Consider the following 56,853-nt stretch of genomic DNA (forward strand, 5'->3'; position numbering starts at 1 on the left):
CAAGAACCAGCTGGCAGGTCTTGCCGCCGAACGTGCCAAGGGGCTGTCGGGCACGGCGGAAGGTGCGGATACGCTGGCCCGCCTTTACGGAGGTCTTGCCGAGGTTCCGACGTCCGACATTCTCTCGGCCGTCGATGCCCTGGCCAGCATACCCGAGAAGGAGCTTTCGCCGGCAGATCGTGCGCTGCGCGCTGCCGCTGAGGCGGTTGCGCGGGAAATTCTGTCCGAGCCGGCCCACCAGGGTCCATCCCCGCTGCCGCCCTCCGATACTCCGGCAGCGACCGCCGAGGCGGCGGTGGCGCAGGAACAGGGAGAGCCACTGCAGTTTCCGGGCGAGGCACCTCCAACCGAAGTGGTCACCAGGGATGTCGCACCCTCCGGCACGAAGCCGGACGAGGTCGCGATGGACCCCCCGTTGCAGGACTTCGTTTCGTCCGGGCGTTCCAAACTTCGCGAAATTGACAGCCTGTTACAAGAAGAGGCGCAGTGAAATGATCGATATCGGTATCACAGGAACGCTTCCCTCGACCGATGCCACGGGCAGGGCAGGAAGTGCGGCTACGTCCGCTCGATCGACTGACGGCGGTTTCTCGGAGGCGCTGGAGGGTGCCGAGCGTCGCGGTGACAAGGCGCCGGTCGATGACGAGCGTCCGCGACCGCGGGTCGAGATTTCGCGAAGGAGCTTACGCGAACGTCCCGTTGTAGGCGCACCTGCGACCAAGGAGGAAATCCCCGAAGAGACAGACACACGAATGCCGGCAAAGGCTCCGGACCGTGACGGCAAGGAGGCGACCGCGGCCTTCCTGTCGCGAACGCCGGGGCTGGCGAAGAGCTTGCACGAGACGTCTTCGGTGCGTGGAGAGGTGACGGGGCGCCGCGTCGCCGAACCCGACAAGGCGGTGGCACGCGGACCTCGGTCCGCGACCGGGCGGGAGGTTGCCGACGTCGAGACCGATCAAGCAGTCGAGGATCCCGGCGAAGTCCCGGCCACGGATGCCGGCGAGGTGCTATCCCTGCTCAGCGGTACGGCAGAGACCGTTCCCGCCGATGCCGAGCCTGCAGGCGCGAAGAGAGGCCGGACCGATCGGTCCACCGAAGGCAAGGATATTGCGAACACCACCTTCGATACGAGAGTGGCGTCGGCGGGTCAGGTAGTCGGCGACACATCCCTCGACACACAACCGGCAGAAGCTGCCTCCGCACCCGAAACCGACGCAGAGCGCACATTTCGCTTCGCGCGTCTCGACGGAAAGGGGCAGTCGCTGACGATGCGGGTGAGCGAGTCCGGTGAGGCGGCGGCCGCCTTCGAACCCGGGGCGGCGCCGGCCGACGGCGCGCAGACGGTCGCAGTACTAGACGCCCGACGCTATCTCGCCCCCGTCTCGACTACGAACACCACCAGCATTGCGGCGGCGCTTGCGGGCGACGGAGAATGGGTGCAGGCGATGCAGCCCGCAGCAGAGCTTGCGAACGCCGCCGCAGCGGCGGGTGGCGGGAAGGTCGTCCACACGCTGAAAATCCAGATGACGCCCGTCGAGCTCGGAAGCGTGACCGCAAACCTGCGTCTCAGGGGGGATGAGCTGACGGTCCATCTCACCGTGGAGAACCACGCCGCCCTCAGGCAGCTCAACGACGACCAGAGCGATATCCTGAAGGCGCTGAGGGCGCAGGGTCTAACGGTCGATCATGTTCATGTGAGCATGGCGCCCTCGGTCGAGCGGGCAGGCGGCGATGGCAGCCAGGGGACCGGCCAGTCGCCGCAGGGAGGCCAGCAGGCGCAGCAGGGCGGTGGTCAGGGTGCCGGTGGAGGTCCGCGACAGGATGCGTTCAGCAGCTCGCGCGGTGAAGACGACGGCAGCGGAAGGATCGGCGATGAAGCAGGCTTGGCTGAAGCGGCTGGCAACGGCGGCGGTGCCGTCCCTGGCGGCGCTCGTCCTGACCACGTTTACCTCTGAGAGCCGCGCCTCATCTGGCGCCTGCGAACGCGAGATCCAGCAGGCTGCCGCCCGGTACACCATCCCTGAGGGTATCCTGTACTCCGTGGGTCTGACGGAGACGGGCCGTCGCGGTTCGTTGCAGCCCTACGCGCTGAACGTGGAGGGTAAGGCCTTGTTCTTCGACAGCCGCAACGACGCCATCGACGCCTTCATGCAGGCCCGCCGGCAAGGAGCCAAGCTCATCGATGTGGGCTGCATGCAGATCAACCAGCACTTCCATCTGGAGAACTTTCCCTCGATCGAGGCGATGTTCGATCCAGGGCAGAACGTCGACTATGCGGCACGGTTTCTGTTGCGTTTGCATGGACGTCACGATACGTGGACCATGGCGGTTGCACGCTATCACGCCGGTCCCGACAACGACCCCGCACAGAAGCGTTACGTCTGTCGCGTCATCGCCAATCTGGTCGCGACCGGCTACGGAAAATGGACTCCGAACGCGCGGAATTTCTGCGGCGCACATCAATTGTAAGTTGTAGTTTTGTTTCGGTTGTCGGTTTTGTCCGCAATGTGGCCGGATTTTGACGAATTATGGCCGGCAAGAGCCTTATTAACTATCGTCGAAATTATCCACCACAGATTAGTGCCTCTACGTGCGGGTACCTACTAGATGTAGATCAAATCAGCACCCAATCCTTAATCAACTATTAATATCTATCGTTAACATTAAGCAGTTGTCCCTGATTCCTCCGATTCGTACCCATAGTCCATCGAAGTATCCACACTGATTCGGAGGCGGACGAATGATCGTCGTGGTTGATGAGCGTGAGCTCGTGAAGGAGGGATACACCTCCCTTTTCGGGCGTGAAGGAATTCCATCGACCGGGTTTGATCCGGCGGAATTCGGTGAATGGGTAAATACGGCAGCGGACGGGGACATCGCGGCCGTGGAAGCCTTCCTTCTGGGGCAGGGGGATCACACCATGGAACTGCCGCGAGCGATCCGTGATCGCACGCAGGCTCCGGTCATCGCGGTGAGTGACCAGCCGTCGCTTGAAGCGACCCTTGCGCTCTTTGATTGCGGCGTGGATGATGTCGTGCGCAAGCCCGTGCACCCGAGGGAGATCCTTGCGCGTGCGGCGGCCATCCGCCGCCGGCTGCGCGCGATCAGCAATTACACTGAGATCGGCCCGATCCGTGTCTTCAACGATGGCCGCGATCCGGAGATCGACGGGACAGTCTTCCCGTTGCCGCGGCGCGAGCGGCGCATTCTCGAATACCTGGTGCTCAATCGCGGCCGCCGCGTATCCAAGTCGCAGATATTCAATGCGATTTACGGCATTTTCGACGAAGAAGTCGAAGAGAACGTCGTTGAAAGCCACATCAGCAAGTTGCGCAAGAAACTGCGCAAGAAGCTGGGCTTCGATCCAGTCGATTCGAAGCGTTTCCTCGGCTACTGCATCGATTGGAACTGACTGGAGGATCGGGGCCTCGATGACCCCGGTTGCCGTCCTCGACAGCGGGTCATCGGCTTCGGCGCACCAGACAGCTTCACGCAAGGCCCGTCTCCTACTCTCCCAAAGACGATAGAAACGAGGAAGTTTCATGAGCCTTTACGGTACCATGCGAACCGGCGTGTCCGGAATGAATGCCCAGGCGAACCGTCTCGGAACGGTCGCTGAAAACATCGCGAACTCGAGTACCGTGGGCTACAAGAAGGCCTCGGTCCAATTCTCCTCCATGATCCTGCCGGCGACCGGCGGAGCCTACAACTCGGGTGGCGTCGAAACCGATATCCGCTACTCGATCTCGGATCAGGGCACATTCAGCTACACGACCTCGGCGACCGATCTCGCGATCAACGGCAACGGCTTCTTCATCGTGAGTGGCGGCGACGGCGTCGAATATCTGACCCGCGCCGGCTCCTTCGAGATGATGGACGACGGCACGCTGCGCAATGCGGCTGGCTATACCCTGATGGGCTACGAGTATTCCTCGGCTTCGGATCCGACGATCGTCGTGAACGGCTTTGAAGGCCTGACGTCGGTCAATCTCTCCTCGGCATCGATTTCCGCGACGGCCTCCACGGCGGGCCAGCTGAACGTCAACCTGCCGTCCGGCGAAGCCGCCGGCTACAGCAAGTCCACCTCGCTGGTGGCTTACGACAGTCAGGGCAATAGCCGCCTGCTCGAATTCACCTACACCAAGACCGCGGCAAACACCTGGACGGTCGAGGCGAGCTATGCGGGTCCGCCGGTAACCACCGTCGTTCCGACGACGACGCTCAATTTCGACGCCGACGGGAAGCTCACCTCTCCGACCTCACTGACCACCACGGCATTTGCCGTCGATGGCGCCAACATGGGTGCGATCGCGATCGACATCTCCGGTTCCACGCAGCTCGCTGCGGCCTTCTCGGTCGAAACCGGTGCCAAGATCAACGGCAATGCGGCGAGCGAAGTGGTCGGCTACGAGATCGACGAAAAGGGCGTCGTCTCGGTGGTCTACGACAACGGCGACCTGACGCCTCGTTACCGCGTCGCGCTCGCGACCGTGCAGAGTCCGGACAATCTGACGCCTGTCGCCGGCAATCTCTACTCGCAGAGCAACGACTCGGGCGTGATCGTCATGGGTTACGCGGGCTCCGCCGGCTTCGGCACGATCCTGTCGGGTGCGCTCGAGGACTCGAACGTCGATGTCGCCGAAGAGCTCACTGCGATGATCGAATCGCAGCGCAATTATACGGCCAACTCCAAGGTGTTCCAAACCGGCTCCGAGTTGATGGACGTTCTCGTCAACCTGAAGAGATAATGTAAGGTTCGGCTAGCCAATGTCGCTCACGTCTGCAATCAACACGACTAAGGCAGCGTTCCGGAATATGGGGGACCAGTCCTCCGTAATTTCGACGAACGTTGCCAATGACGGCAACGAAAACTATGTGCGTCGTTCGGCGGTCGTAACCAATACCATCTTCGGCGCCTCCACCGTCGTTACGCAGCGAAATCAGGAGCTGGCCCTGCTCCTTCAGACGGTCAGCGCCAACTCTCAGTCGAAGGCGCAAAGCACGCTTCTCGACGGCTTGGAAACGCTGAAGTCGAGCCTCGGAGGCAATGAATACGAGCTGGCTCCGTCGACCTACATGTCGACGCTGCAGAGCAGCCTCCAGGCCTTCGCGGCCTCACCGGGGCAACTCGCCCTCGCGCAGACTGTCGTTACGGACGCTCTCGACGTTGCGAACTCGCTCAACCGCGTGTCGACAACCGTCCAGAACCTGCGGGCCGATGCCGATGCGGAGATCGAGTCGCAGGTCGCCGAGCTCAACCGGCTGCTCGCCGACTTCAAGACTGCCAACGACACGGTCGTCCAGGCGACCGCGACCGGCAACGATCCGAGCAACGCGCTCGATACGCGCGAGACGCTTCTGAAGGAAATATCCGGCATCGTCGGTGTTTCCGTTGTCGTGAGGGAGAACAACGACGTCGCCCTTTATACGGCGGACGGCACGACCCTCTTCGAGACGATTCCGCGTTCGGTTTCCTTCAGCCGCACCTATACCTATTCGGCTACGGTCACCGGCAACGCCGTTTACATCGACGGTGTGGCGGTCGAGGCCGGTGTCGGCGGCAATACCAGCGGGGAAGGTTCGCTCGCCGCGCTTCTGCAATTGCGCGACGACATCGCGCCGACCTTCCAGAATCAGCTCGACGAGGTCGCGCGAGGTCTGATCGAAGCGTTCCAGGAAACCGATGGCGGTGGCGCCAATCCGTTGCCTGGGCTTTTCACCTGGTCGGCCGGAACCGTGCCGGCATCCGGTACGCTGGAACCCGGGCTTGCCGCGTCCATCACCATCAACAGCGCGCTCGTGACCTCGTCGGGTGGCGATCCCACCCTGCTGCGCGATGGCGGCATCAACGGTGCCGCCTACGTCAAGAACCCGACCGGCGGAAGCGGCTACTCCGACCTGCTGCTCACCTATGTGGAAAATCTCAGCACGTCGCGACCGTTCGATCCGGCCGCTGGACTCGACACCTCGTCCGGGCTTCTGACCTTTTCCACGAACTCTCTCGGCTGGCTCGAGGAGCTTCGGGCAAACGCCACGACGGCCGCCGATAACAAGGACGCACTCTACGAAAGAGCGTTCCAGGTGTATTCCTCCAAGACCGGCGTCAGCCTCGACGAGGAACTGTCACTGCTGCTGGATGTCGAGCAATCCTACAAGGCCTCCGCCAAACTGGTGTCGACCATCGACTCTATGATGCAGGCGGTCCTGGACATGGCGGGGTAATCTTATGTCGACGAGCAACGTTTCGAACCTCTCCATTCAGACCTCGATGCGCCTGACGATCCGCCAGGCGCAGGCCGAACTCATCAAGGCGCAGCAAGAGGTTACGACGGGCATGTATGCCGACGTCGGGGCATCGATCGGCAGCGAGACGTCCAGGGTCCTCGACCTGACCCGCGACAGCATGCGTCTGCAGTCGATGATCGACACCAATGCGATCGTCACTCAGCGTCTGGATGCCTCGCAGGAGGCGCTCAACCAGATGGCCGCTTCCGCGCAGGAAATGCAGGATGCCCTGATCGCGCTCGGCCAGTCCGGCACGACGACGACGATCACCGTGGCTGTGAACACAGTTTCAAACGTGTTGTCGAACTTCACCAACCTGGCGAACACCTCATTCAGTGGCGAGTATCTGTTCTCGGGCGTCAACACTGACGTACAGCCGCTCACCGACTACGATGCCAGCTCGGCGGCGAAAGCCTCCTTTGATGCGGCCTATGCCGCTTATCCATGGTCGACGCCGAAGACGGCCTCCGAAATGGATGATTTCATAACCAACGTCGTCGAGCCGATGTATACCGGAGCGGGGTGGACGACGGACTGGTCGAACGCCGCCGACGGCGTGATGACGAGCCGCATCAGCCAGAGCGAGGTCGTGGAGACGTCGACCAGCGCCAATGAGGACGGGATGCGCTACTTTGCGCTCGCCGCTGTGGTCGCCAAGGAATTGCTCGGTCAGGATCTGGATGAAAGCGTGCGCTCGGTCGTCACCGACAAGGCGATCGCCTACATCAGTAAGGCGACTGCCGGGCTGAACGAGCAGCGCACCCAGCTCGGCCTTTCCCAGAGCCGGGTGAAGAAGGCCAATACATCGCTGCAGATTCAGATCAATATTCTCGACACAACGAAAGCCGACCGCGTTGAGGTTGATGCGTATGAAGCCTCGACGAGGGTCAACAATCTCCTGTCGCTAGCCGAAGCATCCTACACCCTGACGGCCAAGATCCAGCAGTTGAGTCTCGTGAACTACCTTTGATGATCAAAGGGACGCCATGACTATGAAGGACAGTTGAATGTATCAGTTCACATATGCCGAGATCATGGAAGATGACGTCGCGAACGCCAAGGACCGTGAACGGCAGGCGCTGTCGCGATCGATCGAGCTGCTCGAGAAGGCACGCGACGACGGGGAGTACTCCCGCAATGCTATTGAGGCGCTCTTCTATACTCGTCGGGTCTGGATCCGCCTCATCGAGGATCTGAAGCAGCCCGAGAACGAGCTCGGGGCAGAGCTGCGCGCGAATCTGATTTCCATCGCCATCTGGATCTTGAAGGAGTGCGATCGGATCAGGAAGCGCGAGTCCAGCAACTTCCAGAGCATAATAGACGTGACAACCATCATCAGGGATGGACTGAAATGAAAAGTACACTGCGCATCTCTCTCAAGTCCGGGGAACGTATCTTCATCAACGGCGCAGTGCTGCGTGTCGACCGCAAGGTCGCGCTGGAGTTCCTCAACGACGTCACCTTCCTGCTCGAAAACCACGTTCTGCAGCCGGAAGACGCGACGACCCCGTTGCGGCAGCTCTATTTCATCGCGCAGATGATGCTGATCAATCCGGACGGACGCGAACAGTCGATGACCATGTTCCGCAAGTCGATCACCATGCTGCTCGCCTGTTTCCAGAACGAGGAGGTTCTGGCGGAACTGAAGCGCATCGACGGCATGGTCGCCTCCGGCCGCGCCTTTGACGCCCTGAAGGCGATCCGCGGCCTCTATCCGATCGAGGATCGCATTCTCAACAACCAGGAGATCACGCCGGCGACGGTGGAGCAGATTCGCAAGGAGATCGCACCATGGCGGTAAACGCGGTAAGCGCTGCGACCGGTACGAACAATACCGCGTCGACCACCAAGACGGCGGCGACCGACGACAAGTCGGCATCGAGTGCCGCGGCCTCGGCCTCTCTCGACTACAACTCGTTCCTGAAGCTGCTGATCGCGCAGATGCAGAACCAGGATCCGACCGATCCGATGGACGCCACGGAACAGATCGCGCAGCTTGCGACGTTCTCTCAGGTCGAGCAGACGATCCAGACCAATGCGAAGCTCGAAACGCTGATTACCGGCGATGCGCTGAGCGCCGCGTCGAACTACATCGGCCAGACGATCACCAGTGCCGACGGCAGGACCACGGGCATCATCGAATCGGTACGCGTCTATGCCGATACGATGGTTGCCACCACGACCGACGGGAAGGAAGTCCCGATCACGGTCGGCGTGACGGTCGGCAAGCCCTCGACGTCGGGTGACAGTGCTGATACCCCTGCCTGAGGATATGCGGGAAGTGATTCCCGTGTCGAAAAGAGGGATTTTCGCTCGATGAACGAGGCCGACGCCCTGGACATCATGCAGGCCGCGGTGTGGACGGTGCTTGTGGCATCCGGTCCGGCAGTACTCGCGGCCATGGTCGTCGGCGTGGTGATAGCCCTGATCCAGGCGCTCACCCAGGTTCAGGAAATGACGCTCACCTTCGTCCCGAAGATCGTCACGATCCTCATCGTGATCGGCATCAGCGCGCCCTTCGTCGGCGGGCAGATCGCCCTCTTTTCCAACCTCGTCTTCTCGCGCGTGCAATCGGGTTTCTAGGCCGGCTCTTCGTCCCGTCTGTCACCCTCGCGCAAGCTTCGTCTCCTAAGCCTTCTGGTGAATACGGCCGACTGCGTCCAGCCTTCGGCCGCCTTCTCATGAAGAGACGGAACGAGTTATGGCGCAACCTACCGCAGTCCCCCTTCCGAAGGTCAGTCCGAACGGCCGTGACGTCGGCTTCGCCCTCGGCATCGTGGTCATCCTCTGCATCCTGTTCCTGCCGATTCCGCCGTTCCTGATCGATATGGGACTGGCCTTCTCGATCGCCTTCTCCGTTCTCATCCTGATGGTCTCGTTGTGGATACAGCGGCCGCTCGATTTCTCGTCCTTCCCGACGATTCTGCTCATTTCGACGATGATCCGGCTGTCGCTCAACATCGCGACGACCCGCGTTATCCTTTCCCACGGTAATGAAGGACACACGGCCGCCGGCGGGGTCATCGCCGGCTTTTCGAGCCTGGTGATGTCCGGCGACTTCGTCATCGGTCTGATCGTGTTCATGATCCTGGTGACGGTCAACTTCATCGTCATCACCAAGGGTGCCACGCGTATCGCGGAAGTCGGCGCCCGCTTCACCCTGGATGCCATTCCCGGCAAGCAGATGTCGATCGATGCCGACCTGTCGGCTGGCATCATTGACGAGAAGGAGGCCCAGCGTCGCCGCCACGAACTCGAGCAGGAAAGCTCGTTCTTCGGCGCCATGGACGGTGCATCCAAGTTCGTCCGCGGTGATGCCATCGCCGGCCTCATCATCACCGCCATCAACATTTTCGGCGGCATCATCATCGGCTATTTCCGCCACGGCATGGAAATCGGCGAGGCGGCGGACGTCTTCGTGAAGCTCTCGGTCGGCGACGGTATCGTGTCGCAGGTGCCGGCGCTCATCGTCTCGCTTGCCGCGGGCCTTCTGGTCTCGCGCGGCGGCACGCCCGGCTCGACCGACCAGGCCGTCGTCAACCAGCTCAGCGGCTACCCTCGGGCGCTCTCCGTCGCTGCGGCGCTGATGGTGCTGTTGTCCGTCATTCCCGGTCTGCCGATGATACCCTTCCTCGCCCTCGGCGGCATCATGGCCTTCGGCAGCTGGTTCATTCCGCGCCAGATCGAGGCGGAGAACAAGCTGAAGCGCGAGCAGGAGGAGAAGAAGGTCATCCAGACCAAGGAGGCGGAGAAGGACTCGGTCAAGTCGGTGCTGAAGACCGCCGAGATCGAGCTGGCGCTCGGCAAGCTCGTCTCGACCCGGCTGCTCGGCGCTCACCAGGAACTCGCATTCCGCGTCGGCAAGATGCGCCGGAAATTCGCGAGCCAGTATGGTTTCGTCGTTCCCGAGATCAAGGTCACCGACGATATCGCGATCCCCGAAAAGGCCTATCAGATCCGCATCCACGGCACGACGGTCGCCTCCAACCAGCTTCGGGTGGGCGAGGTGCTCGTCATCACCGGTTCCGGCCGCAAGCCGAAGGTCCCCGGCGACGAAATCCGGGAGCCGGCGTTCGGAATGCCGGCCGTCTCCGTCCTCGAAGCGTTCACCGAGGATCTCAAGCGCGAAGGCTTCCACCCGATCGACAACGTCTCCGTGGTGCTGACGCATCTGAGCGAAGTCATTCGCAACAACCTGCCGCAGCTTCTCTCCTACAAGGACGTCAAGATCCTGATCGACCGGCTCGATCCGGAGTACAAGAAGCTCGCAGACGAAATCTGTTCCTCGCACATGTCCTATTCGGGACTGCAGGCGGTGCTGAAGCTTCTGCTGGCCGAACGGGTATCGATCCGGAACCTGCACCTCATTCTCGAAGCGGTGGCGGAACTTGCGCCCCACGTCCGCAAGACCGAACAGATCGTCGAACACGTCCGGGTACGCATGGCGCAGCAGCTCTGCGGCGATCTCGCCGACAACGGCGTGCTGCGTGTGCTGCGCCTCGGCAGCAAATGGGACCTGATTTTCCACCAGGCGCTGAAGCGCGACGCCAAGGGCGAAATCGTCGAGTTCGACATCGATCCGCGCAGCCTCGAGGAATTCAGCGAGCAGGCGAGCAAAGTAATCCGTGAATTCATGGACCGCGGCATGCCCTTCGTGCTTGTCACGTCTCCGGAAACACGCTCCTATGTCCGTATGATCATCGAACGCCTCTTCGCGACCTTGCCGGTCCTGTCGCATGTCGAACTGGCCAAGGGCATCGAAATCAAGATCCTGGGCTCCATTTCATGATAACCGACCCCGAGGGGACCGTGCTCGCCCTGTTTGCGGCCTTCTGCCGGATCGGGACGTGTCTGATGGTTCTCCCCGGCTTTTCGTCGGCGCGGGTCGCTCCCCAGATCCGGCTCTTCATCGCCTTCGCAGTCTCGCTCGCCGTGCTCCCGGTTCTCTGGGATGTCATTTATCCGAAGGTGCAGTCCGCCGGCTACGGCTACATCGGCATCGTCGCGGGAGAGGCGCTGGTCGGAGCGATGTATGGAATGATTCCGCGTCTCTTCGTTCTCGGGCTGCAATTTGCCGGGTCGGCAATCTCGATGTCGATCGGCTTCAACGCACCGGGTGGCGCGGATATTCTCGAGGACACGAGCGAAAACCAGCTCACCAACATGATCAGCTTCGCGGGCCTCATGCTGCTCTTCGTGATGGACTTCCATCACACCGTGCTGCGGGCGCTCGTCGATTCCTACGGGCTGATGCCGCTCGGCGTCTTCCCGGATGCCCAAAAGATGCTGATCTCGCTGACGGATACTCTCGGAGCGACGTTCTACCTGATGCTGCGGCTCGCGAGCCCCTTCATCATCTTCGGGCTGATGTTCAACTTCTCCGTCGGTCTGATCAACAAGCTCGCCCCGCAGATTCCCATCTACTTCATCTCGTTGCCGTATCTCATCATCGGTGGACTCTTCCTTCTCTATTTCGGGATCGCCGCGCTGGTCAGCCAGTTCGCATCCCAGTTCGCAGTCATATTCCTGGACTAGGGGCGAGGCATGGGACCGAAAAAGAAATCGGAAAAGCTTGCCCGTCTCGTCTCCGTCCAGCGGCACATGGAACGCATGGCCGAGAGCGACCTTTCGAATACGGCGAGGCAGCGGGATGAAGTTTCGGCCTCGATGCACATGGTAATGGATGCCATCGGGTCGCTCGACCCGGTCCATCGTCTCTTCGCCCAGAACTATGCCGAGCGTTTCGACCGTCTGGCGAACATGGAAAAGCAGCTTGCCGGCATCCAGCAGGCGCAGGAGGCGAAGGTCGTCAGGGAACGCGTGAAGGGAGACCGCCTGGAGGAGAACAGGCGGGATGCCCGGCTGGACGAGGACCGGGAGGCCGAAGACAACGCCATCTACGACCTCGTCGACATGCGTTACGCAACGCCAGCCTCCAGCAAGCTTCAGGAGTGATAGTCCCCGCGAACAAGCAATGAGGACGATCACGTGGCAATCTCACCTCCGAGCGATCTCGTCCTGGACGTGGTCCAGGCGGCCGACCCGTTGGAAGTTCAGGCGGCACAGGCTCGCCTGAAGGCGAACCGGGCGGCCTTCGCCGCGACCAGCCTTGCGGAAAAGGGGGCGGGTTTCGGGGCGGCTGTCGATATTCTGGACGGCGCCGCATCGAAGGCCGGTCTCGGCAACGTCCAGAAGACCGCACACGACGAAACGCCGAAGGTTTACCGCGACTTCGAATCGGTGGTGCTGCAGAACTTCGTGAAGTCCATGCTGCCGACGGATGCGGAAGCCGTCTACGGCAAGGGCAATGCTGGTGAAATGTGGAAGAGCATGATGGCCGAGCAGATCGGTGGTGTGCTGTCGGAAAACGGCGGCATCGGCATCGCCGACCAGATGTATTCGCAGGAACTCGCGCGCCACCGTTCGAAGGGCGTCGTCAACGCCGCCGTCGACGAGAAGGACCGCAGTGTCGCCCTCAGCATGGTGACCGATCTCGAGCGACGCACGCTCGGCGTCTCGGAAACCGAAAAGCACAGCGCATAACAACCAAGATCTGGGGCTGCAAATGGAAGTCACCTCTAGCGACTACCGCATCAAGACGGTTCTCGGCCGCCTTGAAATGATTATCGACAACGAGAACCAGCGTATCGGCAAGGACCCCGAGTTCGACCTCAAGGTCTCCAACGCGCACAAGAGCCGTTGCCTCTACGAACTCACCATGCTCTGCCGCGATTCCGATCCCCGAGACCTGGCCGCCGGCTATATCGAGCAGATGCACAGCCTGAAGAAGAAGCTCGCGCTGAATGCGCAGCGCGTCGAGGCGCATCTTCACGCCGTCCGCGCCGTGGCTGATCTTCTCAAGGGAGCCGTCAGGGACGCCGACGCCGACGGCACCTATTCTCAGGAACAGTTCCGGTACAACGAAAACTGATGGTCAAGCTGCTCGTCGCCGGTTTGTGGGTCTGCATCGTGACGCTCGGGGCGGTGTTCTTCTCCGTCCGCCTGGCGACGGCGCCTGTTGCCGCTCCCGAGGCCGACGCCAAGGCGCCGACGGAGCTTGTCCGCGGAGAGTCGATCACCGTTCCGATGATTTCCGAGGGGGGCATCAAAGGCTACTTCCTCGGACGCATTTCGTTCATGGTCAACAAGGAGAAGCTCAAGGGCATCAAATTGCCGATGTCGGAGCTGATGACCGACGAGTTGTTCACGCTGCTCGTCGGCAACAAGATGGTCGATATCGCCGACATGCAGGCCTTCGACCTCGTGGCGTTCCGTGAGACGATCAAGGGCGACATCAACAAGCGGCTTGGCGACGATCTCATCGAGGAAGTGCTGGTCGAACAGCTCGACTACCTTTCGAAGGAAGACGTCCGGGCCACGGCCGAGGCACCGAAGAGTCCCGCTTCCCCGCCCGTCAAGATCGTCGAGGGTGTCAAGGTCGAAGACCCTGCTTCCCACTGATGGTGAGGACCGGCTTCGATCCGGAAGCCTACCCCGTCTGGAGCAGCGGACCTTCAACGGAAGAGTTGCCCTCCATATATATCAAATGAGCGGTTAATGAGCCGCGGCGCATTCGAGCAATGCCCTTAAGCGCCAGGTGATGTCCTCATGTTAAGGGAATGCCGAGTGTTATCCCGGAGCGTGAATCCTATGCCGTCGCCTGATGCGGTTCCTTCCCGAATTTTCGAACGGCGCTCCCGCGGTCGACCGGAGCGGACCTGAGATGACCGCTGCTGCAAGCGAGACAGCCCGCCCGCCTCATCGGCCCGTCTTCGGATTCCCGGTCAGCAACTTGAGCTGGCAGGAAGCGCTTGCGCATGTGAGCGATCTGGCCGCCTCGTCGTCCGGGCAAACCCAGATCTTCTTCCTCAACGCCAACAACGCCAACATCACCTTCGTCGACCCGGAATACCGCCGGGTGCTCGAGGGGCGTCTCATCCTGCCGGACGGGATCGGGATGGATATCGCTTCGAAGTCCTTCAACGGGGTGCCGTTCGCGGCAAACCTCAACGGAACCGACTTCGTCCCCGCATTGCTCACCTACATGGCGACGAAACGGCGAATCGGCCTCATCGGTGGCCACCCGGAAGTCCTGTCGAAGGCTGCGGCGCGGCTGCGCGAACACAGCCCCTGGCATGAGATCATCGAGATCGCCGACGGCTTCTTCGACAAGGACGACAGCGGCGCAGTGCTGGAGAAGCTCGCTGCGACAAAGATCGACGTCCTGCTCGTCGCCATGGGGACGCCGCTGCAGGAAAAATGGATCGGCCGTCATATCACCGAGGAACATGCCCGCGTGGTGATCGGTGTCGGTGCGCTCTTTGACTTCCTCGCCGGTCGGGTGCCGCGTGCACCGGAATGGGTGCGGCGGTTGCGGTGCGAATGGGCCTACCGGCTCTGGATCGAGCCGACGCGCCTCTGGTACCGCTATGTTGTCGGCATACCGGTCTTCCTCTTCAGGGTCGCGTGGCACAGGATCGCCAACCGAAGTCCGCAAGAGCCCGGCTCCGCCGCCCGCTGATGCGCGGACTTGCGGCCATGTGACACCCCGGTTTCCGCTTGCAATTGCCGTTTTTTGACACCATAGGGCGGACACAGGCAAACAGCGCTACTTCCCGGACGCTAGCTTTGCCGGCAGCGAACCAACGTGAAGGGGATCAGCGTGACGACGGTTATTGACGGCAAGAAGGCGGCAGCTTCGGTCATCGAGGCTGTGACGAAGGCGGCGACGGATCTGGAAAAAGATACCGGCAGGCGGCCAGGACTGGCCGTCGTCCTGGTCGGCACCGATCCCGCAAGCCAGACCTATGTCGCTTCCAAGAGCCGGATGGCGAAGGAGTGCGGCTTCACCTCGGTCCAGCACACACTTCCCGAGGAAACGACCCAGGAAGCGCTTTTGGCGCTGGTGGCGGAGCTCAATGCCGATCCGTCGGTGCATGGTGTGCTTGTCCAGTTGCCGCTGCCGAAGCATCTCGATTCGGAAAAGGTCATCCAGTCGATCCTGCCAGAGAAGGATGTTGACGGTCTGCATGTCGTCAACGCCGGCAAGCTCGCGACCGGAGACAGCGATACCGGGCTCGTTTCCTGCACGCCGGCGGGTGCCATGATCCTCGTCCGCTCGATCCATGGCCGCGATCTTTCCGGCCTCAACGCGCTTGTCATCGGCCGGTCGAACCTCTTCGGCAAGCCGATGGCCCAGCTCCTGCTTGCCGCCAACGCGACCGTCACCATTGCCCATTCGCGCAGCCGCGATCTCCCGGCCCTTGCCCGCAACGCGGATATCCTGGTGGCCGCCGTCGGCCGACCCGAGATGGTCAAGGCGGACTGGGTGAAGCCCGGCGCGACGGTGATTGACGTTGGCATCAACCGCATTGCCGCACCGGAGCGGGGCGAGGGCAGGACACGCCTCGTTGGCGACGTCGCCTTCCCGGAATGCGCGGCGGTCGCCGGTGCGATCTCGCCGGTTCCCGGCGGCGTCGGGCCGATGACGATCGCCATGCTGATGGCCAACACGGTGATCGCCGCCTACCGGGCGGAAGGCAAGCCGGCGCCGAAATTCTGACACCATAGTCCCGGTCTTACCGGCGCTCAGCGCGGCGCCGGTCCGGTCGAGGCGCGGATGACGAGGTCCGCCTTCCAGAGTTCCTGCTCCGCGGGCTGCGGTTCCGTCCGCTTGATCTGCGCGATCAGCCGCTCGGCGATGCGGATGCCGGCGGCCCGCAGTGACGAACGGGTGGTCGTCAGCGGCACCGTGAAATTCTCCGGCTTGAGAAGCGGCAGGACGTCGTCATGGGCGACAAGCGAGATGTCGTGCCCGAGCCGGAGGCCGGCGAGATTGATTGCCCGGACCGCACCGAGCGCCAGCACGGTGCTGGCGCACAGCACCGCCGTCGGCGGATCCTGTTCCTGCAGCAGCGCTGACATCTGCCGGAAGCCCTGTTCGTCAGTCATCGCCGTGTGACGTGTGAGGGCAGGGTCGAGCGAGAGACCACGCGCCTTGAGCGCCGCCTTGGTGCCCAGTTTGCGGCGAATGGCGAAATCCAGATCCCGCGGCCCGTTGAGAAGTGCGATCCGCCGGTGGCCGAGATCGAGCAGGAGGTCGGTCGCGTCCCGGAAGGCGCCCTCGTTGTCGACGTCGAGATAGGGATAATCCTCCTCGATGCCGTGCGAACGGCCGTGGATGAGGAACGGCACGCGCAGCGATTTCGCCATGGCTATGCGCGGATCTTTCTCGCGCATGTAGGCGAGGTAGTACCCGTCGACGCTGCCGCTCGCCACCAGCCAGCGGATGGCCTGTTCTTCTTCCCGCGGATGGGCGGGCATAATGACGAAATGGAAGTCGTGCTTCAGCGCTTCCTCGCCGATGCCGGACAAGAATTCGCCGAAATGCACGTCGGAGGCATGCCCGGGAGCAGCCGGCATCACGAGGCCGATCGACCCCGCTCGCCCGGTCGCAAGCCGCTGGGCGGCACGGTTCGGGCGATAGCCGGTCTCTTCGGCCGCCTTGAGTACGCGCTTTCGCGTCTCCTCGTTGACCTCGGGATAGCCGTTGATCGCCCGGCTGATCGTTGTCTGCGACAAGCCGAGAAGTTCCGACAGTTGCTTGAGGTTCACCGTCCGCCACTCCTCCCAGGCGCTGTCCGCGTCGGCCGGACAAGGGGTCGGCCCGCCGCAGCGCTCGGCCTATTTAGCAGCAGGTCGGGGGCTGACAACAAGAAAATAAAAGGGCAATCTCGGGTTGTTTGAGGGGTCGTGAAATCACGTGCAGTCAGGAGCCGGCGTGGTGAAAAGCGCTTGACTCTTTTTCCAGCAAAGTGACATGAGGAGAAGCCAAAGCGCTTTGAATGACCCGCTTATTGATAATTTGGCCCGTCGGTCCGACCGGCGGAATGTGTGATGGGAGGTAAAATCACATGAAAAAGGCCTTTATGCTGGGCGTCGCTGCACTCGCCCTCACTGCCGCGTCTGCGCTCGCCGCGGACCTGAAATTCAAGCCCGGCGAAGACAGCAAATTCAACTGGGCGAGCTTCGAGGAGTTCAAGAAGGGCCACGACCTGAAGGGGGAGACGCTCACCATCTTCGGACCCTGGCGTGGTGAGGACCAGACGCTCTTCGAAAGCATTCTCGCCTATTTCGAGGACGCCACCGGCATCGACGTGAAATATTCCTCCTCGGAGAACTACGAGCAGCAGATCGTCATCGACACCCAAGCCGGCAGCCCGCCGAACATCGCCATCCTGCCGCAGCCGGGCCTGATCGCCGACCTTTCCTCCAAGGGCTACCTTGTGCCGCTCGGCGAAGAGAACAAGCAGTGGCTTCTCGACAACTACGCCGCCGGCCAGTCCTGGGTCGATCTTTCGACGTACAAGGGAAAGGACGGCAAGGCTGCCATCTATGCCTTTCCCTATAAAATCGACGTGAAGTCGCTGGTCTGGTACGTCCCAGAGAACTTCGAGGATGCCGGCTACGAAGTGCCGAAGACCATGGAAGAGCTGAAGGCGCTGACCGAGAAGATCGTCGCCGACGGCGGCACACCGTGGTGCATCGGGCTCGGTTCCGGCGGCGCGACCGGCTGGCCGGCGACGGACTGGGTCGAGGACCTGATGCTGCGCACCCAGCCTGCCGACGTCTACGACAAGTGGGTGTCCAATGAGATCAAGTTCACCGATCCGGCCGTCATCGGCGCGATCGAGGAGTTCGGCTGGTTCGCGAGGAACGACAAGTTCGTCGACGGCGGTGCTGCCGCAGTCGCCTCGACCGACTTCCGCGACAGCCCGAAGGGCCTCTTCACCTCGCCGCCGAAGTGCTACCTGCACCACCAGGCTTCGTTCATTCCGTCGTTCTTCCCGGAAGGCACTGTGGTCGGTGAGGACGCGGACTTCTTCTATATGCCGCCCTACGAGTCCAAGAAGGATCTCGGCAATCCGGTGCTCGGTGCCGGCACGCTGGCTATCCTCACCAAGGACAGCCCGGCAGCACGCGTCTTCTTCGACTTCCTGAAGACCCCAATCGCCCATGAACTGTGGATGGCGCAGTCGAGCTTCCTCACGCCGTTCAAGGGCGCCAACAAGGCTGCCTATGCGAATGCGCCGATGAGCAAGCAGGGGGACATCCTCCTCAGCGCCACGACCTTCCGCTTCGACGGCTCCGACCTGATGCCCGGCAAGATCGGCGCGGGCGCCTTCTGGACCGGCATGGTCGACTACACCGGCGGCAAGTCCGCGCAGGATGTCGCCGAAGGCATCCAGAAGGCCTGGGACGGCCTGAAATAAGGTTTGTCGAACCGATCGCGACGCCGGCCGCCAGCGCACGGCGTCGCGTAAACAGTCGACGTCTCGCCGGGAGGGGACTTCTTGGAACAGCTGCTCTATGCCTCTGTGACGATCGCCATCGGGGTGGCGGCCGCATTGGGCTATTTCTACGGGTCGAACCTGTTGCTCGACCTCATCTTCCCCGCGAATATCCCCGATACGGTGCGCGCTTCGCGCAACCTGCGCCGCGCCGGCATGGTGCGCCCCTGGCTCTTCCTCGGGCCGGCACTTGTCTCGCTGACCGTCTACCTCATCTATCCGGTGTTTTCGTCGGTCGTGTATTCTCTTCACGACCGTGCCGGCGAGAACTTCGTCGGGCTCGCCAACTATCGCTGGATGTTGAACGACGCCGAGTTCCGCCAGTCGATCTTCAACAACATCCTGTGGCTGCTCGTGGTGCCCGCGGCGTCGACGCTGTTCGGCCTGATCATCGCGGCGCTGACCGACCGCATCTGGTGGGGCAACATCGCCAAGTCGCTGATCTTCATGCCGATGGCGATCTCCTTCGTCGGTGCCTCGGTCATCTGGAAGTTCGTGTACGACTACCGTGACGTTGGAGCAGAGCAGATCGGCATCCTGAACGCCATCGTCGTGGCACTGGGCGGCGACCCGCAGATATGGATCACGCTGCCCTTCTGGAACAATTTCTTTCTGATGGTCATTCTCGTCTGGATCCAGACGGGCTTCGCCATGGTGCTGCTCTCCGCCGCACTGCGCGGCATTCCCGAGGAGACAATCGAGGCCGCCGTCATCGATGGTGCCAATCCGTGGCAGATCTTCATCCGGATCAAGGTGCCGCAGATCTGGGGCACGATCGCCGTCGTCTGGACGACCATCACGATCCTCGTCCTCAAGGTTTTCGATATCGTGCTGGCGATGACCAACGGCCAGTGGCAGACGCAGGTGCTTGCGAACCTGATGTTCGACTGGATGTTCCGAGGTGGCGGCGACTTCGGCCGCGGCGCCTCGATTGCCGTCGTCATCATGGTCATGGTCGTGCCGATCATGATCTGGAACATCCGCAATGCCCGGCGTGAGATGGAGGGTCGTTGACATGCATGCAGGCAGCATCCGATCCCCGCTCACCTGGTTCGTCCACCTGTCGGTCGTCTTCCTCGTCGTGCTCTGGACCTTGCCGACGGCAGGTCTCTTCATCTCCGCCATCCGTGACAAGGACCAGATCGTCGCGTCCGGCTGGTGGACAGCGCTTTCCACGTCGAGCCAGAACGCCATCTACCGCGCGCCGCCGCCCAGCGCGCAGGTGCAGGAGAACGGCGTCTACGTGATTTCTGGCAACGTTTTCGAAGGCAATGCCGGCATGGTGTCGGCTTTCGGCACCAACATCAACAGGCCGGCCGAATTTGAGCCGGGCCAGGCCGCCGAACGCAACGACGGTAGCAAGCTCACGGTGCAGGAGAATGGTGACTTCCGCATCGAATCCGCGACCGCCTTCGAGGGGTCGCGCGGCGACCGCATCTTCTTCAAGGCCGCGGTGCCGCCGCGCTTCACGCTCGACAATTACCGGACGGTTCTCTCTGCGGAAGGCATCGGCGCCTCCTTCCTCAACTCGCTGACGGTCGCCATCCCCTCGACCATCATTCCGATCCTGGTCGCCGCCTTCGCCGCCTACGCGCTCGCTTGGATGCAGTTTCCCGGGAGATCGCTGATCCTCGCCGTGATCGTCGGCCTTCTCGTCGTACCGCTGCAGATGTCGCTCATTCCTCTCCTCAAAATGTACAACGAGGTGGGGGCCTTCTTCGGGATATCGTCCAAGGGTTACTTCGGCATCTGGCTCGCCCATATGGGCTTCGGTCTTCCGCTCGCGATCTATTTGCTTCGCAACTACATCGCCGGTCTGCCGCGCGAGATCATGGAGTCGGCCCGCGTCGACGGCGCATCCGATTTCACGATCTTCACGAAGATCGTCCTGCCGCTCTCCTATCCGGCGCTCGCCTCCTTCGCGATCTTCCAGTTCCTCTGGACCTGGAACGACCTTCTCGTGGCGATGGTCTTTCTCGGCACCGGCAATGACGAACTGGTGCTGACGGGGCGCCTGGTGAACCTGCTCGGTTCGCGCGGCGGCAAGTGGGAGATCCTCACGGCCTCCGCCTTCATCACGATCATCGTGCCGCTTCTCGTCTTCTTCAGCCTGCAGCGCTACCTCGTCCGCGGCCTGCTCGCGGGCTCGGTCAAGGGCGGCTGAGGAGCGGCGGCCGATTTGTACAATCCAGAAGGAACAGACATGACAGCAATGACTGAGGCGACGCTTTCGCCCGACAAGGACTGGTGGCGTGGCGCGGTGATCTACCAGATCTATCCGCGTTCCTACCAGGACTCCAACGGCGACGGGATCGGCGATCTCAAGGGGATCACCGCGCGTCTGCCGCATATCGCAGCGCTCGGCGCCGACGCCATCTGGATTTCGCCCTTCTTCACCTCGCCTATGAAGGATTTCGGCTACGACGTCTCGAACTACACCGACGTCGATCCGATGTTCGGATCGCTGGCCGATTTCGACGCGATGATCGCCGAGGCCCATCGCCTCGGGATCAGGGTGATGATCGACCTCGTCATCTCGCACACGTCCGACCAGCATCCCTGGTTCGTCGAAAGCCGTTCGAGCCGCATCAATGCGAAATCCGACTGGTATGTCTGGTCGGATCCGAAGCCGGACGGCACGCCGCCGAACAACTGGCTGTCGATCTTCGGCGGGTCCGCGTGGCAGTGGGACCCGACCCGCATGCAGTATTACATGCACAACTTCCTGACCTCGCAGCCGGACCTCAACATGCACAACCCGCAGGTCCAGGACGCGGTGCTCGACGCCACCCGCTTCTGGCTGCAGCGGGGCGTGGACGGCTTCCGCCTCGACACCATCAACTTCTATTTCCACGACAAGCTGCTGCGCGATAACCCGCCGCTTGCGCCGGAGCGGCGCAACGCCTCGACCGCGCCGGCGGTCAATCCTTACAATTTCCAGGACCATATCCACGACAAGAACCAGCCCGAGAACCTCGAATTCCTGAAGCGTTTCCGTGCGCTGCTCGAGGAGTATCCGGCGATCGCGGCCGTCGGCGAAGTGGGCGACAGCCAGTACGGCCTGGAGATCGTCGGGCAATACACTTCCGGCAACGACAAGATGCAGATGTGCTATGCCTTCGAGTTCCTGGCTCCCGAGCCGCTGACGCCCAAGGTGATCGCCGAGACCCAGAAGGCATTCGCGCTCGCCGCGCCGGAGGGGTGGGCTTGCTGGGCGTTCTCCAATCACGATGTGGTGCGTCACGTTAGCCGCTGGGGTGCCGACGTCGCCGACCGTACCGCGTTCGCCAAGCTGATGGCGGCGATCCTGATGACCCAGCGCGGCTCGGTCTGCATCTACCAGGGCGAGGAACTGGGTCTCACCGAAGCCGACATCGCCTTCGAGGACCTGCAGGACCCTTACGGCATCGAGTTCTGGCCAGAGTTCAAGGGCCGCGACGGCTGCCGCACGCCGATGGTCTGGGACAATCTCGCAGCTCAGGCAGGTTTTTCGACCGCTTCCAAGACCTGGCTGCCGATCCCGCTCGAGCACGTTCTGAACGCCGTGAGCATACAGGAGGGCAGGGAGGATTCGGTGCTCGAGCAGTATCGCCGCTTCCTCGCCTTCCGGCGTAGCCATCCGGCGCTCGCCAAGGGCGCGATCGAGTTCCACAGCGTTGGCGAGACGGCGCTCGTCTACAGCCGCATTCTCGGCGACGAAACCGTCCTCTGCGCGTTCAACATGAGCTCGGAACCGGCAATGCTGGCCACGCCGGCCGGCCGCTGGACGGCGCTCGAAGGGCACGGCTTCGCAGCCGAAGTCATCGATGGCAATATCAGGCTTCCGGCCTGGGGCGCGTTCTTCGCGCGTCGTGGTTGACAGAGAGAGGGGAGAACATGGCAGGTCTCGTTCTGAAGGATATCCGCAAGAATTACGGGCAGGTCAAAGTCCTGCACGGCATCGACCTGGAGATCGAACAGGGCGAATTCATCGTCTTTGTCGGGCCGTCGGGTTGCGGCAAGTCGACCCTCTTGCGCATGATCGCCGGGCTGGAGGATGTGACCTCCGGCGAACTCATGATCGACGATCAGATCGTCAACGACGTCCCGCCATCGAAGCGCGGCATCGCCATGGTCTTCCAGTCCTATGCGCTCTATCCCCACATGACGGTCTACGAGAACATGGCCTTCGGCATGCGGATCGCCGGCCTCCCTCGCGACGAGATTGACCGCCGGGTGCGTGCGGCCGCCGATATCCTGCAGCTCGGCCCCTATCTCGACCGGCTGCCGAAGGCACTCTCCGGCGGCCAGCGCCAGCGTGTCGCGATCGGCCGGGCGATCTGCCGCGACCCCAAGGTCTTCCTCTTCGACGAGCCGCTGTCGAACCTCGATGCGGCATTGCGCGTGGCAACCCGCATCGAGATCGCCAAGCTCAACGAGAGCATGCCGGATACCACGATGATCTACGTCACCCACGACCAGGTCGAGGCCATGACGCTTGCCGACCGCATCGTCGTGCTGTCGGCCGGCCGTATCGAGCAGGTCGGCGCCCCGCTCGAACTTTACGAGCGTCCGGCCAACCTTTTCGTCGCGCGGTTCATCGGCTCGCCGGCCATGAACATCATGCCGGCGACGATCCTGGAAACCGGCAAGACGACGACGATCACGCTCAAGGACGGCAGCACGGTTTCGGTCGATATCGAGACGCCGGCCTCCGACAAGGGAAAGCAGGCGAGCTTCGGCGTGCGGCCGGAGGACCTCAGCATCGCCAATGGCGGCAACCAGCTTTTCGAGGGGACCGTCAGTCTCGTCGAAGCGCTCGGCGAGGTGACACTGCTCTACGTCGACGGTCCTGTCGAAGCTGAACCGATCACGGTCAAGCTGCCGGGCGTGGCTGACGTCAAGAAGGGCGAGACCCTACGCTTTGCCGCAGACCGGGCGAAACTGCATCTCTTCGACGAGAGCGGGCACAGCTATTACAAGGGTTGACCATCGGCCGTTAACCTCTCGTTTGCCATGATGCAGAACCCGGGCGGAATGCAGGTTTGAGCCTCTGTTATGTCACGTTCTGTTAAATCCCGAAGGGCTACTTTTCCATCAGACGACGTGGAAGGGGAACCGAGATGGGAAGCTTTTCGGGTAGCACGAACTACCTGCAACGGGAAGAATCCTTCATGTACGACCGCGAAGGGCGGTTCCGCATGGAAGACACCCGCAATGCGGCGCGCATCGAGTATACCGAGAAGGGCGTCATGCACATGGCGTCGCGCCGCTGTGACGTCATCAGGATTTCCCGCAGCAGCGCCATCCTCGGCCTGCTTACGCAGTACACCCTGCCGCAGCAGTTTTACCTCGATATCCCGGATGCACGGATCTCGAAGATCGGCTGTGTCCTCATGAAGGTCTTCGTCAACAACACGATCGAAGTGCGTTTCCTTCGCCTGCTGTCGGAGAAGGAACTCGATCGCATCTTCGTCTTCTCGACCCATCCGGCCCATCGCGACAAGGTGCTCGACATACGCTCGTGGTGAGTGCCTGTCCGTTTCGACGGAAGAAGACCATGAACGTGTAGGAGGCCGTGCCGGTGCACGGCCTTTCTGTTTTTCCGGGCCTATCTGCGCCTGTGTCGCCTTTTTCAGCCGCGGCACAGTTCTTCGCAGGGCGTAAACCTCTTGGTTACCAACTTTCTTCATAGTTTAGCTTGTTCGAAAGACGCCGCCCCCCTTTGGCCACAACCGGATCATCAATTCGGCAAAGTTGCTGGGCAGGAGCGGCGGATGAGTTTTGTGTCCGGTAGCGAGTAAGAGTATGTCGTCGTCGCGTGAGTTGCCTCGCCATCAAAACAGTGCCCCTCGAAGCCGCGGTCTGTCGCGCAAGTCTCTCGTCGTCGCCGGATTGCTGAGCGCCGGCACGGTGACGGCGCTCTGGACCACCGCTGTCATCGCGACGGTCCACACGATGGGCGGTTCCGACGATGTCGCATACCGGCACGGCACGAGAGCGGGTCTAGCGCTCATGCTCCACGATCCCGCGCTTGCCGCCGCCGCACCTTCCAAGACCTCCCGGCCGGCAGCGCCGGCCGTCATCGAAGCGGCAAAGATGCGGATCGCCGCGGCCGTCGCCCGCACTGACGATGCCGAATTCGCCGTTCTTCCGGACGCGATGAGCCTCGCCTCTGTCGACAAGTCGGACCGTCTGGACTGGTCGCGGGCCCGCGTGTCCCCTGATGAGCAGGCGCTGGCTGTCCTGAAGAAGGCTCTGGCGCGCGCCGAGGGCGAACGCGTGGCGAAACTCGCGCTTGCTGCCGAGCTTGAGAAGGAGCAGGCGGTACTCGCCAAGGCACAGATGACGGCTTCCGCGGCCGCGACCAATGACGAACTCACCACCGGCTCGGTGCCTGCCGCTGCGGGTGCGCTGACGGCGCTCGCCTATGCCGCACCCACCTCGGCGCGCGAAACGGTCGACAGCGCGCTCGTCGAGGACGCCTTCGGCGAAGTGCTCGCCGGCGGTGCGGAGATGGACGAAGGGCTGCCAGAAGACGGACCTCTTCCTGTGACGCGCCCGCGGGTCGCCGCGCCGGCCGCGAAGGCCGATGTTGAGCAAGACTCCAGGCCGGCAGACAAGCCGGCCAAGTCGCCGCTCCTCACCTACGCCAAACCCTCGAAGTCGATCATCGAGGAGGACGAGGACCGCCCGTCGATCTTCGGCCGCAAGGCGCAACTTCCTGGCCGCGGCAGCCGCATCGCCGTCTATGACATTTCCGCCGGTGTCGTTCACATGCCGAACGGAGAGAGGCTCGAGGCCCATTCCGGCCGCGGTTCCTACCGCGACAATCCGAAATACGTGCACGTGAAGAACCGCGGCTCCACGCCGCCGAATGTTTACAGCCTGCGCATGCGCGAGTCACGTTTCCACGGCATCGAGGCGATCCGCATGACGCCAGTCGGCGACGCCAAGATGTACGGTCGCGACGGCTTTCTCACCCACACCTATCTCCTGAGGGTACGGGGCGATTCCTCCGGCTGCGTCGTGTTCGACGACTACAACCGCTTCCTGAAGGCCTTCAAGCGCGGCGAGGTCAAGACCCTCATCGTCGTGCCGCGGATGGCCGATCTCAACCGCTACATGGCGATGCTCTGAGGCATTACACCGCGACGCGGGGCCGCTCCTGTCGCGCCTCGCCGGCAAGCGCACCGGGCGAACGCCCGGTCACCCGTTTGAAGGCCCGTGAGAAGGCCGCCTGCGAACCGTAGCCCAGCCGATGGGCGGCAGTCTCGATCGGCATGCGGTCGCGGCTGATCCACTGTGCGGCAAGCCGCATGCGTAGCTCGGTCAGATAGCGCACCGGCGTCACGCCTGTGACCGAAAGGAAACGTTCGGCGAAGACGGAGCGTGATGCGCCCATGAGCTTTGCCAGTTCCGCAAGCGTCCAGTCGCGACCGGGCTCGCGATGGAGCGCGACCAGTACGCGTCCGAGACGCGGATCGCGTAGCGCGGCAATCCATCCGCTGGCGTCGCCGCAGCCGCATTCCACCCATGCCCGGACGATGGAGGCTGCGACCACATCCGCGAGGCGGGCGAGGATGCCCGCATAGCCGGCGCGGCCCTGGCTGACCTCCCGGGCCATCGCCTCCAGCATTGGCAGGATTTCCGGATAGCGCACCATGATCGTGCCCACCCTCATGACCTCGGGCATCAGCGCCACGAGCGGATGCATGCTGCCGAGATCGAAATCCATGCAGGCGGAGAAGATCAGGACGCGCTCTTTCTCGCTGCAGGCGCTCTCGTCGCAGGCCCTGATGTCGCTCACCATCGAGCAGAGAGGCTCCCGCCGCAACGAGGCGAGCTCGGTGCAGGGCTGGGAGACGTCGGGTGACGAACCGATCAGGTGAAGGCCACCGCGCGGCAGAAGCGCCGCATCACCCGCCTTCATCTCGTGCAGCACGCCGCTCGGCGCCCGCAGCGCAATCGACCCACGTGCGACGAACATGAATTTTGCCCGGCTGTCTCCCTCGCCGAAGGCATAGGCGAAAGGTGGCGAGAGTTCCATGCGGCGGTAGTCGACGCCCACGAGCCGCATGCCGAGCAGCAACTCGCTGACCAGGTCCGTATCGAGCAAGCCGGACGGATTTGGATTGTCGGACTTTCGATCAAGCATAACGGACTATGTGGCATAGAAAGTCCGGAAAGTCCAGCCTAGCTTTTTGCCGTGTAACTCCTCCCATCGCGAAAGGACAAACTGATGACTTCCACGACCAACCGCGACCGGGGCGCCGGCGGACCGCAAGTGCCGGCCTGGTCCGCGGTCGCCTCCATGACGATCGGTGTTTTCAGTCTGGTGACCGCAGAGTTCCTGCCGGCGAGCCTCCTGACTCCCATCGCCGCCGAACTGTCGATCAGCGAAGGCTCGGCGGGGCAGGCGGTGACGACCACCGCGCTCTTCGGGTTCATCTCGAGTCTGCTGATTACCGCCGCAGCGCGCGGGACAGACCGTCGCAAACTGCTGATGTTCTTTTCCGCGCTGCTGGTCGCCTCCAACCTGTTCGTCGCCTTCGCACCAGGCTTGCCGTTGCTGCTCTTCGGCCGCGTGCTCCTCGGCGTGGCGCTCGGCGGATTCTGGGCCATGTCGACCGCCGTCACCATGCGGCTGGTTCCGCCGGTACTCGTGCCGAAGGCGCTCGCCATCCTCGTGAGCGGTGTATCGATCGCAACCGTGCTCGCGGCACCGGTGGGAAGCTATCTCGGCGACCTCATCGGCTGGCGCGACGTCTTTCTGCTCGCCGCCGCGCTGGGGCTCGTCGCCCTGCTGGCGCAATGGTCGAGCCTGCCGAGTCTGCGCCCGACCGGCACTGCAAAACTCGGCACACTGGTCGAGGTGCTCCGTCGACCGGGCATCGGCCTCGGCATGCTGGCCGTGCTCCTCGTCTTCGGCGGCCACTTCGTCTTCTTCACCTATCTTCGTGCCTATCTCGAGAGCGGCAGCGGATTTTCGATCGCCTCTATCTCGACGATTTTGCTCGGCTTCGGCGTCGCCAATTTCCTCGGCACGCTTCTGGCCGGAAAGCTCGTGCAGAAGAGCCTGCGCCTGACGCTGGTGATGGCGCCGCTTCTCATGGGCACGCTGGCGCTGGCGATCGTCGCGATCGGCGCGAATCCCGTCTTCGACGTCCTTGTGGTGGTCCTCTGGGGCCTGTTCTTCGGCGGTGTGCCGGTGGCCTGGTCGAGCTGGATTGCGCTCACCGTGCCCGACGAGACCGAAAGCGCGGGCGGCCTGTTTGTCGCCTCGATCAACTTCGCGATCGGCCTCGGCGCCGGATTGGGCGGCGTGATCTTCGACTTCGGCGGTGGCATGGCCACGAACGCCATGAGCGGGATCGTGCTGATCCTCGCCGCCTTCAGCATCGTGGTGGGGGTACGTTCGCGGACGCCGGTCGCTGTCGCTGCCTGACGATCAGTTTATGGACGAGGCGAAGGGCGGGTCCGGGTGGCCCGCCCTTCCTCATGCGTACAGCGCGTCGCGTCTACGCTCAGTAGAGGACGCTCGCGCCCTGGTCGGCGGGGCCGGCGGTGCGGCGGAAGGTGGCGAAAAGCTCGCGCCCGAGGCCGAATTCATTGTCGGAGAGATCGATGGTGACCGGAGGGCGCGCGTCGAACTCGGCCGCGTCGACCATCACTTCCAGCGTTCCGGCGACGGCGTCCAGACGGATCATGTCGCCGTTGCGGATCCTGGCGATCGGCCCGCCGTTGCTCGCCTCCGGCGTCACATGGATCGCCGCCGGCACCTTGCCCGAAGCACCGGACATACGCCCGTCGGTGACGAGCGCCACCTTGTGGCCGCGGTCCTGCAGCACACCGAGCGGAGGGGTGAGGCGATGCAGTTCCGGCATGCCGTTCGCGCGCGGGCCCTGGAAGCGGACGACGGCGACGAAGTCCCGGTCGAGCTTGCCAGCCTTGAAGGCGTCCTGCAGCTCCTGCTGGTCGTGGAAGACGATCGCCGGTGCCACGATCACGTGCCGCTCGGGCTTGACCGCGGAGATCTTGATCACCGACTTGCCGAGATTGCCGGTGAGCATCTTGAGCCCGCCGGTCGGCTGGAACGGTGTCTCGATCGCGGCGAGCACCTTCGGATCGGCGCTCTTTTCGGGTGTCGCCTCGCGTTGAACGGTTCCGTCTTCCGCCAGCCTCGGCTCGACGGTGTAGGCGGCAAGCCCGTGGCCGTAGACAGTGCGGACATCCTCATGCAGGAGACCGCCCTTCAGGAGCTCCTTGATGAGGAAGCCCATGCCGCCGGCGGCATGGAAATGGTTCACGTCGGCGAGGCCGTTCGGGTAGACCCGGGCGAGAAGCGGCACGATGTCGGAAAGATCGGAGATGTCCTGCCAGGTCAGCTCGATGCCGGCGGCGCGCGCCATCGCGACGAGGTGCATGGTGTGGTTGGTGGAACCGCCGGTCGCATGCAGCCCGACGACGCCGTTGACGATCGACCGTTCGTCGATCATCTCGCCGACCGGGGTGAACTCGTTGCCGAGAGCGGTGATGGCGAGCGCCCGCTTGGCGGCTTCACGCGTCAGCGCGTCGCGCAGCGGCGTGTTCGGATTGACGAAGGATGCACCCGGCATGTGCAGGCCCATGATTTCCATCAGCATCTGGTTGGAGTTGGCCGTGCCGTAGAAGGTGCACGTGCCGGGACCGTGATAGGATTTCGATTCCGCTTCCAGAAGTTCGGCGCGGCCGACCTTGCCTTCGGCATAGAGCTGTCGGATGCGCGACTTCTCGTCGTTCGGCAGGCCGCTGGTCATCGGTCCGGCCGGAATGAAGACCGCCGGCAGGTGGCCGAAGGTCAGCGCTGCGATCGCCAGGCCCGGGACGATCTTGTCGCAAATGCCGAGATAGACGGCCGCATCGAACATGTTGTGCGAGAGACCGACGGCTGCGGCCATGGCGATCAGGTCGCGGGAAAAGAGCGAGAGCTCCATGCCGGGCTGACCCTGGGTCACGCCGTCACACATGGCCGGAACGCCGCCGGCCACCTGCGCCACGCCGCCGGCCTCGCGCGCCGCCTCGCGGATGATCGGGGGGAAGGTCTCGAACGGCTGATGCGCCGAGAGCATGTCGTTGTACGAGGTGATGATCCCGAGATTGGGCACGGTGTCGCCGGCGAGATCCGCCTTCTCCGACGGCGCGCAGGCGGCGAAGCCGTGGGCGAGGTTGCCGCAGGAGAGCACCGAGCGATGCACGCCCTTGGCGATCTGGCTGCGGACGCGGTCGAGATAGCGCTCGCGACTCGGCTTCGAGCGTTCGACGATGCGCTTGGTGATGGCTTCGATGCGTTTGTCGGCGGTCATGGATATCATCCTGTCTGTTCGGGTGAACGGACCGCGAAGGGAGGATCGCACGCCCGTTCGGGCTCATCTCGGCGCCGGCCCTGCCGGCAGTCGGGCTGCCGGCAGTGCGGACACGACAAGAAGGGCGTCAGGGCGCCCAGTATATCTCGACGGGCGAGGCGGAGCGATTGAGAACCGCGCGGACCGGCATTTCGGCCTCGTCCTTGCCGGCGAGCGCCTTGTCGAGCACGGCCTTCTTCTCCGCGCCTTCGATATGAAGCACCAGAAGCCGGGCATCCTGAAGGCTGGAGAAGGAGAAGGTGAGGCGGGTTTCGCCGGCCCCTTCGGCCTCCATCGTCATCACCCGCCTGGGCAGAGAGAGGTCGAGCGCCTCCGCCAGATGGTTGCCGCCGGGGAAGAAGGAGGCGGTGTGGCCGTCATTGCCCATGCCGAGCACGACGACGTCGAAGGGTTGCGCAAGTGCCGCCGCCGCTTTCGTCGCACGTTCCGCGGCTTCTTCAGCCGAGGCCGCCGCGCTGAAAAGCGGCAGGAAGCGGGCCCTTGCCGCGGCGTTCTTCAAAAGATGGGTTGCGACCAGAAGATGATTGGAGCGCGGATTGTCGGCCGGCACGAAGCGCTCGTCGACGAGCGTGACCGTGACCTTCTCCCAATCGAGAGCCTCGCGCGAGAGAGCATCGAAGAAGGCCTTCGGCGTCGATCCGCCGGAGACGGCGATCGAGGCCTTGCCGCGCGTGGCGACCGCTGCCGAAAGGGCGGCGGCGACCGTGGTGGCAAGTGTTATTGCGAGTGCTGCACCGTTTTCGAATGTGTTTTCCTTGCTCGTCATGGCGCTTACTCGATCTCGTGCCAGGTGCGGCCGTCACGCTCGATGAGTGCGATTGCCTGACTCGGCCCCCAGGTGCCGGCCGTATAGCCCTGCGTCCTCTGCCCGGTATCTTCCCAGGCGGTCAGGATCGGATCGACCCACCGCCAGGCGGCCTCGACCTCGTCGCGGCGCATGAACAGCGTCTGGTTGGAGCGGATGACGTCCATCAGCAGGCGCTCATAGGCGTCCGGATTGCGCACGTCGAAGGCCTGCGCGAAGCTCATGTCGAGCGAGACGTGGCGAAGCCGCATGCCGCCCGGACCCGGATCCTTGATCATCAGCCACTGCTTGACGCCCTCGTCCGGCTGCAGGCGGATGACGAGTTTGTTCGCCTCGATGCGGCCGGCGGCATCGCCGAAGATCGAATGCGGGATCGGCTTGAAGGTGATGACGATTTCCGACATGCGGGTTGCGAGCCGCTTGCCGGTGCGCAGGTAGAAGGGCACGCCGGCCCAGCGCCAGTTGCCGATCTCGGCCTTGATGGCCACGAAGGTTTCCGTGTCGGAGGGGCCTTCTAGTTCCTCGGTATAGCCCTTGACCGGGCCACCGGCGGAGGCGCCGGCCCTGTACTGGCCACGCACCGTCAGCCGCTCGACGTTCGAGGGGTCGATCGGCTTCAGCGAGCGCAGCACCTTGAGCTTCTCGTCGCGGACGGCTTCCGCATCCATCGAGTTCGGCGCTTCCATGGCGACGAGGCAGAGAAGCTGCAGGATGTGGTTCTGCACCATATCACGCAACGCGCCGGCCTTGTCGTAGTAGCTGACGCGGCCTTCGAGGCCGACCGATTCGGCGACCGTGATCTGCACGTGGTCGATATGGGCCGAGTTCCACAGCGGCTCATAAAGCGCGTTGGCAAACCTGAGCGCCATCAGGTTCTGCACCGTCTCCTTGCCGAGATAGTGGTCGATGCGGAAGATCTGTTCTTCCTTGAAGACCTTGCCGATCGTGTCGTTCAGCGCCTGCGCGGAGGCGAGGTCGCGACCGATCGGCTTTTCGACGACGATGCGCGTGGATTTGGTGATGAGGTCGAAATCGCGGATCTTGTCGGCGATGTCGCCGAAGATCGAAGGCGAGACGGCCAGATAGAAGGCACGCACGATATCCTTGCCGTCGTCGAGCAGCGTCTTCAGCCGGTCCCACCCCTCCGGCGACTTCGCATCGACCGGAACGTAGAAAATGCGAGCACAGAACTTCGCGACCTCGGCGTCGTCGTATTCGCCCTGCCGCAGATGCTCCTTCAGCGCGTTCTCGGCGAACTTGCGGTAGTCGTCGTCGGAAAGCGGCGTGCGCGACGCACCGATGATGCGGGTCGGCTCGGTCAGCTGGCCGGCGAGCTGCCGGTGATAGAGCGCTGGCAAGAGCTTGCGTTCTGCAAGATCGCCGGTGCCGCCGAAGACGACGTAGTCAAAGGGCTCAACGGGGATAATCTGGCTGCTCATGCGAGGCATCTCTCAGTCGGAAACGTTGGTGCGTTTCTAATCTAATCGATTTAAAAAAGCCAGTAGGGCGAGGCCGATTTCGCGCGTGATCGCGAAAAGTTCAGAACCGGTCCCTCAACGCATACCACGTCAACGCGAGGAAGAGGAGCGGGCTGCGGAGCCGCGGACCGCCGGGGAAGGGCCGGATTTTCAGGTCCCTCAGGTATTCGAGCTCCGACGAACGCCCGAGCACCATCTCGCCATAGAGCTTGCCGCAGTAGTTCGACAGCATGACGCCGTGGCCGGAATAGCCGCCGATCGAGGTGACGCCCGGCATCACCTCGCGAACGAAAGGCTTGCGCGGCATCGTGATGCCGACCGAGCCGCCCCAGCCATGGGTGATCTCGATCGTGCTGAGCTCCGGATAGATCTCGGCGATCTGCCGGCGGATGTGGGCCGAGATGTCCCGCGGTGCATCGGCCGTATAGGCCTCGCGGCCGCCGAAGAGCAGCCGGCCGTCGCGGGATTTGCGGAAATAGCGGACGACGAAACGGGAATCGGCGACGGCCTCGCCGCCGGGGATGACGCCCGGGAATTTGTCGAGCGGCACGGTCGCCCCGATGAAGGAGCGGATCGGCATCACGTGAGCGGCGGTGACCGGTTCGAGATTGCCGATATAGGCATTGGTGGCGATCAGCACGCGGTTCGCGGTGATCGTCCCCTTCGGCGTGTCGATCAGCGTCTTGCCGCCGGCCTGCCGGATGGCGGCGGCCGGCGTCATCTCGTGGATTGCGGCGCCTGCAGCGCTTGCCGCACGCGCCAGCCCGACCACCAGCTTCAGCGGGTGGATGTGACCGGTTCCGCTGTCATGGACGCCGTAATGGTAATGGCTGGAGCCGAGGCGTTCGGCAGTCTCTTTCGCATCCATGAACCGCAGATGCGGATAGCTGTAGCGGGTCGCGGCGATCTCGGCTGTGTGCCGGTACTCCTTCTCATGCCCCGGCTTGTGGGCGACGTTCATCTGCCCCGGCATGAACTCCATGTCGATGCCGTGTTCGGCGGCGAAGTCGAGGAGGTATTTCTTCGCGTGTTCGGCAAGGTCGAACAGTGCCTTCGACCGTTCGTAGCCGAGTTCGGCTTCGAGCTCATCCGGGTAGGCGCGCTGGCCGGTGCCCAACTGCCCGCCGTTGCGACCGGAAGCGCCGTCGCCGATCCGGCAGGCCTCGATCAGGACGACCGAAACACCGCCCCTGGCGAGGGTGTAAGCGGCCTGCAAGCCGGTATAGCCACCGCCGACGATGGCGACATCGGCCGTGGTCGAGCCGTCGAGCGCCGGATATTCGGGACGCTCGCCGACGGTTGCCTGGTACCAGGAGATCCCTGGCGCGATCGGGCTTTGCCAGGTCATGGAAGCCCCTTAAACGTTCAGCAACAGGAACTCGCGTTCCCACGGGCTGATCACCTGCATGAAGGTCTCGAATTCCCCGCGCTTGACGCCGGCATAGAGCCCGATGAACTCGTCGCCGAGCACCTCGGCGAGCGCCGGTTCGGATTCCATCACCGATACGGCCTCGAGCAACCCGCGCGGCAGTTCGACGGAACCTTCGTTCGCGGTGCCTTCGGAGGCTTCCGTCGGTTCCGCGCCCCTGACGATGCCGAGATAGCCGGCGGCGAGCGAGGCGGCGAGCGCGAGGTACGGGTTGGCGTCCGAGCTCGGCAGGCGGTTTTCGACGCGGCGGGCGGCGGCGTTCGACACCGGCACACGGAACGCGGTGGTGCGGTTGTCGTAGCCCCAGGCATTGTTGACCGGCGCGGACATGTCCGGGGTCAGCCGGCGATAGGAGTTCACATAGGGCGCCATCATGACGAGGGCCTTCGGCACGAAGGCCTGCATGCCGCCGATGAAGTGGAAGAATTCCTTCGACGCCGACCCGTCCGGATTGGAGAAGATGTTCTTGCCCGTATCCATGTGGACGACGGACTGGTGGATGTGCATGGCCGAACCCGGCTGCCCCTGCATGGGCTTGGCCATGAAGGTCGCGTAGATGCCGTGCTTCAGCGCCGCCTCGCGGATCGTCCGCTTGAACAGGAAGACCTGGTCGGCGAGCTCGATCGGATCGCCATGGCGCAGGTTGATCTCGAGCTGGGCCGGCCCCTCCTCGTGAATGAGGGTGTCGATCTCGAGCCCCTGCTTTTCGGAGAAGTGGTAGATGTCGTCGATAAGTTCGTCGAACTCGTTGATGCCGGCGATCGAGTAGCCCTGGCCACCGAGGATCGAACGGCCGGACCGGCCTTTCGGCGGATGCAGCGGATAGTCGGGGTCGTCGTTCATGGCGACGAGATAGAACTCGATTTCCGGCGCGACGACCGGCCGCCAGCCCTTTTCCTCGTAGAGCCGCATGACGTTCTTCAGGACGTTGCGCGGCGTGTAGGAAACCTGCTCGCCGTTCGATCCGACCACGTCGCAGATGACCTGTGCGGTCGGGTCGGTTTCCCATGGCACGACGGAAAGGGTCGAAAGGTCGGGCACGAGCTTCAGGTCGCTGTCGCGCGGCTCGTAGCGGAACTGGCCGCTCTCTTCCGGGTATTCGCCGGAGATCGTGTGGCGGTAGAGCGCCGAAGGCAGGGCGAGCGATGTGTCGCCGGTGAACTTCGACGTCGGCATCATCTTGCCGCGCGGGACGCCCGCGAGGTCCGGCGTGATGCATTCGATGTCCTCGATGCCGCGGGCACGAAGCCAGGCAGTGGCGTCCTTCCAGGTCTTTACACCGCGGGTCGACTGGATGTCCGGAGGAATGCTTGCCTTTTTTGATGCCGCGCCATGGGGTCTGAGCATTGTTTTCTTTGCAGGCATGTCTCACCGGTTGGGTTGTTGATGGCGCCATCATAACCGGACTTCGTAAATTGGCGAGGGGGGAAACGACATTGACTTTACGGCGCCGATCGAAAACACAGGTCTTCTTTGTCAGAGGGCCGGGACTTGGCGGGTATATTTGATGTTGCTGTGATAGGGGCGGGTGCCGCGGGCATGATGTGTGCGCTCGTCGCGGGCAAGCGCGGCCGCCGGGTGGTGGTGCTCGATCACGCCCGCGCGCCGGGCGAGAAAATCCGCATCTCGGGCGGTGGCCGCTGCAACTTCACCAATATCCATGCCGGGCCGAGGAACTTCCTCTCGGCCAATCCGCATTTCGCCAAATCCGCACTCGCCCGCTTCACGCCGGCCGATTTCATCGCGATGGTCGATCGCCACGGGATCCCCTGGCACGAAAAGACGCTCGGCCAGTTGTTCTGCGACGACAGTGCCAAGGATATCATCCGTATGCTGCTCGACGAGATGCGCTCGGGCGGTGTCGACCTGCGGCTTGGCATCGAGATCTCCGCGATCGAAAAGGGTGAGGACGGCCTTCGCCTGCAAACGACGGACGGAGAAATCCGCGCCGCTTCCGTGGTGATTGCCACCGGTGGCAAGTCGATTCCGAAGATGGGCGCGACGGGGTTCGCCTACCGCGTCGCCGCCGACTTCGACCTGAAGGTGACCGAGACGCGCCCCGGGCTCGTGCCGCTGACGCTCGATCTTGCGCTGCTTGCCGATCTTGCGCCGCTCGCCGGCGTTTCCGTCGATGCCGAGGTGCGGCACGGCAAGACGTCCTTCCGGGAGGCGCTGCTTTTCACCCACCGTGGCCTGAGCGGTCCGGCGATCCTGCAGATCTCGAGCTACTGGCGGGAAGGCGACGAGGTTATCTTGTCGCTCGTGCCGGATGTCGATTTTGCCACGCTGCTCAAGGCGGCGAAGCGCGAGAACGGCCGGCAGGCGGTGCAGACCGTACTCGCCCGGCATTTGCCGAAACGGCTTGCGCAATATGTCGTCGAACGGCTCGCCGTCGACAGGCCGCTCGCGGATCTGTCCGATCAGGCGCTCGGGCAGATCGCCGCCTTCCTCGGCAACTGGCCGATAAAGCCGGCCGGTTCGGAGGGTTATCGCACGGCGGAGGTGACCCTCGGCGGTATCGATACGGCGGAACTCGACTCGAAGACGATGATGGCGAAGCGGGTGCCGGGTCTCTATTTCGTCGGCGAGTGTGTCGATGTCACCGGCTGGCTCGGCGGCTACAACTTCCAGTGGGCCTGGGCCTCCGGCCATGCCGCCGGCGAGAGCGCGTGATACGCTTTTTCAGCACTTGTTAACGGGCCGGGCGCATGCTCGTCCGACGGGATACGACGATCGTCGTTGCGACATCTTGTCGAGTGGCGAACCGCGACAACCGTGGACTAGGTTGCTCAACAGTATTCGTGGGGTAGCAGTGATGAGACAGTCAAATCGCAGAGCACGCGCAATCGCCATTGCCAGGGCGCAGGATGATCGCCGCGTCCTTCTTCGGCGCACGGCCCCCCTCGGTTTTGCCGCCTGCTGCATTCTGATGGCCTTCGCCGTACTCGCCCTGTAGGCGACAGGCCATTGCCACAACGCTGCCTCCGGACGAGGCGGCTTGTTCCTCCCCGTCCGCGGCGACTGTCTCCGCCCGGCCAAACGACCGGGCGAAGATTTTGCGAGCCCTTTGCCACGGAGCCTCGCCGAAGCGCGCATAATAGGCATCCTCCTCTGCGAGCGTCGGCGGCCGTACGGCGGGCTGCGACGAGATCAGGCGGGCGAGCAGCAATCCTGCGAATTCGTACATGGATGTATCTCCTCTGGGTGAAACACATCCACTTATCTATAGCGCCAAATTTGCTTCATAAACCGACGAAAATGCATTACATTTTTCACCCATGAAAAATGCATCCTGGGACGCCTACCAGATTTTCCTGCTCGTCGCTCGGCATGGGGGCCTTTCCGGCGCGGCCGGAGAGACCGGGTTGAGTCCGGCCACCATCGGCCGGCGGATGATCGAGTTCGAGCGCCGGATCGGCCGTCCGCTCTTCGTACGCAGCCAGACCGGCTATGCCCTCACGGGCGACGGCCGGCGACTGCTGGAACAGTTGGGCGACATGGAGGCAGCGGCCCGCCGCATAGAAGCGTGGCGCGAAGAAGCCGCGGCTCCGGCACTGGTCAGGCTGGCGGCCGGGACCTGGATCGCATGGCTCGTCAGCGAGAATTTTCCGGCGCTGCTTACCGAGCGCGATCCGTTCCGTATCGATCTCCACATCGCCGAGCAACGGGCGGCCCTGGCTCACCGTGAGTGCGATATCGGCATCCGCGCCTTCGAGCCAGAGGAACTGAACCTCGCCAAAATCCCGGTCGGCACCACCGCTTACGCCCCTTACCGGGCGCGCAACACGGCAGATCACGGACCGGGCCGCTGGCTGGCGGTCGACACCGAAAACGCGATTTCCGCCTATCTGCGCTGGCCGCACCAGAACAAGGCCGAGAACATCGTAGTGACAGTCAATCGTCCGCGCTCGCTGCGCGACCTTGCGCTTGCCGGCGCGGGGATTGCCGTTCTGCCTTGCTTCGTCGGTGATCTTGAGCCGAAGCTCGAGCGAGCGGGGCCCGAGATCGCCGAACTGCGGCACCGTCAGTGGATCGTGATGAACAACGACGACCGCCACCGACGGGAGATACGAACCGTCGCCGACCGCCTGTCGCGGCTCTTGAAGGCGCATGAGGACCTCTTCTGCGGGAAACGCCCCCTGGCTTGAAGTCCCATCGTCGGGCGGCCCTTTGGCCTACTTGTCTGGTAGCGCACCAGGGCGACGGCCAGCAGATGTCGCAGTTCGCGACCGAACTCTCGCGCCGGACGGAAGCGCCTGCGAGGCCAAACCTGATCCGTCTACGGAAAAAATAAGCCCGCGCAGGTGCCCGGATTCCTCTGCCGGGGCTCGCGCGGGCAAGTTCCGGCGCCCATCGGCGCCGGTGGGGATAGTCTTCCTCAGGCGGCGTTGCGGCCCTGGGTAACGATGACCGGGATCAGCAGGTCACCCCAGTTGCCGTCGCCGCCGTGATGGCGCGCGGAGCGGACGAGCTCGACGGATACGCCGGCGTCGACGGCCTTCATGACGGATTGGTTCAGGCGGTGCAGGTCGTTTGCGACCATGCGGATCATTGCCTGTTGCTCGGCGGTCATTGCCGATGCCTGTTCTTCTGCGCGTTCCTTGACTCGGGTCTGGGGTGTCATTGCATTTCTCCTCTTATATACGGGGTTCTTGAAGCACCTCCCCCTTGAGGGGAGAGGTCGCAGCGTAGCTGCGGGTGGGGGTGAACCTTTAGCGGTTGCGAAGGTCACCCCACCCCGGCACTTGTGTGCCGACCCTCCCCCCCAAGGGGAGGGTGCGATCCTTATTCAGCCGCCGGCTTGAACTGCTCGGTTTCGGTCGATTCCTTCATCGCGGTCGTCGAGGACTGGCCGGCGGTGATGGCGAGCGAGACGGCGTCGAAGTAACCGGTGCCGACTTCGCGCTGGTGCTTGGTCGCCGTGTAGCCGTTTGCCTCGGCCGCGAATTCCGCCTGCTGTAGCTCCGAATAGGCCGCCATCTGGCGATCCTTGTAGCCACGGGCGAGCTCGAACATGCCGAAGTTCAGCTGATGGAAGCCGGCGAGCGTGATGAACTGGAACTTGTAGCCCATCGCACCCAGCTCCTTCTGGAACTTGGCGATCGTCGCGTCGTCGAGGTTCTTCTTCCAGTTGAACGACGGCGAGCAGTTGTAGGCGAGCTTCTTGCCCGGATGGGCCTTCTGCACGGCCTCTGCGAACTTGCGGGCCTGTTCGAGGTCCGGCTTGCCGGTTTCCATCCAGATCAGGTCACAGTAGGGAGCGTAAGAGATCGCACGGGCGATGCAGGGCTCGATGCCGTTCTTGACCTGGTAGAAGCCTTCCGCGGTCCGGCCGGCGTCATAGTCGACGAAGGGCTTGTCGCGCTCGTCGATGTCCGACGTCAGGAGCTTTGCGGCTTCCGCGTCGGTACGGGCGACGATCAGCGTCGGAACACCCATGACGTCGGCGGCGAGGCGGGCAGCGGTCAGGTTGCGGATGTGCGCGGCGGTCGGGATCAGAACCTTGCCGCCGAGATGGCCGCACTTCTTTTCCGATGCCAGCTGGTCCTCGAAGTGAACGCCGGCAGCGCCCGCCTCGATGAAGGCCTTCATGATCTCGAAGGCGTTGAGCGGACCGCCGAAGCCTGCTTCCGCGTCGGCAACGATCGGGGCGAACCAGGTGTCGACCGAAAGGCCCTTGCCTTCCTGGGTCTCGATCTGGTCAGCGCGCTGCAGCGTGCGGTTGATGCGGCGTGCAAGTTCCGGTGCGGCGTTCGCCGGATAGAGCGACTGGTCCGGATACATGGCGGAGGCGGTGTTGGCGTCCGCGGCGACCTGCCAGCCGGAGAGATAGATCGCCTTCAGGCCGGCGCGGACCATCTGCATGGCCTGGTTGCCGGAGAGTGCACCGAGCGCGTTGACGAAGGGTTCTTCGTTGATCAGCTTCCACAGGCGGTTCGCACCCATTTCGGCGAGCGAATACTTGATCTCGACCGACCCGCGCAGGCGCTTGACGTCTTCCGGCGCGTACGGGCGCTGGATACCGTCATAGCGGTCCTTCGGTGCGCTCGGAACGAGATTGTAAAAATCAGTCATAGCAAACTCCCTTTTGCTCCGGTGCCCAAGGAGCCCAATTTTTCGATCGGCGGCTCCTCGCTCTTGATGTGACGACATTTACAGTGCGGCGCAAAAAACGGCCAGAAAATTCGAGAAAACAACAGGATGAAAGAGGTTAGAATGTCTTGCGTTTGACAATGAGGAGCTGTAAAATTGTAAAAATAGTAAAGCTGCCCCTAGGCATCAGGACGGGCTCGTTCTGTAAAGGTATGTAAAATGGCGGAACACAAGATCTTTGCGGGCCCAAGGGTCCGGCGTATCCGTAACGGTCTCGGCCTTACCCAGACGGCCATGGCCGAGGCGCTGGAAATCTCGCCCTCCTACCTGAACCTCATCGAGCGCAACCAGCGCCCGCTGACGGTCCAACTCCTGCTGAAGCTCGCGGCCGTCTACAAGGTCGATCTCGACGAACTGCAAGGAGAGGCTGGCGGCACCGCGAGCCAGTTGCGCGAGGTCTTCGCCGATCCGCTGCTCGCCGGTGAGGTGCCGGGCGACCAAGAATTGATCGAGGTGGCGGAAGCCGCGCCAAACGCGGCTAACGGGGTGATAAAGCTCTATCGGGCCTATCGCGAGCAGGCGAGCCGTCTGAGTGATCTTGCCGAGCTTCTGGCCCGGGAGGGCCATGCGACCTCGCTTTCCGGTACGAGACTTCCGATCGACGAGGTGCGCGAGACCTTCGAAAAACGGTCGAATTTCTTCGCGCGGATCGAGGATGCGGCGGAAGCCTTTCATGCCGGGCTCGCCCTTTCGGCGGGTGATGATCTCGCCGTCGCGCTGAAGAGCTGGCTTCGCGCGAAACATGGCATCGTCGTCCGAACGCTGCCGATCCACGCGATGCCCAATCTGCGTCGGCGCTACGACCGCCATTCGATGCGGCTCTTCCTGTCCGAGCGGCTCTCGCCCTTCGATCATCTGCGTGAAATCGCCATGGAGGTCTGTCTGCTGGCGCTCGGCGAGGAAATTCTCGCCGAGCTGGAGGCGCTCTCCTTCTCGACCGGCGAGGCGAAGCGGCTCGGCCGCTTCGAGCTCGCCCGCTATGCCGCCCACGCGCTTACCATGCCTTACGGCGCCTTTCTTTCGGCTGCCCAGCGTGCCCGATATGATGTTGACGTCCTGCGCTCGCGGTTTTCGGTATCCTACGAGCAGGTGGCGAACCGGCTGACCATGCTGCAGCGTCCGGGCGCCGCAGGCATTCCCTTCTTCATGCTCGAGGTCGACAATGCCGGCCACCGTTTCCGCAAAGCGGGTGCGAACGGCTTCCCGCAGGCGAAGTTCGGTGGCGGCTGCCCGAAGCTCAACATTCACGCCGCCTTCGCCCAGCCGGCGCAAATTCTCGTCGACCACGTGGAGATGCCGGACGGCGCCGGCTTCCTGACGGTTTCGCGGACCCTCGACGGGCCGCAGGCGGGGTTCAACGAGCGGGTGCGGCGCACGGCATTGCTGCTCGGTTGCGACATCGCCTATCGCGACGAGGTGGTCTACGGGCAGGCCGTTGCCGGAGGGCTGCCGCCGGTGGCGGTGGGCACGGTGTGTCGGCTCTGCGAGAGGCAGGGCTGTCTTGCCCGCGCCGAGCCCCCGGTGACACGTCCGCTCGGCCTGGACGAAATGGTGACCGGCCTCTCCGCCTTCGACTTCCAGTAAGCGACGTCTTCTTCTCGGGGGTCACCTTTTTCCCCTTGTCGCCTGTCGATTTCCTTTCTAGTCTGCAAAAAACAAAGAATAATGAAGGGCGTTCGCCCAGCCCGGTGAATATAAGACAGGAGATATTATGATATCCGCTTTCATCCGTTTGGCGTCTGCAGCCACGGCGACGCTGCTGTTTGCGGCCGCCGCGAATGCTCAGGAACGTGTGGTCCACGTCTACAACTGGTCGGACTACATCGATGAGTCGGTGCTGGAGGAATTCACCAAGGAGACCGGCATCAAGGTCGTCTACGACGTCTTCGACAGCAACGAACTGGTCGAGACCAAGCTGCTCGCCGGCGGCTCCGGCTACGACGTTGTCGTCCCGACCGCTCCCTTCCTTGCGCGTCAGATCCAGGCCGGCGTGTTCCAGAAGCTCGACAAATCGAAGCTGCCGAACCTGAAGAACATGTGGCCGGAAGTCATGGAGCGTCTGGCCAAGTATGATCCCGGCAACGAATACGCCGTCAACTACATGTGGGGCACGACCGGTATCGGCTACAACGTCGACAAGGTGAAAGCCGCGCTCGGCGACGTGCCGGTCGACAGCTGGGACGTCCTCTTCAAGCCGGAGAATGCCGAGAAGCTGAAATCCTGCGGCATCAACATTCTCGATGCCTCGGATGAGACCTTCGCAATCGCGCTCAACTATGTCGGCAAGAACCCGGACAGCAAGGATACGGCCGAGCTCGAAGAGGGCGGCAAGGTCTACATGAACATCCGTCCGTCGGTGAAGACCTTCAACTCGTCGGCCTACATCGACGACCTTGCCAACGGCGACATCTGCATGACCATCGGTTGGTCCGGCGACGTGCTGCAGGCCAAGGCTCGCGCCGAAGAAGCGAATAACGGTGTCCACATCGAATACGTCATTCCGAAGGAAGGCACCTATATGTGGTTCGACAACCTGGCGATCCCCGCGGACGCCCAGAACGTCGAAGAAGCCCACGAGTTCATCAACTTCCTGATGAAGCCCGATGTCATCGCCAAGGCTTCCAACTACGTCCAGTATGCGAACGGCAACCTCGCCTCGCAGCCGCTCCTGGACGAAAGCGTCTTCAAGAATCCCTCCGTCTATCCCGATCCGGAGACGATGAAGAAGCTCTTCACCATCTCGCCGTATGGCCCGAAGGAACAGCGTGTCCTCAACCGGGTCTGGACACAGATAAAAACGGGCAACTGACCCACAGGCGAATTGACCGGGCGCGCATTGACGCGCCCGGTGTCGTTTTCACGGGATAATCTTTTACATTCAGGAATTTGGGTCGGGCTATGGCGAAGTCTCTGGGACCGGTAAAGCGAAAATTCTCACCATGGACCGATCCGGGGGCGGTGCCCTTCATTCGCTTCGAGAACGTCACCAAGCGCTTCGGTGACTTCACGGCGGTCAGCAATCTCAGCCTCGATATCTACGAGCGGGAGTTCTTTTCGCTCCTTGGGCCTTCGGGATGCGGCAAGACCACGCTGATGCGTATGCTCGCGGGCTTCGAAGAGCCGACCGAGGGGCGTATCCTGCTGCAGGGTAAGGATATTTCCGGCGTGCCGCCCTACCGGCGGCCGACCAACATGATGTTCCAGTCCTATGCGCTCTTCCCGCACATGACGGTTGAAAAGAACATCGCCTTCGGACTCGAGCAGGACAAGCTGCCGAAAGGCGAGATCGACGCGCGTGTCCAGGAGATGCTGAAGCTCGTCAAGCTCGAGCAGTTCGCCAAGCGCAAGCCGAACCAGCTTTCCGGCGGCCAGCGTCAGCGTGTGGCGCTTGCCCGCTCGCTCGCCAAGCGCCCGAAGGTGCTGTTGCTCGACGAGCCGCTCGGCGCGCTCGATCGCAAGCTCCGCGAGGAGACGCAGTTCGAGCTGATCGACATCCAGACGACGCTCGGCCTCACCTTCCTGATCGTCACCCATGACCAGGAAGAGGCGATGACGGTGTCCGACCGCATCGCCGTCATGGACAAGGGCGTCATCGTGCAGGTTGCGACGCCTGCCGAGATTTACGAGGCGCCGAACAGCCGCTACGTCGCCGATTTCATCGGCGACATCAACATCGTTGAAGGCACCTTCGAAGGCCGGACGAACGGCGGCCGCAACGGCAGCGAGGTGGTCAGGGTTTCCTGCGGAAGCTTCACGGCTGCGGTGGAGCAGCAATGCGACGTGGCTCCTGGCGCGAGCGTCGCTTTCGCGGTTCGCCCCGAAAAGGTACGCATCTCGCTGGACAAGCCGGCGGAGACCGCGACCAACACGCTCTACGGCGAGGTCTGGGACATCGGCTATCTCGGTGACTTTTCGGTATTCGTCGTCAAACTGGAGGACGGGCGCACCTTCCGTGCCGCGCAGGCCAACATCTCCCGTCTTGTCGACCGGCCGATCACCTATGGCGACATGGTCTGGCTGACCTGGCCGGCCGATGCCGGCCTTGTGCTGACGCGCTGAGGAGAGGGTGATGGACGGAGAGATATCGCTCCCCAAGGCAAGTCCGGCACGCTGGCTCGTCGTTCTCGTTCCATATGCATGGATGGCGCTTTTCTTTCTTGCGCCCTTCTTCATCGTCGTGAAGATCTCTCTTTCCGACACCGCGATCGCGATGCCGCCCTACCTCCCCGTGTTCGAGGGCTTTTCCGCGCTTCGCGACTTCGTCTCCCAGCTCGATTTCGAAAACTATCTCTTCCTCACCGAGGATCCGCTCTATTACAGCGCGTACCTGTCGTCGCTTCGGATCGCGGTAATTTCGACGCTGCTTCTGCTCCTGATCGGTTATCCGATCGCGCTCGGCATGGCACGGGCGTCGGTGACCATCCGCCCGACGTTGCTGATGCTCGTCATCCTGCCCTTCTGGACCTCGTTCCTGATCCGCGTCTACGCCTGGATCGGCATTCTCAAGCCGGAGGGGCTTTTGACGCTCGTGCTGCAGGCTCTCCACATCTATGGGCCGGACCAGCAGGTGCAGATCTTCCGCACCGAAACGGCGATCTTCATCGGCATCGTCTATTCCTATCTGCCCTTCATGGTACTGCCGCTCTATTCGGCGCTCGAAAAGCTCGACGGCACGCTCCTGGAGGCGGCGAGCGACCTCGGGTGCCCGCCGTGGAAGGCCTTCTGGCGCATCACTTTCCCGCTGTCGATCCCCGGCGTGATCGCCGGCTCGATGATCTGCTTCATCCCGATCACCGGCGAGTTCGTCATCCCCGATCTGCTCGGCGGCCCGAACACGCTGATGATCGGCAAGACGCTCTGGACGGAGTTCTTCGGCAACCGCGACTGGCCGCTCGCCTCGGCGGTCGCCGTGGTGCTCCTGCTGCTTCTGGTCATTCCGATCATGATCTTCCAGAACCAGCAGCAGAAGGTGTGAGGTGACGCCATGAAACCCGGCAAGTTCGACGCCACCGCCCTCACCATCGGGTTCGCCTTCCTCTATCTCCCGATCGTGATCCTTGTCATCTATTCCTTCAACGACTCGAAGCTCGTTACCGTGTGGGGCGGCTTCTCGCTCAAATGGTACGGTGCGCTCTGGCACAACCAGGCCCTCCTCGATGCCGCCTGGGTGACGATCCGCGTCGGCCTGCTCAGCGCCACGCTGGGCACCGTTCTCGGCACGCTGGCGGCGCTGGCGCTGGTGCGCTACGGCCGGTTTCCGGGACGGGTTCTGTTTTCCGGCATGGTCTACGCGCCGCTCGTCATGCCGGAGGTCATCACCGGCCTGTCGCTGCTTCTGCTGTTTGTCGCGGTCGGGCTCGATCGCGGCATGCTGACGCTGACGCTCGCCCACATCACCTTCACGATGTGCTATGTCGCGATCGTCGTGCAGTCGCGGCTGCTGACCTTCGACCGCAGCCTCGAGGAGGCCGCGCTCGATCTCGGCTGCCCACCGGTCCGGACCTTCTTCAGGATCACGCTGCCGCTCATCATGCCGGCCGTCGTCTCCGGCTGGATGCTTGCCTTCACGCTGTCGCTCGACGATCTGGTCATCTCGAGCTTCACGACCGGTCCCGGCGCGACGACCCTGCCGATCAAGATCTATTCGCAGGTTCGCCTGGGGGTCACGCCGGAGATCAACGCCGTCTGCACCATCCTCATCGGCATCGTGACGATCGGCGTCATCATCGCCTCGATCACCACCAAGCAGCGCGAATTGCAGCGTCTGCGCGACGAGCACGTCGCCGCGACCCAGGCGTGACGGCGTTCTTCAGGGAGCAGGCGACAGCACGGGATCGGGCCAGGAGCCGCCGATGAAGAAGCGAAGCGGCGGTACAGCCGTTTGCCCGGCGACGGCTGGCGGTGAGAGAACGGCTGAAAGCGCAAGCCCCTGGCTTGCATAGGGAATGATGCCGGAGAGTTGCAGGTCTTCCGAAGGCCCTTCCAGTCGTGCCTCGTCGATCGTCGCCGATCCTGCGGAGAGGTGCGCTGCGAAGACCAGTGTGTCGAAGGGCAGGTCGGCGCCGAGTGCTTCGCTGAGATGGAAGAAAGGCTTTTCACCGGCGAGGCGACGCAGTGCCGTGGTATCGACACCTCCCAGAGCGCCGGCGCTGGCCGCAAATCGTATTGTGCCGTCGATGCCGGTGTGGTCTGCCGCCCATATGGGACGGTCGGCCTTCAGCACGAGGTCGAGCGAGCCGCGACCGCTTGGCAGCGGCCCCTTCAGCGCAAGGCGTTCGGCAAGATCCGGCAGGTCCGCATCGGCGAGCGACAGTTGCAGTGTTCCGCCGCTCCTAAAACTCGGGCCGGCGCCATCGAGCCGCGCCTGCAGCCGGCCGCTTGCGAAGGTGCCGTCGGCAATGTCGAACTGAATCTTGTCGTTCGTCGCGAGCAGGCTCGCGGCGATGTTCTCGATCGTGAAGGGCGCGAGCCGCGCTTCGCCGGCCGAGAGAGACAGATCGAAATCGAGTTGGCGCGGGGGTGCCTCGCCGGCGTCGTCCTTCTCGGAAAAGGCGTCGAGCAGGCGGGTCACGTCGATCCGGTCGAAGGCGAGTGTACCGGAGAGCCGGCGCCGCCCGTGCTCCGGTGGCGACAGTTCGAGAATGCCGGTCGCATGGGCGTCGTCGACCGTGAGCTCCAACTGGTCGAACCGCAGGTCGCGGCCGGTCTTGACGAGTTCGGCGGAAACGCTGGCGGTTCGCGCGGTCTCTATGCCGGGCAGGCGCGCGCCGGTCAGCGCAGCGAGCGACTTGACGTCGGCGATGCCGGCTTTCAGTGAACCGGAAATGAGGTCGTCCCCGGCGAGACTCGCGCGCCCGTCGAAGGAGGCGGTCAGGATCGGCGAGCTCCAGGCAAGCCCGATCGATGCCTCGCGTCCGCCGAAAAACAGCAGCGGTTGCGGCGTCGAGAGATCTAGCCGGGCCTCCCGGCCACCGATCCGGAGCGTGACATAGGCGGTGAGCGCGGAGGAAAGCCGCGGCCAGGAGACGTCGGCCAGAATGCCGTCGACGACGAAAGTCCGCCGCGAGGTCTGGTCGTGGATCGCGATGCTGCCTTCCTCGACCGTCACCGATCCGACCTCCGCATCGGCGGCTGCCTCCAGCGTCTGGTGTCGGCCCTCGCGCGGACGAACGCTCTTCACCGCGCTGCTCAGGCGTCCCTCGCTCGCCCAGTCAAGCCGCCCTTGCTCGTCGCGCTCGACGAAGACGCGTGGACGCCCGAGGCGAAACTCGCGGAATTCCGGCGCGCCACGGACGGCATCGAGTAAGCCGAAAGAGGCGGAGAGCCGTTCGATTTCGGCCAGCACCTTGTCTCCCTCGGCAGTCGGTTTGCTGATCCGCACGGCGTTGAGGGTGATCCGCGGCTCGGGGAAGAAGGAGATTTCCGGCGTCCCGTCGATCCGGACGGTGTGTCCGGTCCATTCCGCCACGGCCCGTTCCATCGCCGACCGCACGAGGCTGCTCGACACGAGATAGGGAGCGGCAAGGCGGGAGACGAAATAGACCGAAAGCACCGCGACAACGACGACGAGTGTCCATTGCAGGACGCGTTCCGCCTTCCGCTTCTGCCGGCTCCTCTTCCTGCGCAAGGGTCTGCTCCGTTCGTCGGCCATGCTCGAATGTAAGCCCGTTCCAAGGTTTTGGCGATGCGGCGTCTCGACCGCCGATATCGCAAATGCCCGCAACTGGCAATTCACCCGCTTACGGCGGCCGCGATCTTTATATTGCGGTGCAAACTGCTATACAGGCAAAGGACGTGAGGAGGACGCCATGCAACAGGAAATGCCGCTTTGGTCGCCGTCTGAGGAATTCCGAAAGTCGACCCCGCTTTATCAATTCATGCAATGGTGCGGTGAACGCACGGGACGTGATTTCCGCGATTACGATGCTTTCTACGACTGGTCGATCGCGGACCGCGGCGCTTTCTGGTCGGCCGTCTGGGATTACTGCGACGTCAAGGGCGAGAAGGGGGAGCGCCCGCTCGTCGACGGCGACGACATGCTCGCAGCCCGGTTCTTTCCTGATGCCCGGCTCAATTTCGCCGAGAACCTGCTGCCTCTCGCCGGAGAAGGCGACGCCTTGGTCTTCCGTGGTGAAGACAAGGCGGAAGACCGCTGGTCCTGGGACAGGTTGCGGTCGACGGTTTCGCGTCTGCAGCAGGCCTACCGGGCTCTCGGGATCGGAGAAGGCGACCGGATCGCCGCGATGATGCCAAACATGCCGGAGACGGTGGCGCTGATGCTGGCCGCTGCGTCCATCGGGGCGATCTGGTCATCCTGTTCCCCGGATTTCGGCGAGCAGGGCGTGCTCGACCGCTTCGGCCAGATCGAACCGAAGCTCTTCATCTGCTGCGACGGATATTGGTACAACGGCAAGAAGCAGGACGTCGCCGAAAAGGTGCGGGCGGTTGCCGAGAGGCTCGGTTGCCCGGTTCTCGTCGTGCCCTATGCCGGTGACGCGGATGCGCTCGCGGCCTCCCTTCCGGACGGCAGCACGCTTGCGGGCTTCATGGCATCCTATCAGGCAAAGACCGTCGAGTACGTGCGGCTGCCGTTCTCCCATCCGCTCTATATCCTCTTTTCTTCCGGCACGACCGGTATTCCGAAATGCATCGTGCATTCCTCCGGCGGGACGCTCCTGCAGCACCTGAAGGAGCAGCGCTTCCATTGCGGTCTCCGTACCGGCGATAAGTTCTTCTACTTCACCACCTGCGGCTGGATGATGTGGAACTGGCTCGTTTCCGGCCTCGCGTCGGGCGCCACCCTCTGCCTCTACGACGGTTCTCCTTTCTATCCTGACGGCAATGTTCTCTTCGACTACGCGCAGGCAGAGAAATTCGCGATCTTCGGCACGTCCGCCAAATACATCGATGCTGTGCGCAAGGGAGGCTTCACGCCGAAGAGCACCCACGACCTGTCGTCGCTGCGGCTGATGACCTCGACCGGGTCGCCGCTTTCGCCGGAGGGCTTCTCCTTTGTCTACGAGGGCATCAAGTCCGATATCCACCTCGCCTCGATCTCCGGCGGCACCGACATCGTCTCCTGCTTCGTTCTCGGCAACCCGCTGAAACCCGTCTGGCGCGGTGAAATCCAGGGCCCCGGGCTCGGCCTCGCCGTCGACGTCTGGGACGACGAGGGCCAGCCGGTGCGCGGCGAGAAGGGCGAACTGGTCTGCACCAAGGCGTTCCCGTCGATGCCGGTCATGTTCTGGAACGATCCGGAGGGGGCGAAATATCGCGCGGCTTATTTCGAGCGTTTCGACAATGTCTGGTGCCATGGCGATTTCGCCGAATGGACGAGCCATGACGGCATCATCATTCACGGGCGTTCGGACGCCACGCTCAACCCGGGTGGCGTGCGCATCGGCACGGCCGAGATCTACAATCAGGTCGAACAGCTGGACGAGGTGGTCGAGGCGCTTTGCATCGGACAGGACTGGGAAGACGACGTGCGTGTCGTGCTGTTCCTCAGGCTCTCGGCCGGCATCAGTCTCGACGACGACCTGGTGAAGAAGGTGAAGAACCGCATCCGCACCGGTGCTTCGCCGCGGCATGTACCGGCCAAGGTGATCGCGGTGTCCGACATCCCGCGGACGAAATCCGGCAAGATCGTCGAGCTCGCCGTCCGTGACGTCGTGCATGGCCGGGTGGTGAAGAACAAGGAGGCGCTCGCCAATCCGGAAGCGCTCGACCTCTTCGCCGATCTCGCGGAGCTGAAGTCCTGATCGCTTTTGGCAGCCGGGGCGCTCAGCCCCGGTTTTCGAGCGAGCGAGAGACGAGCACGACCGGGATCAACCCGGCGATAATGATGATGAGCGCGGCAACCGAAGCGTCCTGCACCTTTGCCCGCGAAGCGTCCTCGTAAACGAGGGTCGCGAGCGTATTGAAGTTGAAGGGGCGAAGCAGGATCGTTGCCGACAACTCCTTCATCGTCTCGATAAAGACGAGGAGTGCGGCGGTCAGTACCGCCGGCCGCATGTTCGGCAGCAGCACTTCCTTCAGGGTCTGGAAACGGGTGCGCCCGAGCGCCCGCGCCGCCATGTCGAGGTGCGGCGAGAGTTTGTGGAAACCGGCGTCGATGGTCCCCTCCGCCATGGTGAGGAAGCGAACCGTCGCGGCATAGACGATGGCAAAGCCGGTGCCGGATAGCAGCAAGCCCGTCGAGATGCCGAACGTCGAGCGCAGCGCACCGTCGACGGCGTTGTCGATTGCCGCAAACGGGATCAGCACGCCCATGCCGAGGATCGTTCCTGGCACGCCGTAGCCGAGCGAGGCGAGGCGGCTTGCGCCCGTCGTCAGCATCGTACGTTCGGTCCGCGATGCATAGGCTAGCATGAAGGCGAGAAGGATCGTTACCACGGCCGCCGAAGAGGACACCAGTATCGAGTGGCCGAGCGCCTTCAGGAGGCGCGCATCCGCGAAATCGTCGAGGCGGCGAAGTGCGAAGGTCGAGAGTACGGCGACCGGCGTCACAAAGCCGATGAGGACCGGAATGCTGCAGAAGATTGTCGCGGCCCACCGGCGGGCATCCGTGAGCTTCAGGCGCACGGCGTCGGGAACGACCGCCGTCGTCTTGTTGGACGAAAAACGCTGCAGGCGCCGCGCGCGGCGTTCGATCACCAGAAGACCGACGACGAAGACGAGCATCACGCAGGCGATCTGGGCCGCACCCGAAAGGCTGCCCCGGTTGAGCCAGGTGTCGTAGATCGAGAAGGTGAGCGTGTTGACGCCGAGATATTCGACCGCGCCGATGTCGTTCAGCGTTTCCATCATGACGAGCGTCAGCCCGACGATGATCGCCGGCCGCGCCATCGGGATTTGCACGCGGGCGAAGACCCTGAGCGGTCCTGCGCCGAGAGTGCGCGCGACGTCGGCCGCAGCCCGGCCCTGCATGACGAACATCGAACGGCAGGCGAGATAGACGTAAGGGTAGAGCACCGCCGACATCACCAGCACGGCCCCGCCGAGCGAGCGAATGTCGGGAAAGCTGTAGTCGCGGGCCGACCGGAAGCCGAAGAGCGCGCGATAGGCGCTCTGTACCGGACCGGTGAAATCGAGGAACTCGCCGAAGGCGTAGGCCGCGAGATACGAGGGGATCGCGAGCGGCAGCACCAGCGCCGAGGAGAGAAACCGCCGCAGCGGGAAATCGCAGGAGGCGACGAGCCAGGCGGCTCCGATCCCGAAAATGCCGGTCAAGACGCCGGTGGCGGCAAGCAATGCGAGTGTGCGACCGGTCGCGCGCGGCACCACATTGGTCAGCATGTGCTGCCAGTCGCCGCTGTCGGCAAGACCGATCGCGAAGATCGCGACGATCGGCATGGCCACGACGACCGCGGCGACGATCGCCGCCAGGGAGGCAATGCCGAACCGGCCGTGCGCCGATCTCGCGTATTCTGTCGCTGCTTCGGACGTTTCGACCGACAAGCCCTTCGCCTCCGATACCAGATGCCTCGCCCGCGACGGGCGACCCACGACGACCATCTAGCGGAAACGGACAGGGAAGGGAACCGGCGGCATTACCGCCATGTGTGGCGTCAGTTCGCCAGGACGCGCGGCGAGGGGAAGGTGATCTCGACGAGCGTGCCTTCGTTCGGCGCCGAGTGGATCGCGAAGCTCGCCCGGTTGGCATCGACCATCGCCTTGGTCAGCGGCAGTCCGAGCCCGGTGCCGTCACTGCGGCCGCGGCCGCCCGCAGCGACCTGCCGGAACGGCTTCATCGCCATTTCGAGTTCGGTGCGCGACATGCCGATACCGGTGTCGCGGATGCGCAGCACGACGCTGCCGTTACTCTCGTAGGAGGTCGACACGATGATCTGCCCGCCCGAGGGCGTGAAGCGGATGGCATTCGCCAGGATGTTGAGGACGATCTGCTTGATCGAGCGGAGGTCGGCGACCACGTTCGGCACGGACTGCGAAAGCGCCGTGCGGATGATGATCCGCTGCGTGTTCGCCTGCGGCTGGACGAGCGAGACGGCAGACGCAACGGCTTCGTTCAGGCCGACGGCTTCGAAGTCGAGCTCCATCTCGCCTGCCTCGATCTTGGAGATGTCGAGGAGGTCATTGACGATATCGAGCACGTGGCGGCCGGAGCGAACGATGTCGTTGGCGTATTCGGTATAGCGCGGATGGCCGATCGGACCGAAACGCTCGCCGGCCATCATGTCGGCGAAGCCGATAATGGCGTTGAGCGGCGTGCGGATTTCGTGGCTGACGCGTGCGAGAAAGTCGCTCTTGTGGGTGTTGGCGGTTTCGGCGGCACGCTTGGCGTTGCGCAGTTCCTCCTCCGTCCGCTTCCATTGCGTGATATCGCGGATGACGGCGCAGTATCCGTTCGAGGAGGCGAGCTTGCCGATGGTCATGAACAGCGGCAGGAACCCGCCGGACGCCTCGCGGCCGATCACCTCGCGCCCGTCGTTGAGCACGCTCGCGACACCATGACCGGCAAGGCCCGCCAGATAGTCGAGCACCGCCTTCTGGCTCTCGTGGGCAAACAGCATCACGAAAGGTTTGCCGCGGGTCTCCGCCTCGTCGAAGTTGAAGAGGGCGCTTGCTGCACGGTTCATCGAGCGGATGTCGCCCTCGGGACCGAGGACGACGACACCGTCGGTTGCCGTCTCGAGGATCGAACGCAGTTCCTCGATTTCCGCCTTCAGCGCCTGGCTTTCCTCGATGGGCTTCGGCGTGGGCTCGACCACGGTCGGCTGTACGGGGGGGCGAGCGGCCTTCACCGGAGCTTCGGTGGGAATGAGAGCGAGCAGGAGTGCGCTCGACTGCTCCCAGCGCACCGACTGCAGGCGCGCGGTGACCGGCACCAGCTGGTCGTCGGCGCGCACCACCACAATGCCGCTTGCCTGTTCGGCGGCGCCTTCCAGCTCCTGGCGCTGAAGCAGCGCGTCGAGGCCGCCGGCCTCTCCCAGCGCTTCCAGGGAGTCGTAGCCAGTGAGGTTCAGGAATTCCGGGTTGGCGTGGATCAGCCGGTCACCGACGTTGACGAGCAGTGCCACAGGCATCAGGTCGATGACATCCGGCGAAAGGCCGATATCGCGCCGGCTGCGTGGCAAGGCTCCCAACGCCGATTGCGGAATCTCCGCTGCGGGCTCGTCCGGCGTCGCGTCCGCGGGCTTCTCTGGGACAGCAGCGGCCTGCTCTTCCGCCATCTCTTCCGTTTCCGGCAATGCGGTTTGCGGCTCGGGCCGATCGGGTCGGGCAACGGTCGGCTCCACGGCCTCCGCGCGAGCTTGCTCCTGTTGCGGCGCTTCGGCGCCGATCAGGCCGTTCGCCTCGAGCCGCCGGGCGATCTCGCGGAAAGCCGCCTGCTCGCCCGGTGTGAGGCCGTCGCGGCTGCGCGCGCGCCGCTCTTCGAGCTGCACCACCTTGTCGGAATGCCGTTTACCGGGTGTCTCGGAGATGAGAAGCGCCGGAGGCTCGCCTTCCGGCAGGGAAGGCTCCTCCCGCACTTCCGCGGCCTCTGCGACGATGAAGGTCTCTGGTGGCGCGGTTGCCGGGGCTTCTGGGGTCTCTGCGGCGGGTTCTCCGGCCGGCGGCGAGACCTCGTCGGAGGGTGCGCCGAGCGTCAGGCCGGTGCCGGCGGTGTCGACGACGGTGTCCGCCAGTCGCACGATGCCGAAGCCGCGGAACCCGTCGAAATCGCGGTTGCGGTCGTAGGTGGGAAGCGCAGCGAGATCGACGGGCACACGCAAGGTCGTGCCTTCCACCGGCCAGGAAACCGTGCGCCCGGACCACGTGTCGCGGCGCTTCAGGAGGTCGGCGATCTTTCCCTCGGGATCGAGGTTGAACGTCTGTGCGACCTCGGCGAAGGTCAACCCTTCGATCGCCGCCGAATGCGGCCCGACGGCTTCGGCAAATTCCTTTGAGATTTCGCTGAAACGACCTTCGGCGTCGATCTTCCAGACGAAGCGGGAGGCGCGATTGCTCGGACGGTAGATGAAGCCGCCGCCGGATTTCGTCTCGGGCGTGGCCGCATGCACTTCGGGCGCGGCAGCCTTCTCAACCGCAGCTGGAAGCCCCGCTTCTTCGCGCGGCCCTTCCTCCGCGGCTTGTGGTTCCATGGATGTCACGGCTTCTTCGGCCGGTGCTTCCGAAACGTCCACGACGGGAGGGACGGCTTCATCCGCCTCGGCCTCTTCCGTCTCTGCGCCTTCCGCGTCGGGTGTCAGGACCTCGGGCGCCGTCTCGATCTCCTCGATGTCGCCGATCGCGTCGACCACGGCACCGTAAGCGGTTGCGGCATCCTCGACCGGCGGTTCTTCGGCGGTCGGCGGTTCCGTTGCGGGTTCCTCGAAGCCGCCGCTCGGGTCGAGATTGCCGAGGATGGTCTCGACCGCGAAGAGGAGATAGAGCGCCGGGTCGTCAGCAACCTTGCCGATCGCCGCCGGCAGATAGCCGCGGCCGGTCGGGATCGGACGCTTCACCAGGCGGTCGCGGTCGGCATCGACGAGCGATACCAGCGTTCTCGCGGTCTGGGGCGTGATAGACAGGCCCGAAAAGGCGGGCGAGGCGGCAACGATTCGGCCGTCGGCGGCGAGCATCGCCATGTGCGTGTCCGGGTCGTCGAGCCCCGTCAGCATCTCGCTCGCGCACTCGTCGGTGGTCGGCCGTCGGCCGGTCGGCGGGATTGCGAGCAGGACCACGGGCTCTCCGGCGCGAATCTCGACCATTTCGGCCGTCGCCTGGACGGGGATGCGCTGGAAGCCCTGGGTCAGACGAAGAAGCAGCGAGCGCTGCTCGCCGACCTTCTGCAACCGCCGCGCCGTCGATTCGATCTGGCGAAAGGCGAGGTCGTTCCTGTCCGGTCCCTGGTCGAGGAAGTCGTAGATGGAGCCGTTGCCGAAGAAGCGCGCGCCCGCGCCGTTCGCCCAGAGTACCTGCTCGAGCCCGGCGGAAAACAGCACCAAGGCCTCGCCGCGCGCAAAGCGCCCGCGGACACTCTCGTGCACGGCGACGTCGATGAACGGGTACTGCTGAACGTGCATGATGGACCTAAGCTAGCAACCGCCGCGTTGTTCGGCAATTAACAGATTCTTAATATCTCCCGGCGCCGCAAGGGTCCAGCGCGACAGGTCGCTTTCGGAAAGTACGGTTAATCGTTCCGGTCATTGTGCATCGCACAAAAATGTTGCAATGCACAACGGGAGATGCTATATAAGGGACATTCAATCCATTCGGGCGCCTTAGACGTCCCAACACAGGAGTGCATCGAAATGGCAAATGCAAACAAAAGCGACGTCTTCTCCTTCTCGGCTTTCGACCCGTCGAAGTTCACCGAGACTTTCCGCGACTTCGCCGAAAAGGGCGCCGCCCAGTCGAAGGACGCCTACGCCAAGATGAAGACCGCCGCCGAGGAAGCCAGCAAGACCGTCGAGAACACGATGCAGACCGCGCAGGCCGGCACTGTCGAACTCGGCCTCAAGGCCATCGAAGCCCTGCGGACCAATGCCGACATGTCGCTTTCCCATATGGAAGCGCTGCTCGGCGTGAAGTCGGTTGCCGAGCTCGTCGAACTGCAGACCGCCTTCCTGCGCAAGCAGGCCGAGGTGACGGTCGAGCAGGCGAAGGCCATGCAGGAAGCCGCCAAGAAGGTCGCCGAGACTGTCACCAAGCAGGGCAAGGAAGCCGCCGACAAGGCCATGTCCTCGCTGAAGGTCGCCTGATCCGGGGCAATCCGCATCGCCGAAATGAAAGGGCCGGGGCTTTGCTCCGGTCTTTTTTTGTCCTTGTCGAAAAGGGCTTGAAAAAATCGCCGAGTGCTCGTATGTGACCCCCTACAACGTCCCCTGGACGCTGGTTGTGCGGTTGTAGCTCAGTTGGTTAGAGCGCAGGTTTGTGGCACCTGAGGTCGTAGGTTCGATTCCCACCAACCGTACCATTTCTTCTTTCACTCATTTCCGAAATTTGCCGTTCCCTGGTCGCGATCAACGCGGGGAACAAGCTCGTCCCGGCCTCGCCGCTATTTCTCGCGGCTGAGAAGCGAGAGCGTGCGCGGGTCCGGACTGGCGTAGAAATGCCGGAGCGCCTCGCCGAAGGGGTGATCCGCGGCATCCGCCGCGAGGAAGAGCGTCAGGCACGAACGGAACTTGGCATCGTCGGGTGCGCCGAAGATCGCGTTCGCGCTCCGCCCCGGATGCGAGAGCACGGCTTCGACGCATTCCGTCAGCCGAGGTCCGAGCAGCGGATGGTCGAGATAGGCGCGGGCTTCGTCGAGCGAGGCGATGCCATAATGTTGCGCCATCGGCGAGTGGCCGAGGCCGGAGAGCTGCGGAAAGACGAACCACATCCAGTGCGTCCGTTTGCGGCCCTCGCGCAACTCCCGGAGCACGTCGGCATAGACCGGCGCCTGCGCCTCGACGAAGCGTTCGAGATCGAAACCATTGTTCCTCATCACCGTCTCCTCGACTTGCCTCCCGTCCGACGGCGCCGACTGAGCGGCGGCCGGGTGTCGAGGAACGATTTTCTCCCAGGCGTGCAGGATTGCAACAGGTCGCATTCTGCCCATTTTTTGCCCGAAAGTGCCGTGATCTTTCGTGTCGGGGACGAGGCAGGCGTTCGGGAGGCGCCTGGCGGCGCACAATTCCCGCCGTGACTTTGTCGTCCGAATCGGATGAGAGAGCCCGCTCGAATAAGAAGCATGAGGGAGGTAACCCTTGGATATCTCTGAAGACGACGTCGCCCTGATCCGGGTTATGAAGCGCTACTTTGAAACCAAGGCCGAGGTCGGCGCGCTGAAGGTGCAGCTCGAGGCGGCACGCCGCGCCGCCGGGGCGGAGATCGCGGCGTTCTACGATCCGCGCAGCAATCTCGAACATGCGGATGTGATCGTCCGCCAGGAGCAGCTGAAGCGGGACATGCTGCGCCTGATGGATTGGGCCGAAGCCTGGGGGCGTGGCGAGACCAGCGGTTCGGTCGGCTGAGCCGC

51 protein-coding genes and 1 tRNA gene (1 of these 52 running past the window's edge) are annotated in these 56,853 nt (G+C 63.4%); 38 read left to right on the forward strand and 14 right to left on the reverse strand.

Going from position 1 to position 56,853, the window contains the following annotated elements; all coding sequences use genetic code 11:
* From motC to folD, 19 genes are all read left to right on the forward strand, one after another.
* Positions 1 to 490: the 3' portion of a chemotaxis protein MotC gene (motC, locus tag ACM6UT_RS14175; protein ID WP_416797992.1), read on the forward strand. Its footprint begins 812 nt before the window's first position; the window shows 490 of its 1,302 coding nt (coding positions 813-1,302); the start codon falls outside the window, past its left edge; its stop codon occupies positions 488 to 490.
* A gap of 1 nt (position 491) precedes the next feature.
* The gene (fliK, locus tag ACM6UT_RS14180; RefSeq protein WP_416797993.1) at positions 492 to 1,955 is read left to right on the forward strand and encodes a flagellar hook-length control protein FliK; all 1,464 of its coding nucleotides are present in this window, start codon (positions 492 to 494) and stop codon (positions 1,953 to 1,955) included.
* Positions 1,873 to 2,469, forward strand: a complete 597-nt coding sequence (locus ACM6UT_RS14185; protein ID WP_416797994.1) for a transglycosylase SLT domain-containing protein — start codon at positions 1,873 to 1,875, stop codon at positions 2,467 to 2,469. The genes fliK and ACM6UT_RS14185 overlap by 83 nt, the downstream gene beginning before the upstream one ends.
* 271 nt (positions 2,470 to 2,740) lie before the next feature.
* Positions 2,741 to 3,412 (forward strand): transcriptional activator Rem, encoded by a 672-nt coding sequence (gene rem, locus ACM6UT_RS14190; RefSeq protein ID WP_416797995.1) that lies wholly within the window; start codon positions 2,741 to 2,743, stop codon positions 3,410 to 3,412.
* 130 nt (positions 3,413 to 3,542) lie between these two features.
* Positions 3,543 to 4,748 (forward strand): flagellar hook protein FlgE, encoded by a 1,206-nt coding sequence (locus ACM6UT_RS14195; protein WP_416797996.1) that lies wholly within the window; start codon positions 3,543 to 3,545, stop codon positions 4,746 to 4,748.
* A 19-nt stretch (positions 4,749 to 4,767) separates the two neighbouring features.
* Entirely contained in the window at positions 4,768 to 6,222 is a 1,455-nt protein-coding gene (gene flgK / locus ACM6UT_RS14200) for a flagellar hook-associated protein FlgK (protein ID WP_416797997.1), read from the forward strand.
* 4 nt (positions 6,223 to 6,226) lie between these two features.
* Entirely contained in the window at positions 6,227 to 7,255 is a 1,029-nt protein-coding gene (locus ACM6UT_RS14205; protein ID WP_416797998.1) for a flagellar hook-associated family protein, read from the forward strand.
* A gap of 37 nt (positions 7,256 to 7,292) precedes the next feature.
* Positions 7,293 to 7,640, forward strand: coding sequence for a flagellar biosynthesis regulator FlaF (gene flaF / locus ACM6UT_RS14210; RefSeq protein WP_416797999.1), 348 nt, complete (start codon positions 7,293 to 7,295; stop codon positions 7,638 to 7,640).
* The gene (gene flbT, locus ACM6UT_RS14215; protein ID WP_416798000.1) at positions 7,637 to 8,086 is read left to right on the forward strand and encodes a flagellar biosynthesis repressor FlbT; all 450 of its coding nucleotides are present in this window, start codon (positions 7,637 to 7,639) and stop codon (positions 8,084 to 8,086) included. Before flaF ends, flbT begins: the two co-directional genes overlap by 4 nt.
* Positions 8,077 to 8,553 carry a flagellar hook assembly protein FlgD gene (gene flgD, locus ACM6UT_RS14220; RefSeq protein WP_416798001.1) on the forward strand — a complete coding sequence of 159 codons (477 nt, stop codon included), beginning with the start codon at positions 8,077 to 8,079 and terminating at the stop codon, positions 8,551 to 8,553. The genes flbT and flgD overlap by 10 nt, the downstream gene beginning before the upstream one ends.
* A gap of 48 nt (positions 8,554 to 8,601) precedes the next feature.
* A complete protein-coding gene (fliQ, locus tag ACM6UT_RS14225) occupies positions 8,602 to 8,868 on the forward strand; it encodes a flagellar biosynthesis protein FliQ (protein ID WP_416798002.1) in 267 nt (88 codons plus the stop codon).
* Between the two features lie 118 nt (positions 8,869 to 8,986).
* Positions 8,987 to 11,074, forward strand: coding sequence for a flagellar biosynthesis protein FlhA (flhA, locus tag ACM6UT_RS14230; protein WP_416798003.1), 2,088 nt, complete (start codon positions 8,987 to 8,989; stop codon positions 11,072 to 11,074).
* Positions 11,071 to 11,820: a flagellar biosynthetic protein FliR gene (gene fliR / locus ACM6UT_RS14235; RefSeq protein WP_416798004.1), complete on the forward strand. Its 750-nt coding sequence runs from the start codon at positions 11,071 to 11,073 to the stop codon at positions 11,818 to 11,820. Before flhA ends, fliR begins: the two co-directional genes overlap by 4 nt.
* A 9-nt stretch (positions 11,821 to 11,829) precedes the next feature.
* Entirely contained in the window at positions 11,830 to 12,240 is a 411-nt protein-coding gene (locus tag ACM6UT_RS14240; RefSeq protein ID WP_416798005.1) for a hypothetical protein, read from the forward strand.
* Between the two features lie 33 nt (positions 12,241 to 12,273).
* Positions 12,274 to 12,828 carry a rod-binding protein gene (locus ACM6UT_RS14245; RefSeq protein ID WP_148161999.1) on the forward strand — a complete coding sequence of 185 codons (555 nt, stop codon included), beginning with the start codon at positions 12,274 to 12,276 and terminating at the stop codon, positions 12,826 to 12,828.
* 22 nt (positions 12,829 to 12,850) lie between these two features.
* On the forward strand, positions 12,851 to 13,216 hold the full coding sequence (locus ACM6UT_RS14250) for a hypothetical protein (RefSeq protein WP_129333655.1): 366 nt from the start codon (positions 12,851 to 12,853) through the stop codon (positions 13,214 to 13,216).
* Positions 13,216 to 13,746 carry a hypothetical protein gene (locus ACM6UT_RS14255; protein ID WP_416798006.1) on the forward strand — a complete coding sequence of 177 codons (531 nt, stop codon included), beginning with the start codon at positions 13,216 to 13,218 and terminating at the stop codon, positions 13,744 to 13,746. Before ACM6UT_RS14250 ends, ACM6UT_RS14255 begins: the two co-directional genes overlap by 1 nt.
* Positions 13,747 to 14,008: 262 nt before the next feature.
* Positions 14,009 to 14,806, forward strand: a complete 798-nt coding sequence (locus ACM6UT_RS14260; protein ID WP_416798007.1) for a WecB/TagA/CpsF family glycosyltransferase — start codon at positions 14,009 to 14,011, stop codon at positions 14,804 to 14,806.
* Positions 14,807 to 14,947: 141 nt separating this feature from the next.
* Positions 14,948 to 15,847 carry a bifunctional methylenetetrahydrofolate dehydrogenase/methenyltetrahydrofolate cyclohydrolase FolD gene (folD, locus tag ACM6UT_RS14265; RefSeq protein ID WP_416798008.1) on the forward strand — a complete coding sequence of 300 codons (900 nt, stop codon included), beginning with the start codon at positions 14,948 to 14,950 and terminating at the stop codon, positions 15,845 to 15,847.
* Between the two features lie 26 nt (positions 15,848 to 15,873).
* On the opposite strand, the gene ACM6UT_RS14270 is transcribed toward folD, so the two are convergent.
* A complete protein-coding gene (locus ACM6UT_RS14270) occupies positions 15,874 to 16,899 on the reverse strand; it encodes a LacI family DNA-binding transcriptional regulator (protein WP_416798009.1) in 1,026 nt (341 codons plus the stop codon).
* A gap of 299 nt (positions 16,900 to 17,198) precedes the next feature.
* Between ACM6UT_RS14270 and ACM6UT_RS14275 the strand changes: the two genes are divergently transcribed.
* From ACM6UT_RS14275 to ACM6UT_RS14305, 7 genes are all read left to right on the forward strand, one after another.
* Positions 17,199 to 18,557: an ABC transporter substrate-binding protein gene (locus ACM6UT_RS14275; protein WP_416798010.1), complete on the forward strand. Its 1,359-nt coding sequence runs from the start codon at positions 17,199 to 17,201 to the stop codon at positions 18,555 to 18,557.
* Between the two features lie 81 nt (positions 18,558 to 18,638).
* The gene (locus ACM6UT_RS14280) at positions 18,639 to 19,649 is read left to right on the forward strand and encodes a carbohydrate ABC transporter permease (RefSeq protein WP_416798011.1); all 1,011 of its coding nucleotides are present in this window, start codon (positions 18,639 to 18,641) and stop codon (positions 19,647 to 19,649) included.
* A 1-nt stretch (position 19,650) separates the two neighbouring features.
* Positions 19,651 to 20,799: a carbohydrate ABC transporter permease gene (locus ACM6UT_RS14285; protein ID WP_416798012.1), complete on the forward strand. Its 1,149-nt coding sequence runs from the start codon at positions 19,651 to 19,653 to the stop codon at positions 20,797 to 20,799.
* A 39-nt stretch (positions 20,800 to 20,838) separates the two neighbouring features.
* On the forward strand, positions 20,839 to 22,494 hold the full coding sequence (gene bglA / locus ACM6UT_RS14290) for a beta-galactosidase BglA (protein WP_416798013.1): 1,656 nt from the start codon (positions 20,839 to 20,841) through the stop codon (positions 22,492 to 22,494).
* A gap of 17 nt (positions 22,495 to 22,511) precedes the next feature.
* A complete protein-coding gene (locus ACM6UT_RS14295) occupies positions 22,512 to 23,603 on the forward strand; it encodes an ABC transporter ATP-binding protein (RefSeq protein ID WP_416798014.1) in 1,092 nt (363 codons plus the stop codon).
* Between the two features lie 134 nt (positions 23,604 to 23,737).
* On the forward strand, positions 23,738 to 24,145 hold the full coding sequence (locus ACM6UT_RS14300; RefSeq protein WP_416798015.1) for a hypothetical protein: 408 nt from the start codon (positions 23,738 to 23,740) through the stop codon (positions 24,143 to 24,145).
* Positions 24,146 to 24,422: 277 nt separating this feature from the next.
* Positions 24,423 to 25,754: a tlde1 domain-containing protein gene (locus tag ACM6UT_RS14305; RefSeq protein ID WP_416798016.1), complete on the forward strand. Its 1,332-nt coding sequence runs from the start codon at positions 24,423 to 24,425 to the stop codon at positions 25,752 to 25,754.
* Positions 25,755 to 25,758: 4 nt separating this feature from the next.
* On the opposite strand, the gene ACM6UT_RS14310 is transcribed toward ACM6UT_RS14305, so the two are convergent.
* Positions 25,759 to 26,772 (reverse strand): AraC family transcriptional regulator, encoded by a 1,014-nt coding sequence (locus tag ACM6UT_RS14310; protein ID WP_416798017.1) that lies wholly within the window; start codon positions 26,770 to 26,772, stop codon positions 25,759 to 25,761.
* 84 nt (positions 26,773 to 26,856) lie between these two features.
* On the opposite strand from ACM6UT_RS14310, the gene ACM6UT_RS14315 reads away from it, so the two are divergent.
* On the forward strand, positions 26,857 to 28,062 hold the full coding sequence (locus ACM6UT_RS14315; protein WP_416798018.1) for an MFS transporter: 1,206 nt from the start codon (positions 26,857 to 26,859) through the stop codon (positions 28,060 to 28,062).
* Positions 28,063 to 28,141: 79 nt separating this feature from the next.
* Here ACM6UT_RS14315 and edd read toward each other — a convergent pair whose 3' ends face one another.
* From edd to ACM6UT_RS14340, 5 genes are all read right to left on the reverse strand, one after another.
* On the reverse strand, positions 28,142 to 29,959 hold the full coding sequence (gene edd, locus ACM6UT_RS14320) for a phosphogluconate dehydratase (protein WP_416798019.1): 1,818 nt from the start codon (positions 29,957 to 29,959) through the stop codon (positions 28,142 to 28,144).
* Positions 29,960 to 30,086: 127 nt separating this feature from the next.
* The gene (gene pgl / locus ACM6UT_RS14325; protein WP_416798020.1) at positions 30,087 to 30,785 is read right to left on the reverse strand and encodes a 6-phosphogluconolactonase; all 699 of its coding nucleotides are present in this window, start codon (positions 30,783 to 30,785) and stop codon (positions 30,087 to 30,089) included.
* Between the two features lie 5 nt (positions 30,786 to 30,790).
* Entirely contained in the window at positions 30,791 to 32,263 is a 1,473-nt protein-coding gene (zwf, locus tag ACM6UT_RS14330; protein ID WP_416798021.1) for a glucose-6-phosphate dehydrogenase, read from the reverse strand.
* 100 nt (positions 32,264 to 32,363) lie between these two features.
* On the reverse strand, positions 32,364 to 33,650 hold the full coding sequence (locus ACM6UT_RS14335; protein WP_416798022.1) for an NAD(P)/FAD-dependent oxidoreductase: 1,287 nt from the start codon (positions 33,648 to 33,650) through the stop codon (positions 32,364 to 32,366).
* A gap of 9 nt (positions 33,651 to 33,659) precedes the next feature.
* Positions 33,660 to 35,096, reverse strand: a complete 1,437-nt coding sequence (locus tag ACM6UT_RS14340) for a glutamine synthetase family protein (protein ID WP_416798023.1) — start codon at positions 35,094 to 35,096, stop codon at positions 33,660 to 33,662.
* 108 nt (positions 35,097 to 35,204) lie between these two features.
* On the opposite strand from ACM6UT_RS14340, the gene ACM6UT_RS14345 reads away from it, so the two are divergent.
* Positions 35,205 to 36,404, forward strand: a complete 1,200-nt coding sequence (locus tag ACM6UT_RS14345) for a BaiN/RdsA family NAD(P)/FAD-dependent oxidoreductase (RefSeq protein WP_416798024.1) — start codon at positions 35,205 to 35,207, stop codon at positions 36,402 to 36,404.
* A gap of 151 nt (positions 36,405 to 36,555) precedes the next feature.
* On the opposite strand, the gene ACM6UT_RS14350 is transcribed toward ACM6UT_RS14345, so the two are convergent.
* Positions 36,556 to 36,918, reverse strand: coding sequence for a hypothetical protein (locus tag ACM6UT_RS14350; protein WP_416798025.1), 363 nt, complete (start codon positions 36,916 to 36,918; stop codon positions 36,556 to 36,558).
* A gap of 91 nt (positions 36,919 to 37,009) precedes the next feature.
* Here ACM6UT_RS14350 and ACM6UT_RS14355 point away from each other — a divergent pair, with 91 nt between their 5' ends.
* A complete protein-coding gene (locus tag ACM6UT_RS14355) occupies positions 37,010 to 37,879 on the forward strand; it encodes a LysR family transcriptional regulator (RefSeq protein WP_416798026.1) in 870 nt (289 codons plus the stop codon).
* A 230-nt stretch (positions 37,880 to 38,109) separates the two neighbouring features.
* Here ACM6UT_RS14355 and ACM6UT_RS14360 read toward each other — a convergent pair whose 3' ends face one another.
* The gene (locus ACM6UT_RS14360) at positions 38,110 to 38,355 is read right to left on the reverse strand and encodes an SMc00767 family acetate metabolism repressor (protein ID WP_112689055.1); all 246 of its coding nucleotides are present in this window, start codon (positions 38,353 to 38,355) and stop codon (positions 38,110 to 38,112) included.
* Positions 38,356 to 38,516: 161 nt separating this feature from the next.
* The gene (gene aceA / locus ACM6UT_RS14365; RefSeq protein WP_416798027.1) at positions 38,517 to 39,806 is read right to left on the reverse strand and encodes an isocitrate lyase; all 1,290 of its coding nucleotides are present in this window, start codon (positions 39,804 to 39,806) and stop codon (positions 38,517 to 38,519) included.
* 237 nt (positions 39,807 to 40,043) lie between these two features.
* Here aceA and ACM6UT_RS14370 point away from each other — a divergent pair, with 237 nt between their 5' ends.
* From ACM6UT_RS14370 to ACM6UT_RS14390, 5 genes are all read left to right on the forward strand, one after another.
* A complete protein-coding gene (locus ACM6UT_RS14370) occupies positions 40,044 to 41,468 on the forward strand; it encodes a helix-turn-helix domain-containing protein (RefSeq protein ID WP_416798028.1) in 1,425 nt (474 codons plus the stop codon).
* Positions 41,469 to 41,595: 127 nt separating this feature from the next.
* Positions 41,596 to 42,693, forward strand: coding sequence for a polyamine ABC transporter substrate-binding protein (locus ACM6UT_RS14375; protein WP_416798029.1), 1,098 nt, complete (start codon positions 41,596 to 41,598; stop codon positions 42,691 to 42,693).
* Between the two features lie 89 nt (positions 42,694 to 42,782).
* On the forward strand, positions 42,783 to 43,943 hold the full coding sequence (locus tag ACM6UT_RS14380; RefSeq protein ID WP_416798030.1) for an ABC transporter ATP-binding protein: 1,161 nt from the start codon (positions 42,783 to 42,785) through the stop codon (positions 43,941 to 43,943).
* 10 nt (positions 43,944 to 43,953) lie between these two features.
* Positions 43,954 to 44,859, forward strand: coding sequence for an ABC transporter permease subunit (locus tag ACM6UT_RS14385; protein ID WP_416798031.1), 906 nt, complete (start codon positions 43,954 to 43,956; stop codon positions 44,857 to 44,859).
* Between the two features lie 9 nt (positions 44,860 to 44,868).
* Positions 44,869 to 45,684 (forward strand): ABC transporter permease, encoded by an 816-nt coding sequence (locus tag ACM6UT_RS14390; protein WP_416798032.1) that lies wholly within the window; start codon positions 44,869 to 44,871, stop codon positions 45,682 to 45,684.
* 9 nt (positions 45,685 to 45,693) lie between these two features.
* On the opposite strand, the gene ACM6UT_RS14395 is transcribed toward ACM6UT_RS14390, so the two are convergent.
* Entirely contained in the window at positions 45,694 to 47,511 is a 1,818-nt protein-coding gene (locus ACM6UT_RS14395; protein ID WP_416798033.1) for an AsmA family protein, read from the reverse strand.
* 181 nt (positions 47,512 to 47,692) lie between these two features.
* Here ACM6UT_RS14395 and ACM6UT_RS14400 point away from each other — a divergent pair, with 181 nt between their 5' ends.
* A complete protein-coding gene (locus tag ACM6UT_RS14400; RefSeq protein ID WP_416798034.1) occupies positions 47,693 to 49,645 on the forward strand; it encodes an acetoacetate--CoA ligase in 1,953 nt (650 codons plus the stop codon).
* Between the two features lie 22 nt (positions 49,646 to 49,667).
* Here the strand turns inward: ACM6UT_RS14400 and ACM6UT_RS14405 are convergent, their stop codons facing one another.
* Together ACM6UT_RS14405 and ACM6UT_RS14410 are read right to left on the reverse strand one after the other, a co-directional pair.
* A complete protein-coding gene (locus ACM6UT_RS14405) occupies positions 49,668 to 51,239 on the reverse strand; it encodes an ABC transporter permease (protein ID WP_416798086.1) in 1,572 nt (523 codons plus the stop codon).
* Positions 51,240 to 51,454: 215 nt separating this feature from the next.
* On the reverse strand, positions 51,455 to 54,913 hold the full coding sequence (locus ACM6UT_RS14410; RefSeq protein WP_416798035.1) for an ATP-binding protein: 3,459 nt from the start codon (positions 54,911 to 54,913) through the stop codon (positions 51,455 to 51,457).
* 228 nt (positions 54,914 to 55,141) lie between these two features.
* Here ACM6UT_RS14410 and ACM6UT_RS14415 point away from each other — a divergent pair, with 228 nt between their 5' ends.
* Complete coding sequence (locus ACM6UT_RS14415) at positions 55,142 to 55,591, forward strand: phasin (protein WP_114362562.1); 450 nt, start codon at positions 55,142 to 55,144, stop codon at positions 55,589 to 55,591.
* Between the two features lie 138 nt (positions 55,592 to 55,729).
* Positions 55,730 to 55,806, forward strand: a tRNA-His gene (locus ACM6UT_RS14420).
* 81 nt (positions 55,807 to 55,887) lie between these two features.
* On the opposite strand, the gene ACM6UT_RS14425 is transcribed toward ACM6UT_RS14420, so the two are convergent.
* On the reverse strand, positions 55,888 to 56,319 hold the full coding sequence (locus ACM6UT_RS14425; protein ID WP_416798036.1) for a DUF1810 domain-containing protein: 432 nt from the start codon (positions 56,317 to 56,319) through the stop codon (positions 55,888 to 55,890).
* 262 nt (positions 56,320 to 56,581) lie between these two features.
* On the opposite strand from ACM6UT_RS14425, the gene ACM6UT_RS14430 reads away from it, so the two are divergent.
* On the forward strand, positions 56,582 to 56,848 hold the full coding sequence (locus tag ACM6UT_RS14430) for a hypothetical protein (RefSeq protein WP_416798037.1): 267 nt from the start codon (positions 56,582 to 56,584) through the stop codon (positions 56,846 to 56,848).
* Positions 56,849 to 56,853 lie beyond the last annotated feature (5 nt).

Source organism: Ciceribacter azotifigens, assembly GCF_048159625.1.
GTDB lineage: Bacteria > Pseudomonadota > Alphaproteobacteria > Rhizobiales > Rhizobiaceae > Allorhizobium > Allorhizobium azotifigens.

Bases quoted from the DNA above. Each gene is read 5' to 3' on its own strand.
- ACM6UT_RS14285 (WP_416798012.1), top strand. From the start codon at position 19,651: ATGCATGCAGGCAGCATCCGATCCCCGCTCACCTGGTTCGTCCACCTG.
- ACM6UT_RS14375 (WP_416798029.1), top strand. From the start codon at position 41,596: ATGATATCCGCTTTCATCCGTTTGGCGTCTGCAGCCACGGCGACGCTG.
- ACM6UT_RS14425 (WP_416798036.1), bottom strand. From the start codon at position 56,319: ATGAGGAACAATGGTTTCGATCTCGAACGCTTCGTCGAGGCGCAGGCG.
- ACM6UT_RS14340 (WP_416798023.1), bottom strand. From the start codon at position 35,096: ATGCCTGCAAAGAAAACAATGCTCAGACCCCATGGCGCGGCATCAAAA.
- flaF (WP_416797999.1), top strand. From the start codon at position 7,293: ATGTATCAGTTCACATATGCCGAGATCATGGAAGATGACGTCGCGAAC.
- ACM6UT_RS14350 (WP_416798025.1), bottom strand. From the start codon at position 36,918: ATGTACGAATTCGCAGGATTGCTGCTCGCCCGCCTGATCTCGTCGCAG.
- flhA (WP_416798003.1), top strand. From the start codon at position 8,987: ATGGCGCAACCTACCGCAGTCCCCCTTCCGAAGGTCAGTCCGAACGGC.
- ACM6UT_RS14335 (WP_416798022.1), bottom strand. From the start codon at position 33,650: ATGACCTGGCAAAGCCCGATCGCGCCAGGGATCTCCTGGTACCAGGCA.
- bglA (WP_416798013.1), top strand. From the start codon at position 20,839: ATGACAGCAATGACTGAGGCGACGCTTTCGCCCGACAAGGACTGGTGG.
- ACM6UT_RS14390 (WP_416798032.1), top strand. From the start codon at position 44,869: ATGAAACCCGGCAAGTTCGACGCCACCGCCCTCACCATCGGGTTCGCC.
- ACM6UT_RS14370 (WP_416798028.1), top strand. From the start codon at position 40,044: ATGGCGGAACACAAGATCTTTGCGGGCCCAAGGGTCCGGCGTATCCGT.
- ACM6UT_RS14315 (WP_416798018.1), top strand. From the start codon at position 26,857: ATGACTTCCACGACCAACCGCGACCGGGGCGCCGGCGGACCGCAAGTG.
- flgK (WP_416797997.1), top strand. From the start codon at position 4,768: ATGTCGCTCACGTCTGCAATCAACACGACTAAGGCAGCGTTCCGGAAT.
- rem (WP_416797995.1), top strand. From the start codon at position 2,741: ATGATCGTCGTGGTTGATGAGCGTGAGCTCGTGAAGGAGGGATACACC.
- fliK (WP_416797993.1), top strand. From the start codon at position 492: ATGATCGATATCGGTATCACAGGAACGCTTCCCTCGACCGATGCCACG.
- ACM6UT_RS14305 (WP_416798016.1), top strand. From the start codon at position 24,423: ATGTCGTCGTCGCGTGAGTTGCCTCGCCATCAAAACAGTGCCCCTCGA.
- zwf (WP_416798021.1), bottom strand. From the start codon at position 32,263: ATGAGCAGCCAGATTATCCCCGTTGAGCCCTTTGACTACGTCGTCTTC.
- ACM6UT_RS14260 (WP_416798007.1), top strand. From the start codon at position 14,009: ATGACCGCTGCTGCAAGCGAGACAGCCCGCCCGCCTCATCGGCCCGTC.
- fliQ (WP_416798002.1), top strand. From the start codon at position 8,602: ATGAACGAGGCCGACGCCCTGGACATCATGCAGGCCGCGGTGTGGACG.
- ACM6UT_RS14360 (WP_112689055.1), bottom strand. From the start codon at position 38,355: ATGACACCCCAGACCCGAGTCAAGGAACGCGCAGAAGAACAGGCATCG.
- ACM6UT_RS14195 (WP_416797996.1), top strand. From the start codon at position 3,543: ATGAGCCTTTACGGTACCATGCGAACCGGCGTGTCCGGAATGAATGCC.
- ACM6UT_RS14255 (WP_416798006.1), top strand. From the start codon at position 13,216: ATGGTCAAGCTGCTCGTCGCCGGTTTGTGGGTCTGCATCGTGACGCTC.
- ACM6UT_RS14380 (WP_416798030.1), top strand. From the start codon at position 42,783: ATGGCGAAGTCTCTGGGACCGGTAAAGCGAAAATTCTCACCATGGACC.
- pgl (WP_416798020.1), bottom strand. From the start codon at position 30,785: ATGACGAGCAAGGAAAACACATTCGAAAACGGTGCAGCACTCGCAATA.
- ACM6UT_RS14310 (WP_416798017.1), bottom strand. From the start codon at position 26,772: ATGCTTGATCGAAAGTCCGACAATCCAAATCCGTCCGGCTTGCTCGAT.
- ACM6UT_RS14240 (WP_416798005.1), top strand. From the start codon at position 11,830: ATGGGACCGAAAAAGAAATCGGAAAAGCTTGCCCGTCTCGTCTCCGTC.
- ACM6UT_RS14300 (WP_416798015.1), top strand. From the start codon at position 23,738: ATGGGAAGCTTTTCGGGTAGCACGAACTACCTGCAACGGGAAGAATCC.
- ACM6UT_RS14410 (WP_416798035.1), bottom strand. From the start codon at position 54,913: ATGCACGTTCAGCAGTACCCGTTCATCGACGTCGCCGTGCACGAGAGT.
- flgD (WP_416798001.1), top strand. From the start codon at position 8,077: ATGGCGGTAAACGCGGTAAGCGCTGCGACCGGTACGAACAATACCGCG.
- ACM6UT_RS14400 (WP_416798034.1), top strand. From the start codon at position 47,693: ATGCAACAGGAAATGCCGCTTTGGTCGCCGTCTGAGGAATTCCGAAAG.
- ACM6UT_RS14185 (WP_416797994.1), top strand. From the start codon at position 1,873: ATGAAGCAGGCTTGGCTGAAGCGGCTGGCAACGGCGGCGGTGCCGTCC.
- edd (WP_416798019.1), bottom strand. From the start codon at position 29,959: ATGACCGCCGACAAACGCATCGAAGCCATCACCAAGCGCATCGTCGAA.
- ACM6UT_RS14385 (WP_416798031.1), top strand. From the start codon at position 43,954: ATGGACGGAGAGATATCGCTCCCCAAGGCAAGTCCGGCACGCTGGCTC.
- ACM6UT_RS14355 (WP_416798026.1), top strand. From the start codon at position 37,010: ATGAAAAATGCATCCTGGGACGCCTACCAGATTTTCCTGCTCGTCGCT.
- flbT (WP_416798000.1), top strand. From the start codon at position 7,637: ATGAAAAGTACACTGCGCATCTCTCTCAAGTCCGGGGAACGTATCTTC.
- aceA (WP_416798027.1), bottom strand. From the start codon at position 39,806: ATGACTGATTTTTACAATCTCGTTCCGAGCGCACCGAAGGACCGCTAT.
- ACM6UT_RS14250 (WP_129333655.1), top strand. From the start codon at position 12,851: ATGGAAGTCACCTCTAGCGACTACCGCATCAAGACGGTTCTCGGCCGC.
- ACM6UT_RS14205 (WP_416797998.1), top strand. From the start codon at position 6,227: ATGTCGACGAGCAACGTTTCGAACCTCTCCATTCAGACCTCGATGCGC.
- ACM6UT_RS14275 (WP_416798010.1), top strand. From the start codon at position 17,199: ATGAAAAAGGCCTTTATGCTGGGCGTCGCTGCACTCGCCCTCACTGCC.
- ACM6UT_RS14415 (WP_114362562.1), top strand. From the start codon at position 55,142: ATGGCAAATGCAAACAAAAGCGACGTCTTCTCCTTCTCGGCTTTCGAC.
- ACM6UT_RS14295 (WP_416798014.1), top strand. From the start codon at position 22,512: ATGGCAGGTCTCGTTCTGAAGGATATCCGCAAGAATTACGGGCAGGTC.
- fliR (WP_416798004.1), top strand. From the start codon at position 11,071: ATGATAACCGACCCCGAGGGGACCGTGCTCGCCCTGTTTGCGGCCTTC.
- ACM6UT_RS14405 (WP_416798086.1), bottom strand. From the start codon at position 51,239: ATGCCGATCGTCGCGATCTTCGCGATCGGTCTTGCCGACAGCGGCGAC.